Raw genomic sequence first — 55,398 nt, 5'->3', positions numbered from 1 at the left:
GGGGGCCGCAGCCGCGAGCGTCTCCCAATGGCCCAGCTGGTCGAGACCCCGGCCAAGGATGCTGGCGCAGGTGAGCGCGACAAGGGCCGAGAGCACAAGGCCACCCAGAAGCGCCATCAGGCGCGCCGTTCGGGTCACGAGGGTCAGCATGGGGCGCTTGCCTGTGTTCTGGGACTTCGGATCGCCCTGTGGGTAGGGGATGCCCCCCGCCCCTGCAAGGGGCAAGGGCCGGGGGCTTTGGCGATCAATTGCCCGAGTTCTCGGCGATCAGCGCGCGGGCCCGCTCGATCAGGGCCGCGCCGTCGATGCCTGCAGCCCCCACTTCGGCGATCCAGGCCTCGATCGTCGGTTCGGCGGCGGCGCGCCATTCGGCGACCTGTTCGGGTGTCAGCGTGATGATGGTGTTGCCGCGATCCTCGGCCATTTCGCGGCCGGGGGTGTCGTAATCCTGCTGGACGCGGCCCGCCATGGCGGAGAATTCGAGGCCGGAATTGGCGTCGATGATGGCGCGCAGATCCTCGGGCATGGCGGCGTAGCTGTCGGGGTTCATCGCCAGAACGAAGGTCGCGGTATAGAGCGATTCATCGCCGAATTCGGTGTGGTTCTCGACCAGTTCGGCGATGCGCAGCGCGGTCGTGACCTCCCACGGAATCACGGTCGCGTCGATCACGCCCTGGCTCAGCGCCTCGGGGACGGCGGGGACGGGCATGCCGACGGCGGTGGCCCCGAGTGCCGAGAACATCATGTTCGTCGTGCGGGTGGGCGCGCGCAGGGTGACGCCCGCCAGGTCGCCGACGGAGGTGATGGGGGTGGAGGAATGGATCACGCCCGGCCCATGCACCCAGAGGCCCAGCACATGCACATCGGCGAAATCGGCGTCCATCATGGTTTCTTCGGCCAGCTGCCAATAGGCGCGGCTTGCGGCCTCGGCATTGCCGCCGGCCATCATGAAGGGCAGTTCGAAGACCTCGGTCCGGGGGAAGCGGCCCGGCGTGTAGCCCGGCAGCGTCCAGACGATGTCGACGGTGCCGTCGATGACCTGGTCGATCAGCTGCGGCGGGGCGCCACCGAGCTGCATGGAGGGAAAGCGCTGGATCTCGATCCGTCCGCCCGAGGCTTCTTCGATCGCATCGGCCCAGGGGTCGAGGATATTGGCGGGGACGGCGGCCTGCGCGGGCAGGAATTGATGCAGGCGCAGCGTCACCTCCTGCGCGGTGGCGGCAGAGGCAAGGCAGAGCGCAAGCGCGGTCGCGCCAAGCCCGAGGGCTGTTTTGCTGGTGGTCATGGTTCATCCTCCCTTTGGTGGATCGGTGGTCTTTCGCGCCGCCGATTCCCATCAAGAGGTATAGCACGCCGTCCCATGCGCCAAGACTGCGTGCAGCCTGCCCGCGCGTGGCTGGACGGGCCGGGAGCGCTCTGGCAAGGAGGGCGGGCCGGTTCCGGAGATATCGCCCATGCGCCTGCTCGATCCCGATCACCCGTTCTTTCGCCCCGCATGGCGGCGGGCGCTGATCGTGGCCGCGCCCTTTGGCTGGGCCGGGGTGGAATGGAGCCATGACAACCGGCTCTGGGCCTATGTCTTTGCCGCCATCGGGGGCTACCTGGCGTGGCAGTTGTTCCTCGTCTGGCGGCCCAAGGACGGCGACTAGAGCATGTCGCGCAAAAGTGGGAACCGGTTTTGCGCTCCCCGGACATGCGAAATCGAAAGGTTGGAGCGCGGTGCGTGACTGCAAATGAACGCGACGCGATCCAGGTCAGGGTCCGATCTCGACCGGTTGGCCGGTTTCGCGCGAAAGGGTTGCGGCATCGGCCAGCATCTGGGCGCGCAAGCCGTCATGGATGCCCGGTTCGGGGGCGGTGCCGGTGGTCACCGCATCGACAAAGGCGCGCATTTCGGCCAGATACGCCGCCTCGTAGCGTTCGAGGAAGAAATGCTGCGCGGGATCGCGGCGGAAGCCCTGGTCGGTGGCAAGCTCCACCGTGGTTTCGAGCTGGTTTTCGGCGCGCAGCATCCCCAATGCGCCATGCACCTCGATCCGCTGGTCATAGCCATAGGCGGCGCGCCGCGAATTGGAGATCTGGCAGATCCGGCCCGACGCGGTCGTCAGAAGCACGGCGGCGGTATCGACATCGCCCGCCTCGCCGATGGCGGGATCGACAAGCGCGCTGCCCATGGCGTGAAGGCGCACGAATTCCTCGCCCATGAGGAAGCGGGCCATGTCGAAATCATGGATCATCATGTCCCGGAACAGCCCGCCCGAGCGCGCGATATAGGAGACGGGCGGCGGCGCGGGATCGCGGGAGGTGATGAGGACCAGTTCGACCGCGCCGATGGCCCCTGCGCGCAGACGGGCGCGCAGGGCGGCGAAATTCGGGTCGAAGCGGCGGTTGAAGCCGGTCAGGAAGGGCACGCGGGCACGTTCCACCGCGTCGATGCAGCGGCGGATGTTGTCGACGGACATGTCGACGGGTTTCTCGCAGAAGATCGCCTTGCCCTGCGCGGCGGCCCCCATGATCTGGTCGAAATGGCTGTCGGTGGGCGTGCCGATGATGACGGCGTCGATGTCGGGTGCGGCAAGGATCGCGTCCACGCTGCGCACCTCGGCCCCGGTGGCGGCGGCAAGCGCGCTTGCGGCGGCGGGCAGGGCATCGGCGACGGCTGTCAGGGTCGCGCCCTCCAGCGACCTGATGGCGCGGGCATGGACCTGCCCGATGCGTCCGCAGCCCAAGATACCGATCCTCAGCATGTCATGCCTTTCCGCTTGCGTTGAGACCCCGGATGACCGCGCGTGCGGCCTCCATCACCGGGTCATGTGTGTCTTTCAGGATCGCCACCCGGTCAAAGCGCGCCGGGTCGGCGGCGATGGCACCCCGCAGCGCAGCCCCGAAGGCCATGCGCAATTCGGTGCCGATGTTGAATTTGCAGATGCGCGAGGTTTTCGCCAGATGCAGGCGTTGGGCGAGCGGCACGCCCGAGCCGCCGTGGATCACGAGAGGGACGGTCGTCGTCTCCTCGATCGCGCGCAGGCGCGTCTCGTCGAGGCCGCCCTCGTGGTCTTGTTGCAGATGCACGTTGCCGATGCTGATCGCCATGGCATCGACGCCCGTGTCGCGGGCAAAGATCGCGGCCTCGCCCGCGTCGGTGCCGGCGGAGGCATCGCCGCCCGCATAGCCGACAAAGCCGATCTCGCCCTCGCAGGAAATCCCCGCCGCATGGGCCAGTTCCGCCACGCGGGCGGTCTCTGCGATGTTTCGCGCGAGCGGGTGGCGGGAGCCGTCATACATGAGCGAGGTGAAGCCTGCATCGAGCGCCTGCCGGCATTCGTCGAGCGTATAGCCGTGGTCGAGGTGGATCACGACGGGGACATCGACGCTGTCTGCCAGATTGCGGAACATCGCGCCAAGGACGGGCAGGGGCGTATGGGCGCGGCAGCTTGGTCCGGCCTGCAAGATGACGGGGGCGCGTTCGGCCTGAGCCGCCATCGCATAGGCGCGCATGTCTTCCCAGCCGAGGCAGACGAGGCCCGGCACGGCATAGCCGCCCGCCAGCGCGGGGCCCAGCACCTGTGAGAGGGTCGCCAGCGTCATTTGAACTTGGCCACCATGTCCATGATGCCGGGGATCGTGTGCAGCTGGGCTGCGTGGGTCGGTTGGAAATATTGCTTGAGGCTGCGCTGGGACTGGCCGCCGAGGATGGTGAAATAATACATCTCGTAGCCCGGAAGCACGCAGCAGGGGTGATAGCCCTTGTCGATCAGGACGGTGGAGCCGTTGACGATGTGATAGGCATCGCCCGGTTCATTGTCGACGCGCTGCAGCATCTGGAGCCCCGAGCCGTAATCGGGCCGGAAGCGGAAGTTGTAGCATTCGTCGTGGCGCGTCTCGTCCGGAAGCCGGTCGGTATCATGCTTGTGCGAGGGAAAGCCAGACCAGCCGCCCGCGCCGACGGTGAAAAGTTCTGATACAAGAAGTCGCCCGACCCGGTCGTGATGCGCCGCACCCAGGATATGCTTGATCTTGCGGTGGGTTTTCGTGTCGTCCGAGCCGTATTGCACGAGGTCGAGATCGGCGCTGCGCACGGCGAAGGGTTTGAGGGTTTCGGCATATTTCGCGCCCGCGATGAAGACCTCGGTCCTCGTGCGGGCGGTGATGCGGGCGGACGTATCGGTGGGGATGTAGACGCCTTCGGGCTCTCCATCCCAGACATCCGTGCCGCGCTGGCCGATATCGGCATAGGTTTCGCCCGTGGTTTCCACGGTGATCGTGCCTGTGGCGGGCACGATGCAGGTCTCGTAGCCCGGCACGCGGTAGTCGAAGCTTTGGCCCGCATCGAGGTGGAGGATGTTGAAATAGACGTAAGGGACGAGGGGGTGATCCACGTCGACGATGGGCTGGTTGCGGTTGTCATGGGGGGCGATGTGCATCGGCGCTCCTGTCAGGCGGGGAGGGGCGCGGTCTGCGCGCGGAGGAAGTCGTCAAGCTCGGCCCGCGTGGGCATGGCCGGCGCGCAGCCGACGCGGGAGACGACCATGGCAGCGGCGGCGGAACCCTGCAGCACGGCGTCGCGGAGCGGCAGCCCTGCGGCGAGGCCCGAGACGAGCCCGCCCATGAAACTGTCGCCCGCGCCGGTCGGCTTCAGCGCGGCGGTCTGGTAGATGCCGGTGGTGATCTCGCCCGTGGGCGTGATGGTCACGGCCCCTTTCTCGCCCATCTTGTAGACGGCGAGCCGCGCGCCTTGGGCGACCAGATCGCGCGCCTTGGCAAGGCCGCGGTCGTAATCGCCCGCCATGAAGCCGAATTCCACGTCATTGCCCACGATCACGTCGCACAGCGCCCCGGCGCGGGAATAGACATCGGCGGCGACGTCAGCGGAGGGCCAGGAATAGGGGCGGTAGTCGATGTCGAAGATGAGCGGCAGACCGGCGGCGCGGGCAAGCTCGAAGGCGCGGAAGGCGGCGCTGCGCGAGGGTTCGGCGGCCAGCACCGTGCCCGTGGTGATCAGCGCGTCGTAGTGGGTGTAATCCACCGCCTCCACATCTTCCGTGGTCATCTCGAAATCGGCGGCCCCGTTGCGGTAGATGACCGATTGGTGATCCTCGATCCGGGTTTCGACGACGGCCAGCGAATTGCGCGCCTCGCCGCCGACAGGGCGGACATGGGCGCGGCCGATGCCGTAGCGGTCGAGCTCGTTCAGCGCAAAGCGCCCGATGGCATCATCCGAGACGCAGGTGACCAGATCGGCATGGCCGCCCAGTTTCACGATGGCCACCCCGATATTGGCCGATGATCCGCCAAGGCAGGCGAAGAAATGCGTGGCGTCCTCGGTCCTGGTGCCGGGCGGGTCGGGGTAGAAATCCATCCCCGCGCGTCCGATGATGAGAAAGCGGTTGCCCTTGAGCTGCATGGATCAGACCCCCCGGCGCTGGCGGGCGCGGCTGGCCTCGATCTCGGCGTGTTTGTCGCGGACGGACGCCGTGTCGGAGACTTGCGCTGTGCCCACCTCCCACCAGGTGTGGCCCTGGGTTGTCCAACCCTCGTAGGGGTCGACCTGCATGACGATCACCGTCGTCTTGTCAGCGGCTTTGGCGGATTTGAACGCCTCGGCCAGTTCGGCGGGATTGGCGACGGTCACCGCATCGGCCCCCATGGAGCGGGCATGGCTTTCGAAATCCACCAGGAACGGCTCGGGCACGGTGGGGCAATCGGCGATGAGGTTGTTGAAACTGTCCTGGCCGGTGTTGTTCTGAAGCTTGTTGATGACGGCGAAACCGCCATTGTCGAGCACGAGGATGATGAGCTTTTTCTTTGTCAGAACAGAGGAATAGATGTCGGAATTCATGAGGAGATACGAGCCGTCGCCGACGAAGACGATCGTGTCCTTGTCGGGCTCGGCCTCGGCCTGCGCGATGCGCGCGCCCCAGCCGCCCGCGATCTCGTAGCCCATGCACGAAAAGCCGAATTCCACGTCGACCGTGCCGATGTCGAGCGTGCGCCAATTGGCCGTGACCTCGGCGGGAAGGCCGCCAGCGGCGGTCACGATCCGGTCGCGCTTGTCGCAGAGCGCGTTCACCACGCCGATGGCCTGCGCATAGGAATTGGGTCGGTTGCCATGGGCCACGTTGCTGTCGACATAGGCGTCCCATTTGCGGCGTTCGGCCTGTGCATTGGCGGTCCAATCGGCGGGGGCCTGGTAGCCCGTCATGGCCGCGCCAAGGGCTGCGAGCCCCAGTTTCGCATCGCCCACCACCGGCAGCGACAGATGCTTGATCGCATCATGGCGCGCGGCGTTCAGGCCGATGAAGCGCGCATCCGGCGCAAAGGCCGTCCAGGAGCCGGTGGTGAAATCCTGCAGCCGCGTGCCCACGGCAAGGATCACATCGGCCCGTTCCGCGATGGCATTCGCGCTGTCCGACCCGGTGACGCCGATGGGCCCGATGTTGAGCGGATGGGTGGCGAGCAGGTTGGCGCGGCCCGCGATGGTTTCGACGACGGGGATGCCATGCGCCTCGGCCAAGGCGGTCAGTTCGGCGACGGCGCCCGAATATTGCACGCCGCCGCCCGCGATGATCATCGGGCGTTTGGCGCTTTGCAGGAGCGCTGCGGCATCGGCGATTTCGGCGGCATCGGGGGCCTGCCTGCGGATGCGGTGGGTGCGGGGGGCGAAAAACGCGACCGGGTAATCATAGGCCCAGCCCTGCACATCCTGGGGCAGGGCCAAAAAGGCCGGGCCGCAATCGGCGGGGTCGAGCATGGTGGCAAGCGCTGCGGGCAGGGTTTGGATGACCTGCGCGGGATGGGTGATGCGGTCCCAGTAGCGGCTGACCGATCTGAAGGCATCGTTCACGCCCAGCGTCGGATTGCCGAAATGTTCGAGCTGTTGCAGCACCGGATCGGGCAGGCGCGTCAGGAAGGTGTCGCCGCACAGCATCAGGAGCGGCAGGCGATTGGCATGGGCGAGTGCTGCCGCCGTCAAGAGGTTCGCCGTGCCCGGCCCGGCAGAGGCGGTGCAGAACATGAAGCGGCGGCGCAGGTGATATTTGGCGTAAGCGGCGGCGGCAAAGCCCATGCTTTGTTCGTTCTGCCCGCGATAGAGCGGCAGGGCGTCCTGCACGGGATAGAGCGCCTCGCCCAGGCAGGGGACATTGCCATGGCCGAAAATGCCGAAACCGCCGCCGCAGATGCGGGTTTCGACGCCGTCGATCACGATGAACTGGTTGAGCAGGTAGCGCGTGATCGCCTGTGCCGTGGTCAGGCGGATGGTCTGGCCTGCGGTGCTCATGTCTGTCTCTCCCCTCCGGCGCGGCGCTGTCCGGTTTGCCCGTTGCGTGCCGCGCCGACTCAGGATACGAATTTTGCAACCGGTTGCAACACGCGACTGTGGCAGGGAGGGGGACATGCCCGAGATCGGCATCGGCCTGATCGGCGGCGGCTACATGGGCAAGGCCCATGCCGTGGCCATGGCGTCGGTCGGCGCGGTGTTTGGCACGCCCCTGCGGCCCAGGCTGGAGATGATCGCGGGCGCGACACCCGAAAGCTCGGAACGCTATCGCGCGGCCTATGGGTTCGCGCGGGCGGCGCGCGATTGGCGCGAGGTGGTGGCGGATGAACGGGTGGGCGCGGTGGTGATCGCCTCGCCCCAGACCACGCATCGCGCGATCGCGGAGGCGGCGTTTGCGGCCAAGAAAGCGGTCTTTTGCGAAAAACCGCTCGGGGCGTCGCTTGCGGATGCGGAGGCGATGGTGGCGGCGGCCGAGGCCAGCGGGTTGCCCAACATGATCGGCTTCAACTACGTGCGCACGCCCGCGACGCAATTCGTGCGCCAGCTCTTGGCGGAGGGCGCCATCGGCGATGTGACGTGGTTTCGGGGCGAGCATACCGAGGATTTCCTGGCCGATCCCGAGGCGCCGCCGAACTGGCGCTGCTTTGGGCGGGCCAATGGCTGCATGGGCGATCTGTCGCCGCATATGGTCAATTGCGCGCTGGCGCTGATGGGGCCGATCACGGAGCTGTCGGCGCGGGTGGAGCGGGTTCATGCCACGCGCGGCGGTGAGCCGGTCGACAATGACGACCATGGGCAGATGATGGTCCGCTTTGCCGGCGGGGCGATGGGGCATCTTTATTTCAGCCGTGTCGCGACGGGGCGAAAGATGGGATATGCCTATGAAATTCATGGCACAAAGGGTTCCATCCGCTTTGATCAGGAAGATCAGAACGCCGTCCACCTGTTCCGCGCCGAGGGGCCGGAGGCCACGCGCGGGTTCACCCGTATCCTGACCGGACCCGCGCATCCCGATTACGGCGCCTTTTGCCAGGGGCCGGGGCATGGCACCGGATACCAGGACCAGATCATCATCGAGGCGCGCGATTTCCTGCAGGCTATCCACACGGGCCAGGCCGTCTGGCCGAGGTTCCGCGATGGCCTGGCGGTGGCGCGCGTCATCGACACAGCTTTCGCCGCGGCCGAGGATGGCCGCTGGCATTCCGTTCCCGCAGCCTGAAAGGTTCCGACCAGATGACGATCCGCATCGGCAATGCCCCCTGTTCCTGGGGCGTCGAATTCGCCAGTGACCCGCGCAATCCGCCGTGGCGGTCGGTGCTGAAGGATTGCGCCGATGCGGGCTATACGGGCATCGAGCTTGGCCCCGTGGGCTTCATGCCCGAGGATCCGGCGGTTCTGGCCGAGGCGCTGGACGACCATGGGCTGGCGTTGATCGGGGGCGTGGTGTTTCGGGCCTTTCATGATCCGGATCAATGGGATGACGTGCTCGACGGGGCGGTGCGCACCTGCAAGGCGCTGGTGGCGCATGGGGCGCAGCACCTGGTCCTGATCGACAGCATTTCAGCCCGCCGCGCCCCCACGGCGGGGCGCGCGGCGGATGCCGAGCAGATGGATGCCGCCGAATGGGCGGCGTTTCGTGACCGGATCGCCCATGTGGCGCGGATGGGGGCGGAGGAATACGGGTTAACGGTCGGTATTCACGCCCATGCCGCGGGGTTCATGGATTTCGAGCCGGAGCTGGAGAGGCTTCTGGACGAAATTCCTGAAGATATCCTGAAGATCTGTTTCGACACCGGGCATCATTCCTATGCGGGGTTTGACCCCGTGGCCTTCATGCGGAAGCATATCGGGCGGATTTCCTACATGCATTTCAAGGATATCGACCCGGTCGTGAAAGCGGATGCCATCGCGAAAAGCACCGGGTTCTACGAGGCCTGCGGACAGGGGATTTTCTGCAATCTGGGCCAGGGCGACGTGGATTTCCCTGCCGTGCGGCAAATCCTGCTCGACCACGGGTTCGAGGGCTGGTGCACGGTCGAACAGGATTGCGATCCGACGCTGGATGTCTCGCCCATCAAGGATGCGCGGGCGAACCGCGAATACCTGCAAAGCATCGGTTTCTGAAGGATTTAGGCGATGAAGCTCAACTGGGGCATGATCGGCGGCGGCGAAGGATCCCAGATCGGGCCGGCGCATCGCTTGGGTGCATTGGCGGATGGGAATTTTTCCTTTGCCGCCGGGGCTTTGGATGCCGATCCTGAGAAGGGGCGCGCCTATGCGCAGCGGCTTGGGGTGGCGGCGGACCGGGCCTATGGCGATTGGCGCGAGATGCTGGAGGGCGAGCGGAGCCGCGCGGACCGGGTCGATCTGGTGACGGTGGCCACGCCCAATTCCACGCATTTCGAGATCACCAAGGCCTTTCTCGAAGCGGGCTTTCACGTGCTGTGCGAAAAGCCCATGACCATGACGGTCGAAGAGGGCGAGGAGATCGTGCGCGTGGCGCGTGCGAGCGGGAAAATCTGCGCGGTGAATTACTGCTATTCCGCCTATCCGATGGTGCGCGAGATGCGCCAGATGGTGGCCACGGGACAGATCGGACAGGTGCGTCTGGTCGTCACGAATTTCAGCCATGGGCATCACGGAAATGCCCTTGATGCCGACAATCCGCGCGTGCGCTGGCGCTATGATCCGGCCATGGCGGGCGTGTCGGGACAATTCGCCGATTGCGGCATCCATGCGCTGCATATGGCGAGTTTTGTCGTTGGCGATCAGGTAGATAGGGTGTCCGCCGATTTCGCGTCGACGATCCCGTCGCGCGTGCTGGAAGATGATGCGATGGTCAATTTCCGCATGTCGGGCGGCACCGTCGGGCGGCTTTGGACATCCTCCGTCGCCATCGGGCGGCAGCATGGGTTCGACATCCAGGTCTTTGGCGAAACGGGCGGGATGCGGTGGGCGTCGGAGCAGCCCAACCAAGTCTATTACACGCCCGTGGGCGGCCGCACGCAGATCATGGAAAAGGGCGAAAGCGGGCTGTCGGACGAGGCGGCGCGGCTGTCCCGCGTGGCCATTGCCCATCCCGAAGGCTTTCCGCTGGCCGTGGCCAATATCTATGTCGATCTGGCCGCCGCGATCCGGGGCGAGAAGCGCGACGGTCTGCCCATGGCGGAGGATGGGTTGCGGTCGATGGCGGCGGTTCATGCGGCCGTCGCCTCGGCCAAGGACGGGGGGGCTTGGGTCGATGCAAGGCCGCCGATGTTCCGGTCTTGATCCTGTAGGGATGCTGTCGTGATCGCGTCGTTTTCCCGTCGTTACCGAAACCGGCACGCAATGCGCCTGTAACGCGCGGGTTTGTGCGTCACTGCACCGGGCGCAGCGTGCCCCGTTCGATGACGCGGCAGGGGAAGAGCCGCGTTTCGGGGTGGCGGTCGGGCTGTTCGATGGTGGCGATGACAAGATCGATCGAGGCGCCGATGATTTCGGGGATCGGTTGGCGGATCGTGGTCAGGTCGATGTTCTGCCAGCGCGCCATGTCCATGTCGTTGAGACCGATGATCCCGACATCCCCGGGGCATTTGAGGCCCGCCTCGGCAATGGCCGAGAGCGCGCCGATGGAGAGAACATCGTCACCGCAGAAATAGGCCTGCGCGGGGTCTTCCATCAGGAGGCGGGTCATCTCGACCCGGCCCGCGTCGAAGGAATAGGCGCGGGCATAGCTGGTGCTGACGGCAATCTCGGGATGTTCGGCGAGCTTGGCGAAAAAACCGCGCGCGCGGTCCTGCGTCGAGGTGGCGGTTTCCGGCCCGCCCATGAAGGCCACGCGGGTGTAGCCGCGCGCGATCAGCGTCTCGGCGGCCATGCGGCCACAGGCGATGTTGTCGATGCCCACGACATGGACATGGGGTGAGGTCGTGTAGCGGCCGAAGGAATGGACGACGGGCAGGCCCGCATCCCGGAAGGCTTCGGCGAAGCTGGGCGGCAGGGTCGAGGAGGCGACGATCACCCCGTCGACCGAATATTGCCGCAGCATCCGCAGCGAATTGGCGGGATCGGTTTCATGGCTGAGATTGACCAGAAGCGGGCGCAGGCCACGATCCTGCAGCCCGCGCGTGAAGAGGTCGAAGACCTCGAGAAACAGCGGGTTGTGGAAGTTGTTGGAGATGAGCCCGATCAGTTTCGTGCGGCCCGTGGTCAGCGAGGAGGCCAGCGCATTGGGGCTATAGCCCAGATCGCGCGCGGCTTTTTCCACCTTGGCCCGTGTCTTGGCCGAGACCGAGGCGCCTTGGGTGAAGGTGCGCGAGACCGCCGAGCGGGAGACGCCCGCGCGTTCCGCCACATCCTTGAGGGTTGCTGCCATGTGCATCGTCCGTGTGATCGCGCATCCTGTTTATACGGTCGGTGCCGCCCGGCAAGTCTGCGTGAGGGCAAGCATTTTTGCAACCGGTTGCAAAACGTCCGATTCGGGGCTAGGGTTTCTCGAGGGCGCGACGGGAGAGGACCCGCCGAGACCCCGAGACATGTTTGGGAGGACATCATGAAGACGATCCTGAAGACGATGGCGGCCACCGCCGTCGCCGCCGCGACGCTGGCGGGTGCGGCACAGGCCGATGGCGAACGCTATGTGCTGGTCAGCCATGCGCCCGACAGCGACAGCTGGTGGAACACGATCAAGAACGGTCTGGCGCTGGCGGGCGAGCAGATGGGCGTGACGGTGGAATACCGCAACCCGCCCACCGGCGACCTGGCCGATATGGCGCGCATCATCGAACAGGCGGCGGCAAGCGGCCCCGATGGCATCATCACGACGCTGGCCGACCCCAATGTCCTGTCCGGGCCGATCCGGGCCGCCGTGGACAGCGGGATCGATGTCATCATCATCAATTCGGGCACGCCGGAACAGGCGCGCGAGGTCGGCGCGCTGATGTATGTGGGCCAGCCGGAATATGACGCGGGCTATGCCGCCGGTCTGCGCGCGGCGGGCGATGGCGTGGGCAGCTTCCTGTGCGTGAACCACTACATCTCGAGCCCGTCCTCGACCGAGCGCTGCCAGGGCTTTGCCGATGGTCTGGGCGTGGATCTGGGCAACCAGATGATCGACAGCGGTCAGGACCCGGCGGAAATCCAGAACCGCGTGATGGCCTATCTCAATGCCAATCCCGACACCGATGCGGTCCTGACGCTGGGGCCGACCAGTGCCGATCCCACGATCCTGGCGCTGGAGCAGATGGGCCTGGCGGGCGACATCTATTTCGGCACCTTCGACCTGGGCGAGAACATCGTGCAGGGCCTCCGGGATGGTGTGATCCAGTGGGGCATCGATCAGCAGCCCTATCTTCAGGCCTATCTGCCGGTCATCGTGATGACCAACTACCACCGCTTTGGCGTGCTGCCGGGCAACAACATCAACTCGGGCCCCGGTTTCGTGACCGCCGACGGGCTGGAGATGGTGGAACAGTTCGCGGGCGAATACCGCTGAACCTGTGACAGGGGGCGGGGCCGCGCGCGGTGCCCGCCCTTTTCATGACCAGATGGAGGGGTGAGGGATGTCGGATGCCACGAGCCGCATCGACGAACGCGTCAAGGAGACATCGCGGCTGCGCCGGGCGCTGATCCGGCCCGAGCTGGGGGCCATCGTCGGCACCATCGCGGTCTTCGTCTTTTTCATCGTCTTTGCGGGCGACAGCGGGATGTTCAACGCGCAGGGCGTGCTGAACTGGTCGACCGTGTCGGCGCAATTCGTGATCATCGCGGTGGGCGCCTGCATGCTGATGATCGCGGGCGAATTCGACCTGTCGGTGGGCTCGATGATCGGGTTCGCGGGCATGTCCATCGCCATCATGTCGGTGACGCTGGGCTGGCCGGTCTGGATCGCGATCCTGCTGACCTTCGCGCTTTGCGTTGCCATCGGCGCGGTCAACGGCTGGATCGTGGTGCGCACGGGCCTGCCGAGTTTCATCGTGACGCTGGCCTTTCTGTTCATCCTGCGCGGCTTCACCATCTTTTTCCCGCAGCTGATCGAGCGGCAGACGATCATCGGCGGCATCGACCGCGCGGCGGAGGGCGATTGGCTGGCCCCGATCTTCGGCGGCAAGGTGTTCGGCTTCGTCTTTGACTGGCTGGCTTCCGTGGGCGCGATCGACGTGTTCGAGCGCGGCACGCGGGCGGGCGAGCCCATCGTGGACGGCATCCCGATGCTGATCATCTGGGCGCTGGCGCTGGTGGCTGTCGCCCATGTGATCCTGACGCGGACGCAATTCGGCAACTGGGTGTTCGCGGCGGGAGGCGATGCGCAGGCCGCGCGCTACGTGGGCGTGCCGGTGAACCGGGTGAAGATCCTGATGTTCATGTTCACGGCTTTCTGCGCCTGTGTCTTTGCCACCTGCCAGGTGATGGAATTCGGATCGGCGGGGGCGGACCGGGGTCTGCTCAAGGAATTCGAGGCGATCATCGCGGTCGTCATCGGGGGCGCGCTTTTGACGGGCGGCTATGGCTCGGTCATCGGGGCGGCACTTGGGGCGCTGATATTCGGCGTGGTGCAGCAGGGCCTGTTCTTTGCCGGCGTGGAATCGAGCCTGTTCCGGGTGTTTCTGGGGGTGATCCTGCTATTCGCGGTGATCCTGAACACCTACATCCGCCGCATCATCACGGGGGAACGCTGATGTCGTCCTTTGATCACAATCCCATCGTGGAAATGAAGGATATCGAGAAGCATTTCGGCCCGGTCATCGCGTTGAACGGGGTCAGTTTCGATGTGCGGCCCGGGGAATGCCATTGCCTGCTGGGCGACAATGGCGCCGGCAAATCGACCTTCATCAAGACCATGTCGGGGGTGCACAAGCCCACGCGGGGCGAGATCCTGTTCGAAGGCAAGCGGATGGATTTCGCCAGCCCCCGCGATGCGATGGAGGCGGGGATCGCCACGGTCTACCAGGACCTTGCCATGATCCCGCTGATGAGCGTCACGCGGAATTTCTGGATGGGGCGGGAACCGGTGCGCCGGGTCGGGCCGCTCAAGTTCATGGATTTCAAGACCGCCAACGAGGTGACGATGGAGGAGATGCGCAAGATGGGCATCAACCTGCGCTCACCCGATCAGGCGGTGGGCACGCTGTCGGGCGGCGAGCGGCAGACGGTGGCCATTGCGCGCGCGGTCTATTTCGGGGCCAAGGTGCTGATCCTGGACGAGCCGACATCGGCCCTGGGGGTCAGGCAGACGGCCAATGTGCTGGCGACCATCGACAAGGTGCGCAAGACGGGGATCGGCATCGTCTTCATCACCCATAACGTGCGCCATGCGATGGCGGTGGGCGACCGGTTCACGGTGCTGAACCGGGGCAAGACGCTGGGCACGGCGCAAAGGGGCCAGATCACGCCCGGCGAATTGCAGGATCTGATGGCAGGCGGTCAGGACATGGTCGAGCTGGAGGGCTCGCTCGGGGGGACGGTCTGAGATGCGGGATGCGGGCTATTTCGATGCCGAGAGCGGCGATCTGGCGGAACTGGCCGCGCTGACCGGGCGGCGGCTGGAGCGGGCAGAGGTGCCGCTGGCCGCCGAGGTGGCGCGCAATGTGCCGATCTACGACATGGGCGCGCGGCGCGTTGACCTGGAGGATGCGGGGGCGCGGCGCGACCTGATGGCGGAATGGGCCTGGGTTCTGGGGCAGGGGCCGGGGGTTCTGGTCCTGAAACGCGCCTATGCCGATACCGCGCCGATTGACCGGGCGACGGCGGTTTACGAGGCGATCATCGCCAAGGAAAAAGCCGCCGGTGGCGGCGGGGCGGATCATTTCGCCGCCGCCGGGGCCAATGACCGGATCTGGAACAGCTTGCAAAAGCTCTGTGTCGAGGATGCGGAGACCTTTGCCCTCTATTTCGGGAACCCGGTGATCGACGCGGTCTGCGAGGCCTGGCTGGGGCCGTTTCACCAGATGACGGCGCAGGTCAACCTCGTGCGGCCGGGTGGCAAGGCACAGGCCGCGCATCGGGATTTCCACCTGGGGTTCCAGACGGCGGAGGTGGCGGCGCGGTTCCCGGCCCATGTGCATGCGCTGTCGGCGGTGATGACGCTGCAGGGCGCGATTGCGCATTGCGACATGCCGCTGGAGAGCGGGCCGACGATGCTGTTGCCGTTCTCGCAACTGGTTCCGGGCGGCTACATGGCCTATCGGCGGGCGGAAGTGGCGGAATATTTCCGCGCCCATGCCGTGCAGCTGCCGCTGGAAAAGGGCGATGCGCTGTTTTTCAATCCCGCGCTCTACCATGCGGCGGGGGACAATGTCTCGCGCGATATCAACCGGATGGCGAACCTTGTTCAGGTGAGTTCCGCCTTTGGGCGGGCGATGGAGGCGGTGGACCGCATGGCCATGTGCCGCGCGCTGTATCCCGCGCTTACGCGGCTCAAGGCCGAGGGGCGGCTGGATGCGGCGGGGATTGCGGCAGCCATCGGGGCGGCGGCGGAGGGTTATGCCTTTCCCACCAATCTCGACACCGACCCGCCTGTGGGGGGGCTTGCCCCCGAAACGCAGGCGGCGCTGATGGCGCGCGCGCTGGAGGAGGGATGGGCGGCGGAGGCCTTCGAGGACGCCCTTCGGGCCCATGCGGCCAAGCGGAGACCGTGATGGCGGATTTGTTGCGCAGGCCCATGGGGCAATCGGGGCAGGTTCATGCGATCACGCCCGAGGCGGCGGGATGGGAGTATGTCGGGTTCGATCTGTGGCGGCTTGCACCGGGCGAGGTCGCGCAGGGGCGGCTGGAGGGGCGGGAGGCGATCCTCGTGCTGGTCGAGGGGCGCGCCAGCGTGACGGCGGCGGGCGTCGATTTCGGCGAGATGGGGGAGCGGTTGAGCGTCTTCGAGCGCATTCCCCCGCATGCGCTTTACGCCCCACCGGGCAGCGCGTGGCGGGCCGTGGCCACGACCGATTGCGTTCTGGCACTCTGCACCGCGCCCAGCCCCGGCGGGCGGCCCGCGCAAAGGCTAGGCCCCGTGGGCATCGCGTTGGAGGATCGGGGGGAGGGGACCAACCTGCGCCATATCCACAATATCGCGATGGAGGGCCGCGATGTGGCCGACAGGCTGCTGGTGACGGAGGTCTATACGCCGGGCGGGCATTGGTCCTCCTACCCGCCGCATCGCCATGACGTGGATGATTTCCCGAACATCACCTACCTCGAAGAGACCTATTACCATCGGTTGAACCCGGCGCAGGGCTTCGGCATCCAGCGGGTGTTCACCGATGATCTGAGCCTCGATCAGACCATGGCTGTGGCCGATCACGACGTGGTCCTGGTGCCACGGGGGCATCACCCCTGTGCCGCGCCGCATGGGATCGAGATGTATTACCTGAACGTCATGGCGGGACCGCGGCGGAACTGGCGGTTCGCGCTGCATCCCGATTTCGGCTTTCTGGGCTGAGGGGGCGGCTTCTGCCCCTGTTCCTTGGCGGATGGCTGCGATAGCCTGTGCGCCGAGGATATGGGACAGGCATCACGACATTCCGGCGCGGGCATTCCGCGCATCGATTGGCTGGGGCTCGACGGGCTGCTGGTGCGGTTCGGCGATGCCTTGAGCGAGCCTGCGAACCGGGCGGCGCTGGCGCTGCGCCATGCGATCTTGCGCGAGGATTGGCCGGGGGTGGAGGAGGTGACGGGGGCCCTGGTCTCGACCTATCTGCGGTTCGATGCGCTTCACGTCGATGCGGACGCGCTGAGGGCGCGGTTGGAGGATCTGGTCGCAAGCCGGGATTGGAGCGGGGAGCCGCTGCCGGGGGGGCGAAGGATCTGGCGGGTGCCTGCGGTGTTCGGTGGGGACTTGTCGCCGCAACTGGCGGAGGCGGCGGCGCTGGCGGGGGTGAGCCCCGAGCAGGCCGTTTCCGAGATCGCGGGAAAGCGGCTCCGCGTCCAGACAATCGGGTTTGCGCCGGGGCAACCCTACTTGGGGGAATTGCCTGCGCATTGGGACATCCCGCGCCAGACTGAGCTGACGCCGCGTGCCGAGGTTGGGGCGCTGGTGGTGGCGATCCGGCAGTTGACGCTGTTTTCGACGGCCGCGCCCACGGGCTGGCGGCAGGTGGCGCGCACGGCGCTGCGCCCGTTTCAGCCGGACCGTGCGGAGCCTTTCGTATTGCGACCGGGTGACGAGGTGGTGTTCGAGCCGGTGGACCGCGAGGTGTTCGAGCGGTTGCAAGGCGATCCGCAGGGCGGCGCGGTGGCGGAGGTTTTGCCATGAGCCGGGCCTTGGTGGTCAGGCGGGCGGGGCCTGCGATGAGCCTGCAAGACCCCGGGCGACCGGGGCTTTTGGGGCAGGGGTTGTCGCGGGGCGGGGCGGCTGATGCCCGCGCGCTGGCCGAGGGGGCGGCGCTCTTGGGGCAGGGCGGCGATCTGGCTGCCATCGAGATGGCGGGGATGGGCGGTGCGTTCGAGGCGGTGGGCGATCTGCGGATCGCGCTGACCGGCGCGCCGATGCGGGCGAGCCTGGAGGGTGCGCCCCTGGCATGGGGGGCCACGCATCTGGTGCGGGCGGGCCAGGTGCTGGAGATCGGACCGGTTCTTTCCGGGGTCTATGGCTATCTGCATGTGGGCGGCGGGTTTGACGGGCCAGAGGTTCTGGGGGCGCGGGGCGCGCATCTGTCCGCCGGGATCGGGCGGGTTCTGGCCACGGGCGACAGGCTCTCTGCAGGCGTTGATCCTGGGGGCGAGGTGGGGCTGTGCCTGCCGCCCGAGGATCGGTTCGCCGGTGGCGTGCTGCGCGCGGTCCATGGGCCGCAGACGGCGATGTTTTCGCCCGAGGATCTGGAACGGTTCGAGGCGACAAGGTTTGCGCGCGATGCGCGGGGCAACCGGATGGGCCTGCGCCTGGTCCCCGATGGGGCGGGGTTCCAGAGCCGGGCGGGTCTGTCCATCGTGTCGGAAATCGTGGTGCCGGGCGATATCCAGATCACCGGCGACGGGGTGCCGATGGTGTTGCTGACGGAATGCCAGACCACGGGCGGTTACCCGAGGATCGGAACGATCCTGCCTTGCGATCTGGCGCGCGCGGCGCAGGCGCCTGCGGGGGCGGAGATGCGCATCCGCTTTGTCGACCGGGCGGAGGCCTTGGCTGTGGAACGCAAGGCGGCAGAGGCGTTGCGCGCGCTGCCCGGACGGATCACGCGGCTGGTGCGCGATCCCTGGGACATGCGCGATCTGTTATCCTATCAACTTATCAGCGGCGTCACGGCGGGGGAGTGAAGACATGCAGGCTTCGGTCGATCTGAACGCGGATATGGGCGAAAGCTTTGGCCCCTGGCGCATGGGGGATGATGCGGCGCTGCTTGGCATCGTGACCTCGGCCAATATCGCCTGCGGGTTTCATGCGGGTGACCCGGATGTGATGGCGGGCGCGATGGCCGAAGCCGTGGCCAAGGGGGTGGGGATCGGCGCGCATCCGGGCTTTGCCGATCTGCAGGGTTTCGGGCGGCGGCGGATCGACATGGACCGGCGGAGCCTTGGCCATGCGGTGGCCTATCAGCTGGGCGCGGCAAGGGGGATGGCGCAGGCGGCGGGCGGACAGGTGCGGCATCTGAAGCTGCACGGGGCGCTGGCCAACATGGCATCGGAGGATGAGGGGCTGGCGCGGGCCTGTTACGAGGCGGCGCTGGCGGTGGACCCCGAGATCATCGTGATGGTTCTGGCGGGCACGGCGCAGGAGGTGGCGGCGCGGGATCTGGGGGCGCGCATCGCCTGCGAGATCTTTGCCGACCGCGCCTATGAAGACGATGGGCGGCTCGTGGACCGGCGCAAGCCCGGTGCGGTGATCCATGACGGGGCCCTGGCCGCGAACCGTATCCTTAAGATGCTGGAGGACGGCGCCATCATTGTCGAAAGCGGCAAGAGGCTGCCCACGCGGATCGACACGATCTGCCTTCATGGGGACGGGGCGGAGGCGGTCAAGCTTGCCCGCGACCTGCGCGCGGCGCTGGAGGGGGCGGGGGTGCGGCTGGAGGTCTTTGCCGGCGACAGGTAGGCAAAGTCGCAGTACGGGAGGGCTACAGGCCCCCGGGGTCTTTTGTGGGTGACGGGCCCCCGGTTCCGGAGGCCCGTTCCCGTCGGATCAGGCGAGAGCGATGTTGATCGCGCTTTCGCGGCCGTCGCGGCCCTGTTCCATGTCGAAGGTCACCTTTTGCGCATCGGCAAGCCCGGTGAGGCCCGCGCGTTCGACGGCAGAGATGTGGACGAAGACATCACGCCCGCCATTCGCGGGCTCGATGAAGCCGAAACCTTTGGTATTGTTGAACCATTTCACGGTGCCATTGGCCATGTCCGTGGACTCCTGTTCTGTGATGCCCGCAGGATGCGGCAACTCGGCAATATCAGTCTGGATCGATCAACTGAGAGCCGGATGAACGGGAAGCAGCGGTTCGAATAGAATAACGTTAGCCCCTGACACATGGGCGCTTTGTCGGTCCGGCACAAGGGGCGGCGGGCCGCGCGCGCCTGTTTATTTCCGGGCTGTCTTTGGCAGCGGCGCTTGCGGCTTTGCCGGGCGGCGACCGGGCGGCATCCGGCGGGTCAGGGCCGCGTCGCGGATGCGCGTGTCGAAGGCTTTTTTCCACGACTGTGTCAGGGCGTCGATCCGGCCCGCCGTCGCGGCCCGGTTCTTGATCGGTTTCGAGGAGGTCATGGGCGGTCCTTTCAAGGACGGTCCGGGCGGGTCGCCCGGATGACCCCGCAGCCGATGGATCGGATGCGGACAGCACCCCCTAGCACGTTTCCGTCCCGTCCGCATCGCAATTGCGGTGAGGCCCGGTTCAGAAGGCGGTTATCCGCCGGGTCGTTTCAGGATCGAGGAAACAGGCGATGGTCGCCTCGGTTTCCAGGTCCAGTGCGCGGTCGATGTGGCCAGCCGCCTGCGTCAGGACGCGCTTCATGGCGCGGGCGGACAGGGGCGGCAGGGCGGCGAGGCGGGCGGCGGTGGCCTGTGCCTCGGCCATCAGGTCGGCATCGGGCACGACTTTCCACGCGACGCCGCAGGCCTTGAGCTCGGCTGCGCTGTAGCGTTCGCCGAGATAGAGCATCTCGCGCGCCTTGATGGGGCCGACGATGGCGGGCAGGATCGTGGTGACGGCCCCTGTCACGAAGACATTGAGCGAGACCTCGGGGAAAAACGCCCGCGCGCTTTCGGCCCAGATCGGGAAATCGCAGTTGAGCGCCCATTCGAAGCCGCCGCCCACGGCCCAGCCGTTGATCGCGCCCACAACGGGTTTCTCGCCCAGAACGAGGGCGCGGGTGACAGCCTGGATCGCGTCGACATGGTCGCGGGCCTCGGCCTCGGTCTCGGGGTGGACATGTTCGCGCCGGTCATCGCCCGCGCAAAAGGCGCGGCCTTCGCCGGTGAGGATGATGGCACCCGTGTCGGGGCAGGCGTTGGCGTCATCCACGGCGCGGGCCAGATCGTCGATCAGGCGGCGGTTCATCGCGTTGAGCGATCCGGGGCGGTTGAGCGAGACGGTCCGCACGCCGTCGCCGGTGAGGGTGGAGAGGACGGTGGAATAGGTGAAATCTGTCATGGTTTGGCCCTGATGACGCGGGCGGTCTTGCCCTCGGTGACGGGAAAGCTGCCCGGGGGCAGGAGGGTGATTGTTGCCGTGGCGCCCAGTTGCGCCTTGAGGGCGGCGGCGATGCGGGGGGCGAGGGTGCCGTCGTCCTGTGCGCCGCGGGCCAGTTCGGCATGGACGGGCAGGTTGTCATAGGGTGGGGGTGTGTCGAGCATGATCCGGTAATCGCCCGACAATTCGGGAAAGCCGGTCAGGACGGCGGCGACCATCGTGGGGAACATGTTGAGCCCGCGCACGACCACCATGTCGTCGCTGCGCCCCACGACGCGGAAGCGCAAGCCCGTGCAGCCGCAGGCGCAAGCGTCGGTGCCGGTGATCGTCACGATATCGCCTGTGCGAAAGCGCACGAGCGGCTGGCAGTCGCGGGCGAGGTGGGTCAGGACCAGCTCCCCCGTGGCCCCGGCGTCAAGCGGGATGGGCGCGGCCGTGTCGGGGTCGATCAGTTCGACATGGAGCACGTCATGGGCCACGAAATGCAGGTCGGTGTCGTGGTCGCATTGCGAGGCGAAGTTGCAAAACACGTCCGAGACGCCGTAATTGGCGTTGCGCGGCTCCAACCCCCATGTGGCCTTGAGACGGGCGCGGAGGGCGGGATCGTCAAGGCCCGGCTCGCCGCCGAAAAGACCCAGTTTCAGGCCCAGATCGGCGGGGGCAAGCCCGGGGAAGTGTTCGGCGAGCACGCGTTCGAGAACGGCGGGGTAGGAAGGCGTGCAGGAGATCGCGGTGATGCCCACCTCGCGGATCGTGCGCACCAGAAGGGCCGTGGAGCCGACGCCGAAGGGGACGACGGTGGCGCCCGTCCGTTCGAGCGTCATGTGATCGGTCAGGCCCCCCATCCACATCTGGTAATTCAGGCAATGGACGACCGTCATGCCGGGGCCAAGACCGGCGAGGGATTGGGCGCGCGCGCCGACAATCTCGGTGATCTCGCAATCGCGGGCGGAAAGGGCCAGCGTCATCGCCTGCCCGGTGGTGCCGGAGGTGCGGTGCACGCGGGAGACGCGGTCGCGTGGCGTCGCCAGGTAATCGCCGAAGGGCGGATGGGCCGCTTGTGACAGGCGCAGGCCCGCCTTGTCCGACAGGGGCAGGATGGCCAAGTCCTCGAGCCGTTCGGGGGGCACCTGCCCGTCCCAGAGCGCCTGGTAGAAGGGCGAGGTCATCACATGGGCGCGTTGGATTTCCCAAGCCGTCTGGCGGTGGGGGGCGAGATCGGCTTGCGGGATCTTGTGGGCGTCTTGGATCAGGCTCATGGGGCCATGCCTTTTGTCCAGAGGTCGGTGAACAGGTCGAGAAGCGTGTCGGGGTCTTGCGAGAGGGCGATGATCTGGGGGTCCCCCGTCACGTGGAGCGCGGTCAGGTATTGATCGACCATGCCGCCAAGGGCGAGCGCGCGGCGCATCAGGTCAGGCTCGGGCCGAGCGGCGGACCCATGGCGGCGGCGGGCGGCGGCGGCCACCGTCGCGGCCCAGTCGTGGTTGAGCCGCTGGAAGGCGGCCTGGGCTGCGGGCAGGGCATCGCCCCCGGTCAGGAGGCAGCGCATCAGCCCCGCATTCTCGGCAAAGAGGTGCATGTAGGCGGCGGTCGTCGCGCGCACCGGGTCGGGGGCGCCACGGGCGGCGGCGCGCATCAGGTCCTGCAGGTAATCGACGAAAGCCTGCAGCACCGCGCCCGCCAGCGCGTTGCGGTTGGGGAAATGGATGTAGAAGGTGCCATGCGCCACGCCCGTGCGCGCGCAGGTGGCGGCGACCGTCAGCGCCTCGAGCGGCTGGCTGGCCAAAAGCTCGGCCCCCGCGATCATCAGGTCCCGGCGGGTGCGTTCGCCCTTGGGCAAGGCATCGCGGCCCTGCGCGAGCCAGTCGGGGAAGGGGATGCCGGGTGCCTGTGACATGAATATGATATCAGTGTCATGTTTGGGCCAAAGTCAAGCGGGATCGGTGACAGCGCCGGTCAGGGCAGGGCGCGGTCGAGGAGCGCAAGCCAGTTCTCGCGCGCAAGCTTGGCTATCAGGGCATCGTCATAGCCATGGGCCACCATGGCGTTGAACAGGCGCGGCACGCCGGTCACGTCGCCGATGACATCGGGCAGGGTGCAGCCGTCGAAATCGGAGCCGAGGCCGACATGATCCTCGCCCAGATGGGTGATCAGGTGATCGAGATGGCGCAGCATCGGCTCGAAACCCGTGCCGGGATCGGCCCGCCCGTCGGGGTTGAGAAAGAAGGTCGCGAAATTCAGCCCCACCATGCCGCCGCGTTCGCGGATCATGTGCAGCTGCCGATCCGTCAGGTTGCGGGTGGAGGGGCAGATGGCATGAGCGTTGGAATGGGTGGCGATCAGCGGTGCGCGGCTGTGGCGGGCCACATCGTCGAAGCCTTTCTCGTTCAGATGCGACAGGTCGATGAGGATGCCCATCTCGTCGCAGAGCCGCACCAGATCCTTGCCCGTCTGGGTCAGACCCGGCCCGGTATCGGGGTGGCCCGGGTAGGCCATGGGCACGCCATGGCCGAAGATCGTGGGCCTGCTCCAGACCGGGCCGAGCGAGCGCAGGCCCATTGCGTGCCAAAGATGCAGCGCGTCGAGATCGGGGCCGATGGCTTCGGCCCCTTCGAGATGCATGAGGGCCGCGATCCGGCCCGCGGCGATGGCGGCGCGCAGGTCGGGGGCGCTGCGGCAGAGGCGGAAATCATCGGGGCTGCTGCGGTCCATCCAGTGCAGGATCCCCGCCATGGCCAGCGCGGGCGGCTGGGCCGCGACATGGTCCATCAGGGGCGGCAAGGGCTTTTGATAGGGCGGATCGGGCATGGTGAAGGGCTGCGGCGGCCCCGAACTGGGCGAGGGGACGAAGATCGCGAAAAAGCCGCCCGCAAAGCCCGCCCTGCGCATCCGGGCCAGATCGAGATGCCCCGCGCCGGTATCGCCGAGCCACAGGTCATGGCGCGCCTCTGGCCTGCGGGAGAGCCGCAGGAGCAGATCGTTGTGGCCGTCGAAAAAGGGAATGCTCATGGCGTCAGGTCTCGGGACGGTCGGGGGGCGGATGTGCCGGGGGCAAGGCAAGCATGATGCGGCGGCACTGTCGAGGCGGGAGCGTTCGGGCGGGGGCAAAAAAGCCCCTTTCTGCGGTGCGGCAGGCAAAACCTGTGCTATGTCAGGGAGATGGATATCGTTCTTGTCACCACGGTCATTGCCTCCCTGTTTCTTGTCATCGGCGCGTCCGAGCCTTTGGCCGCGCGGCTGGGTCTGCCGCAAAGCGTGATCCTGGCGGCTTTGGGCATATTGATCGGGGTGGGGGCCGCGTTTTTCCTCAGGACCGATCTGACCGATGCCTTGAACCCCGTGGCCGAAGCGATCCTTGGTCTGCCGATCCGGTCGAACGTGTTTCTCTACGTCTTTCTGCCCACGCTGCTGTTCCAGGCGACGCTGGGCATGAACCTGCGGCGGATGATCGACGATTGGGTACCGATCCTTGTGCTGGCGGTGGTGGCGGTCGTGGTGGCCACGCTGGGGGTCGGCTATGCGCTGTCCTGGGTGAGCGCGCTGCCGTTGGCGGCCTGTCTGTTGGTGGGCGCGATCGTGTCGACCACAGACCCCTCGGCGGTCGTGTCGATCTTTCGCTCGATTTCCGCGCCGCGCAGGCTTGCGCGGATCATCGAGGGCGAGAGCCTGCTCAACGATGCGGCGGCGATTGCGCTCTTCGGCCTGTTCATGGGCTTTGTCATGCTGGGCGTGCCCGATCCCGATCTGGGCGCGGCGCTGGGCCGGTTCCCGTTGCTGATCGTGGGGGGCGCGCTGACCGGCTGGCTTGCGGCAAGGCTGGCGGTGCGGGTGATGGCGCAATTCGCGAGGCATGAGCGGGCGCAGATCTCGATCTCCGTCGCGTTGCCGTATCTCGCCTATATCGGGGCGGAGCAGGCGGTGGGCGCCTCGGGCGTGATCGCGGTGGTGGCCGCCGGGCTGACGCTGAACCTGACCGGGCCGGGGCGCCTGCCGCCGCAGGCCTGGGCCAATCTGCGCGAGGTCTGGGACCTGTTGGCCTATTGGGCGAGCGCGCTGATCTTCATCCTGGCCGCGTTGTTGATCCCGCGCTTGCTGGAAGGGGTCAGGCCGGGGGATTTCGCGCTGATCCTTGTGGTGATCGTGGCGGCCATCGCGGCGCGGCTTGTGATCTTGTTCGGGCTGTTGCCGATGCTCACGCTGTTGCGGCTGTCGCCGCCGGTCGAGCGGCCCTACCGGGTGGCGATCTTGTGGGGGGGATTGCGCGGGGCGGTCACGCTTGCGCTGGCGCTGGCGGTGACCGAAAGCCTGCGGGTGCCGGTGGAGGTGAAGCGGGTGGTGGGTATCCTGGCCACGGGTTTCACGCTGTATACGCTGCTCGTGCAGGGCACGACGCTGCGCTGGGTGATCCGGCGGCTGGGGCTGGACAAGCTGTCGCCCATCGACGAGGCGCTGTCGCGGCAGGTGGTCGCCGTCGCGCTGCAGACCGTGCGCGAGGATGTGGCGCGGACCACGGAAAACTACGAATTGCCGCGCGAGGTTGTCCGGTCGGAGGCCAAGCGCTTTGGCGAAAGGCTGGATCAGGCCGTGCATGCCGCCGAGGAAAGCGCCGATATCCTGGACCGCGACCGGATCACGCTGGGCTTGATCGCGCTGGCGGGCCATGAGCGCGACACGATCCTGGCCCGGGTGCGCGAGCGCACGATTTCCTCGCGCATGGCCGAACAGGTCCTGTCCGATGCCGACCGGCTGATCGAGGCTGCGCGGACGGGCGGGCGGCTGGGCTATCAGCGGGCGGCGCGCCGCAGTGTCGCCTATGGGCAGGGGTTCCGGGCCACCGTTCTGTTGCACAGCCGGTTCGGCCTGTCGGGGCCGCTCGCGCGGCTCACGGCGGACCGGTTCGAGCGCCTGCTCGCGCAACGGCTGATCCTGCGCGATCTGGACGGGTTCATCGACGCCCGCATCCGCCGCATCCATGGCCGCCGGGTGGCCGAATTGCTGCAGGAACTGTTGTCGCGCCGGGTCGAGGCGGTGGAGACCGCGCTGGACGGCTTGCGGTTGCAATATCCCGGCTATGCCGAGGAATTGGAGCGGCGGTTCATCCGGCGCACCGCGCTGCGGCTGGAGGAACGCGAATATGCGGCGATGCGCGAGGATGGTCTGATCGGGGCGGAGGTGCATACGACGCTGATGGCCGATCTGGCCGCGCGCCGCGCCGTGGCCGAGGCGCGCCCCAAGCTCGACATCACGCTGCGCCGCGACGAATTGGTGCGCCAGTTCGCGCTCTTCTCCGATCTGGACGAGGCGACGCTGGAGCGGCTGTGCCGGGCCTTCCGCACGAGATACGTGAATGCGGGCGATGTGCTGCTGCAAAAGGACAGTCCGGCGAAACGCGTGTTCTTCATCGCCTCGGGCGCGGTGGAGCTGGAGGTTGCGGGGCAGGAATGGCGTCTGGGCCGGGGGGAGATGTTCGGGCAGATGGCGATCTTGCTGAAACGGTCGCGGCGGGCCGAGGTTCGGGCCATCGCGCCCTCGACGCTTCTGGTGCTGGACGAGGCGCGGTTCCGGCGGCTTTTGACGCGGAGTGCCGCGCTGCGCGAGGCCGTGCGCGCCAGCGCCGACAAGCGCGGGATCGATCCGGGCGAGGTGCTGCCCGATCTGGCCCCCGCCGCCTGACGGGGTGGCAACGAAAGGCGCTTTGCACCGGGCGCGCGGCTGTCGCATGATCGGCGTGCAGGCGACAGGGGGCGGCACATGGAATTCGACACGGTCATTCACGGCGGCACCATCGTCACGCCCAATGAAAGCTGGCAGGGCGATATCGGCATCGCGGGCGGGCGCATCGCGGCAATGGCTGAGCGGATCGCGGGCGGCGCGCGGCGGGTGGATGCGGGCGGTCGGCTGGTTCTGCCCGGGGGGATCGAGGCCCATGCCCATATCGCGCAAGAAAGCTCTACCGGGTTGATGACGGCCGATGATTATTACACCGGCTCCGTCTCGGCGGCGTTTGGGGGGAATTCCAGTTTCATCCCCTTTGCCGCCCAGCATCGCGGGCAATCGGTGGACGAGGTCATCGCCACCTATGACGGGCGCGCGGCCCCGCATTCGGTTCTGGATTATTCCTATCACCTGATCATCTCGGACCCGTCGCCAAAGGTGCTGGAGGAGGAATTGCCGCGCGCCTTCGCCCGCGGGATCACGTCGTTCAAGGTCTTCATGACCTATGACCTGATGAATTTGGGTGACCGGGGGATGCTCGATATCCTGACGGTGGCGCGGAAACATGGCGCGCTGACCATGGTCCATGCCGAAAACAACGACATGGTCAAATGGATGAACGCACGGCTGGCCGAAGCCGGGCTGACGGAACCGAAATACCATGCCGTATCCCGCCCCGGCATCGCGGAGGCCGAAGCCATCAACCGCGCGATATCGCTGGCCACGCTGGTCGGTGCGGGGCTCTTCATCGTCCATGTCTCGACGCCCGAGGGGGCGGAGCTGGTGGCGCGCGCAAGAGCTGCGGGCCTGCCCATCCATGCCGAGACCTGTCCGCAATACCTGGCCTTTACCCGGCAAGACCTCGACCGTCCGGGGATGGAGGGGGCGAAATACATCTGTTCCCCCCCCTTGCGCGATGCGGCGACGCAGGATGTGCTGTGGCGGCATGCACGGATCGGCACATTCGACAGCGTGTCGTCGGACCATGCGCCCTATCGCTTCGACGCAAGCGGCAAATTCGCCAAGGGCGACGCGCCGCCCTATACGGCGATTTCCAACGGGATGCCGGGGATCGCCGCGCGGCTGCCCTACCTGTTTTCCGAAGGGGTGGTGGCGGGCCGCATCAGTCTGCAGCACTTCGTTGCGCTGTCGTCCTCCAATGCCGCGCGGGTGTTCGGGATGGAGCGCAAGGGGGCGATCCTGCCCGGATATGACGCCGATATCGCCATCTGGGATGCGGAGGAAAGCCGTATCGTGACCGTGGCCGATCAGCATGACGCGATGGATTACACGCCGTTCGAGGGGATGCGGCTGACGGGTTGGCCGGTCCATGTGATGAGCCGGGGCGAAACGATCGTCGAGGGGGGAGAGTTGCGGGCCGAACGGGGCAGGGGGCGGTTCGTCGCCCGCGCGCCCTATGCGGTGCCCGCGACCGCGCCAGTGGTGCCCGAGATGGACCCCGCCACGAATTTCGGGGCGATGATCCGGCCATGACGCGCATTCTGGTCATCAATCCAAATTCGTCGGGCGGCGTGACGGCGGGCTTGCGCGCAGCGCTTGCGGGGTTTTCGGGGGTGCGGTTCGATTGCATCGATATCCCCGAGGGGCCCGCGACCATCCTGACGGAGGAGGATGTGGCCCGCGCGGGCCTGCATGTGGCCGACCGCATCAAGGCCGATCCCGGCGCGGATGCCTATGTCATCGCCTGTTTCTCGGACCCCGGTCTCGACCTTGGCCGCAGCCTGACGGCCAAGCCCGTGATCGGAATACAGGAGGCGGGCATCCTGACGGCACTGGCGCGCGCCGACCGGTTCGGGATCGTGGCGCTGGGGCCGAAATCCATCCCCCGCCACATGCGCAAGATGCGCGCGATGGGCGTGCTGGGGCGGCTGGCGGGGGAATTGGACCTTGGCGGGGTCAGCGCCGAGGATGCGGGCACGTCGGATGAGGTTTTCGCGCGCACGGTCGAGATCGGCGCGCATTTGCGCGACATGGGGGCGGGGGCGCTGGTGCCGGGCTGCGCCGGTTTCGCGCCGCGCAGGCGGGCGTTGGAAGAGGCGCTGGGGATTGCCGTGATCGACCCGGTGCAGGCCGCCTGCGCCATGGCCTTGGGGGCAGTGCAGGCCTAGCGGGTGGCGGTCCGGCCGAGCAGCCGCAGGAGGCTTGTGGCGGCAAAGGCGAGCGCCGCCACGCAGACGATGGACGGACCCGCCGGCGTGTCGAGCACATAGGCCGCGCGCAGGCCGATCACGGCGGAACCCGCCCCGATACAGGCCGCGATGAGCGCCATCGCTTCGGGCGTGCGGGCGAGCGGTCGTGCGGCGGCGGCGGGGATGATGAGCATGGCGGCAATCAGCAGCACGCCCACGACCTTGATCGCGACCGCCACCGTGATGGCCAGCGCCAGTGTCAGGACCAGTTGTTCGCGTTTGGGGTCGATGCCGCTTGCATAGGCCAGTTCGGCGTTGAGCGTCGCGGTCAAAAGCGCCGACCACCGCCATGCGATCAGGCCTGCGACCAACACCGCCCCGCCCCAGATCACGGACAGATCGGTCCGCGACACGGCAAGGATATCGCCGAAGAGATAGGCCATCAGGTCGATCCGGATGCCCTGCAGAAAGGAGACGGCGACAAGCCCGAAGGCGAGTGCCGAATGGGCCAGAACGCCCAGAAGCGTATCCATCGCATAGCCCCGCCCGCTGAGGGTGGAGACGGTCAGCGCCATCAGGAGCGCGATGGCGACGGCACCGGGAAAGATCGAGATTTCAAGCGCGAGCGACAGGGCCACGCCCAGGATCGCGGCATGGGCCGTCGCATCGCCGAAATAGGCCATGCGCCGCCAGACCACGAAACTGCCCAAGGGGGCGGCGGCAAGGGCGACACCGATGCCCGCAAGCGTGGCGCGGGTCATGAAATCATCGAGCATCACTCGGCAGCCTCGGTTTTCGTGTGGTCATGGTCATGGTCATGGTCATGGTCGCAGCCGGGGCCGTGGCGATGCCCCGGTCCCAGCGGATCGCCGGGCCCGTGGCTGTGGTCATGTTCATGCCGGTAAAGCGCCAGCGCCCCGCCCGTGCCGGTGCCGAAAAGCGCCCGGTATTCCGGGGCCGATGACACATGTTCCGGCGTGCCATGGCAGCAGACATGGCCGTTGAGGCAGATCACCCTGTCGGAGGCCGCCATGACCACGTGCAATTCGTGGCTTATCATCAGGACCGCGCAACCGGTCTCGCGGCGCACCTCGTCGATGGTGCGGTAGAAGGCCGCCGATCCGGGTTGGTCAAGGCCTGCCGTCGGCTCGTCCAGCATCAGGAGCGTGGGGCGCGCGACAAGGGCCCGGGCCAGAAGGACGCGCTGCATCTGCCCGCCCGACAGGTCGGACATCTGGCGGCGGTGGAGATCCGGCACACCCGCGCGCGCCAGCGCGGCATCGATGTCGGTGGCCCTGGCCCCGCCGGGCAGGCGCAAGAAGCGTTCCACCGTGATGGGCAGGGTCGGGTCGACATGCAACCGTTGCGGCACATAGCCCAACACAAGCCCTGCGCCGCGCCGGACCCGGCCCGTCACCGCCGGAACGGCACCCAGGATGGCACGCAGGAGCGTGGTCTTGCCCGATCCGTTCGGGCCGACGATGGTCACGATCTCGCCCGGGTCGATGGCCAGGCTCACATCGCGCAGAACCTCGGTCGCGCCGAAGCGGACGCCGAGGTGATCGACGGTAATGAGGCTCATGCGTCCGCCTTTTCGGCGCAGCCGGGGCAGAGGCCCAGCGCCTCGATCACGGTGCGTTCGATCTGGAAACCGGTGGCTTTCGCGGCCTGTCCGAGGGTGCCGCCCGAGGCCCCGGCGCTGTGCGTTTCGGCCACGGCATCGCAATTGCGACAGATGAGGAAGGCGGGCGCATGGCTCGCACCGGGATGGGCGCAGGCGATGAAGGCGTTCAGCCGCTCGATCTTGTGGGCAAAGCCGTTGGCGACAAGGAAATCGAGCGCGCGATAGGCCACGGGCGGTTGCGCGCCAAAGCCTGCCGCATGAAGCCGGTCGAGAAGGTCATAGGCCCCCATGGCGCGGTGTTCGCCCAGAAGGATTTCGAGCGCCGCGCGCCGCACCGGTGTGAAACGCAGGCCGTTTTCGCTGCAATGCACCTCGGCCGCCGTCAGCGCGGTCTTGACGCAATGGCCATGGTCATGGGCGTCGAAGCCCAGGGGTTCGGCCTCAGGGGCGATGTCGGAGGCGGGGCCTCTTGTCATGTTATCTCATTTCAAGTAACCGATGTGCAACGTTATAAGATCACGAGGTCACGCCGATGTCCAGAAAGCTGTTTTCCCTGTCCGTTGCCGCCATGCTTTTGTCGGGGACGGCGATGGCCGAGGTGCCGCGCGTGGCCGTCGATATCGCGCCTGTCCATTCGCTGGTGGCCCGCGTGATGGACGGGGTGGGGGAGCCGGGATTGATCCTGCAGCCAGGCGCTTCGCCGCATGAATACAACCTCCGCCCCTCCGAGGCGGCGCTTTTGCAGGAGGCCGATGTCGTGGTCTGGGTCGGCCCCGAACTGACGCCCTGGATGCAGGATGCGGTCGAGACGCTGGCAGGCGGTGCGGCGCAACTGACGCTGATGCAGGCGGAGGGCACGGTTCTGTTGCCCTTCCGCGAAGGCGCGCTGTTCGAGGCGCATGTGCATGGGCATGACGCGCACGGTCATGGCGAGCACGGTCATGATGACCACGGGCACGAGGACCATGGGCATGGCGAGCATGGCCATGATGACCACGGACATGGCGAGCATGGTCATGATGACCATGGCCACGACGGTCACGCACATGACGACCATGGCCACGAAGAGCATGCCCATGACGACCATGGCCATGGGGCCAATGACCCGCATGTCTGGCTGTCGCCTGCCAATGCCGCCCTTTGGCTCGACCTGATCGCGGCGCGGTTGTCTGCGGCGGATCCGGCCAATGCGGGGGCCTATTTCGCCAATGCCGCCGCGGGCAAGGCCGAGCTGGGTGCCTTGGAAACCGAGATCGGGGCGATCCTTGATCCGGTGCGCGGCGGGCGGTTCGTCGTGTTCCACGACGCCTACCAGTATTTCGAGGCGGCTTTTGATTTCCCGGCCTCTGGCGCGATTTCGCTGTCGGATGCGACGGACCCGAGCCCCGCGCGGATCGCCGAGATCCAGGCCCGCGTGGCCGAAGAAGGGATCGCCTGCGTCCTGTCCGAGCCCCAGTTCAACCCCGGCATCGTCGCCGTGGTGATGGAGGGCACCGAGGCCAGGACCGCCGTTCTCGATCCTTTGGGCACGGCGCTGGAACCGGGATCGGCGCTTTACCCGGCCATGATGCGCGGGCTGGCGACAACACTGGCGGGTTGTCTGTAGCAGGCCTTTGGCGATCCCATCGCGGGCCGGTCATGCCCCCTTGAGGCACAGGAGCGTGGCCGGCATGCCGGGGGCCAGCCGGTTCGGCGCGCCCTTGAGCAGGCGATGGGGCGTGTCGAAGGCCAAGGGCAGGATCTGGGTCAGGGGCGCGCCGGTCGCCCGCACCATGTGGCGCACAGCGTCGAGCAGGGTGATGTCGGCCCCGGCCAAGGTGCCATCAGCCAGCGTCAGCCGTCCGTTCGCACGGGTGATCTTCCGCCCCGCAAGCGTGAAATCCTTGTCCTGCGTCCCGGCGACGGCCATGGTATCGGTGACAAGGATCAGCCGGTCGCGCGCGGCGCGATAGGCCAGCCGAAGGGCCGCGTCATGCACATGGACGCCATCGGCGATCAGCCCGATCCATGGCGCATGGTCAAAGGCCGCGCCCACCATGCCCGGTTCGCGGTGATGCAGGCCCGACATGGCATTGAAGAGATGCGTCGCCATGCGCGCCCCCGCCGCATAGGCGGCTTTGGCGGCATCATGGCTGGCCGCGGAATGGCCGAGCGCCACGATCACGCCCGCCTCGGCCAGTGCGGTGATCTGCCGGGGGGCGGCCTGTTCGGGGGCAAGCGTGAGGATCAGATGGGGCAGGCTTTGCGCGGCTTTCGCATAGAGGGCGACATCATCCTCCGTCAGTGGGCGCAACTGCGCGGCATCATGCGCGCCCGCGATGGAAAGATGCGGCCCCTCCAGATGCAGGCCGAGGATGGCGGGATCGCTCGAGGCTGCTTCAGCGACCAGCGCAATGATCCGCGCGGTTTGCTCGGGGCTGTCGGAGATCAGCGTCGGCAGGATCGACAGCGCCCCGCCCGCGCGATGGGCCGCAGCCAGCGCCGAGACATCGGCGGCTGTGCGACAGTCGCCCAGCATCCGCCCATTGCCGCCGTTGACCTGAAGATCGATGAGGCCCGGACAGATCAGCGCGCGCGTGCCGTCCTGCGACAGGTCCTTGGCCCCGTCCTCGTCTTCGGCTTTGCGCGGGCGCAGTTCGGTGATCAGCCCCCCCTCGATCCGCAGGACCATGTCGGGGCGCAGGCCGTCGCCATCAAGACAATCGAGCCCGGTGTAGAGCGTCACGGCAACCCCCTTGCAAGCCGGAGCGCCCCATCGAGCGGACGGCCGATTGCGGGCCGCAGCCCGGATGTGAGCCTGTGGGGTAGCATGGGGACCAGCATCTCGCCCAGCCCCCCGGTCACGACCAGGGCCGCGCCGGGCTGATGGCCCAGATCCGCCAGACCCTCCTCCAGCGCGGCGAGGATCGCATCGCGCACCCGCACCGCGATGGGGCTTTGGGGATGGGCCATGACGATCCGCACGAGCTGCGCGAAATCGCCCGGCGTGGCCGTGGCGGTCCAGAGCACGGGGTGGGGCGGGCAGGCCGTGACCAGCGCCTCGGCCAGCGGATCGGGGGGCAGGCGGCCATCGGCCACGCGCAGGGCGAGCGACAGGGCCATGCGCCCGGCCCATGCGGCCGAGCCCTCGTCGCCCAGCCGGAAACCCCAGCCGCCGATATGCCGCGTGACGCCACCCGCCTTGCGGATGAAGAAACTGCCGGTGCCGAGGCTCGCCAAGGTGCCATCCGCCCCTTCGAGCGCGCCTTCAAGCGCCGTCACGCTGTCATCGACGACATAGGCGAGAAAGGGCAGGCGGGTGGCAAAGGCATCCGCCGCCCCCGGCAGGCGCCCGCCCGCCAGCCCCGCGCAGACCCGCGCATGGGGCATCGCGTCCAGGCCCAGACCATGGGCAGACAGCGCTTCGGTCAGGGCAAGGCGGATCGCGGCCTCGGCCCCGGCGGGATCGCTGACGATATTGGCGGGCCCGCCGCGCGTTTCCACCGGCGTGCCACCGTCAACGGAGAGTGCCACCCGGCATCCCGTGCCGCCCCCGTCTATCCCGATGTCGATGCGCCCTGTCATGCCCGCAGGCTAAACCTTTTGTCAGGCAAGCGAAACGGCCTGACCGGTGGCGGCACTTTCCTGTGCGGCACGCCCCATGCGCACGGCGGCCGCGCCATCGGCCAGCGTCACTTCGGGCCGCGCGCGGCCATGGACCACCTCGCGGAAACGTTCATGCTGATAGAAGGTGGAGCCGTTGTGATCGCCCGCCGCCAGAAGGCGCGGATCGACCGGCACGTCATGTTCCACGGGACCTGTCGGGTTGCGCGGGCTGACGATGACGCGGGGCACGGGCGCGGGGCCGAGATCCTTGTTCCAGAACCGGGTGGGCCCGGGCACCAGCGCCTCGATCTTGCCGGTGGGGCCGACGGCCGAAATCTCTTCCTGGTAGCGGGAGCCTTCGGCGAACATGCACAATTCGAGCATGGCGCGCGTGCCACGGGCGAAATCGACGATCACATAGCCATGATCCCAGATGTCGGGTCGTTCGCCGCCATAGCGTTCGTCCAGATGGTTCACCGCCTGCCCGGCGCTGGCCATCACCCGCACCGGGTCATCGGCCAGGATCAGGCGCATCAGGTCGAAGAAATGGCAGCATTTCTCGACCAACGTGCCCCCGGTGTTGCGGTTGAAGCGGTTCCAGTCGCCGACCTTTTCGAGGAAAGGGAAGCGATGCTCGCGGATCGTCAGCATCTGGATGCCGCCTGTCGCCGTCTCGGCCATGTCGCGCAGGACCTGCACGGGCGGCATGTAGCGATATTCCATCGCCACCCAGATCGGCGCGGGGAAATCACGGGCGATCTGCTCCAGCGCGGGCAGCTGCGCCTCGTCGGTGTAGAGCGGCTTTTCCACCAGGACGGGCAGGGGGCGGCGCGCCGCGATCTCGGTCAGCTGTCCCACATGGCAATGGTTGGGCGAGGCGATCACGAGCGCGTCCAGATCCTCGCGCGACAGAAGCGTCTCGATATCGGGGCAACGCACCGCCTGCGGCATGAGCGCAAGCGTCGCCGCCGCCATCTTGTCATCGGGTTCCACGAAGCCCGTGACCGTCGCGCCGGGCAAAAGCGCGATGTTGCGGATATGTTCCTGCCCCATCATGCCGGAACCGATGATGCCGTAGCGGGTCATGCGCGTCTCTTTCTCTGTCTGTCTCGCATCACGGAAGGCGCGCCACATAGGTCGCGCGGTCGGGGTCGAACCATGTGGACGAGACCTCGGCTGGTCGCCCATCTGCATCGAATGCGCGGCGGCGGGCAAGGGCCATGACGCGCCCCGGCGCATGGCCCGGCAAAAGACTCGTTGCCCAATCGGGCAGGGGGCCCGCGCCCAGTCGATCCTCGGCCCGCGCGATGGTCAGCCCCAGAAGCTCGCGGTAGCTGCGATAGAGCGATTCCGAGATCGTCTCGGGCGCCAGCCGCCCCGGAAAGCGGGCATCGAGCCAGATATCCTCGACCGCGACCGGCACGCCGTCCAGATGACGCAGGCGGCGCATGTGCCAGGCTTGCGGCACGGCGCTGCCCAGGTCGGGCAGATCGGTGGGTTTGTCCTCGAGCGACACCGACAACAGATCCGCCGTGGGCAAGCCCCCGCCCTCGGGCCGTTCGAGCCGGAATAGCGCATAGACCCCCCGGCCCGTGTCGCCCGCCGTGATCGTGTTCCCCGACCCCTGCCGCCGGTCCAGGAGCCCCCGTTCGGTCAGCACCGCCAGCGCCTTGCGCAGCGTCGTGACGGTCACGCCCAGGTCGGCGGCCATCCGGCGTTCGGGGGGCAGGCGGTCGCCCGGTCGCAGGCGCCCCGCCACGATATCGCGCGTCAGCCGCTCGGCGATCCGCAGATAGGTGGGCAGCGCGCCGCGCATCCGGTCATACCTTGGATTGATACACCATTGATATACGATGCCGTGAGCGCTAACCCTTGTCTACACGGAATTTGTCCACATGAATTCTGCCTACTCGGAATTTGTCCAGACCACGGGCTTGGGAGGGCCTGCCAGATGTCCATCGTCCCCGTCACCTCCGCCGATCTCGACGCCGCCGAGGTCAGCTGGTTCGCCGCGCTCTGTTCGGATGATTACGAATACCTCGGCGTGCCCGATGGCAGGCTGCGGTCAAGCTGGGCGCATTGTTCGGGCATCGTGCAACGTGCCGAGGCGAACGGGTTTCGCAACATCCTCTGCCCCTCCTCCTACCAGGTGGGCCAGGATACGCTGAGCTTCGTCGCGGGCTGCGCGCCGATCACCGACAAGATCAATTTCCTTGCCGCCGTGCGCTGCGGCGAGATGCAGCCGATCATGCTGGCGCGCACCATCGCCACGCTCGACCACATGCTGGAGGGGCGGCTGACGGTGAACATCATCTCCTCCGATTTTCCGGGGGAGGTCGCCGACAGCGCCTATCGCTACCAACGCTCGCGCGAGGTGGTGGAGATCCTCAAGCAGGCCTGGACCCGCGACACGATCGACTACGAGGGGCAGGTCTACCGGTTCAAGGGTCTGACGACCGACCCCGCGCGCCCCTACCAGACGGGTGGCCCGCTCCTGTATTTCGGGGGCTATTCGCCCGATGCGCTGGAGCTGTGCGGCCAGCATTGCGACGTCTACCTGATGTGGCCCGAACCCAAGGAACAGATCGCCGAGCGCATGCGCGCGGTGAACGCCGTGGCCGAACGCTATGGGCGCACGCTCGATTACGGGCTGCGCGTCCACATGATCGTGCGCGACACCGAGGCCGAGGCGCGGGAATATGCCGAACATCTCGTCTCGAAACTCGACGACGAGCTGGGCAAGCTGATCCGCGAGCGGGCGCTGGACAGCGGATCGCTGGGCGTGAGCCACCAGGCCAAGGCGCGGGAGCTTGCGGATAAATTCGGCTATGTCGAACGCCATCTCTGGACCGGGATCGGGCGCGCGCGCTCGGGCTGCGGGGCGGCGCTGGTGGGGTCTGCCGACCAGGTCCTGTCCGAGATCGAGGCCTATCGCAAGATGGGCATCCGGGCCTTCATCTTTTCCGGCTATCCGCATATGGAGGAATGCGATCATTTCGGGCGGCTGGTGATGCCGGAGCTCAAGACCTGCTCCTTGCCCCATGCCTATGGCCGCGTCCCCGCGACCGCGCCCGCAACGCCCTTGGGAACAGGAGAAAGACGCTGATGGCCTCTCACGTGGATCGGATCAATGTCGGGCCGCTCGACCTGTCGCGCATCGTCTATGGGATGTGGCGGCTTGGCGATGACGCCGATACCTCGCCCGCGCATGTCCAGGCCAAGATCGAGGCCTGTCTCGCCTTAGGCATCACCACGATGGACCAGGCCGATATCTATGGCGGCTACACCGCCGAGGCGATCCTTGGCGATGCCCTGCGCAACGCTCCGGGCCTTCGTGACAGGATCGAGATCGTCACGAAATGCGACATCATCGCGCCCGTCGGCCGCTATTCCGACCGGCGGGTCAAGTATTACGACACGTCCGCGCCCCATATCACGGCCTCGGTCGAACAATCGCTCACGGCGATGGGGATCGAGGTGATCGACCTTCTCCTGATCCACCGCCCCGATCCGCTGATGGACCACGAGGAAACGGGCCGCGCCCTCGACACGCTGGTCGCGGCGGGCAAGGTGCGGGCCGTGGGTGTGTCGAATTTCAAGCGCCACGATTGGTCGCTTCTGCAATCGGCGATGGAAACGCCGCTGGCCACCAACCAGATCGAACTGAGCGTCCTGCATCACGCACCGCTCACCGATGGCGAGGTGGCCTGGATGCAGGAAAGATCCGTCCCGATCATGGCCTGGTCGCCGCTGGCGGGCGGGCGGCTTTTCGGGGCGGAGGGTGCGGCTGTCCGCGCCGTCCTTGACCGCATCGGGCAGGACCAGGGCGTCGCGGCCGAGGCTGTCGCGGTGGCCTGGCTCTTGCGGCATCCCGCGCGCATCCTGCCGGTCATGGGCACCAACAGCCTTGCGCGGATCGCAGCCCTTGGCGATGCCGCGCGCGTCACGCTCGACCGGCAGACCTGGTTCGAGATCTATACAGCCGCCCTGGGCCGCGAGGTCGCCTGAGGCCCCTCCGCGCCCTTGGGCTTCATCTTTCCAAAAATATGCAGGCCCGGCCGCCCCCCACAGGCGGCCGGGCATGGGGCGTGCGCCTTTGACACGGTCAATCCGATGTGAAGCGGTGTCGCATCCTATTGGCGCGTCGTCCCGATCGACATAGACTTGCGCCATGATCACAGAACTCGGACATTTCGCCCTGATCCTCGCCTTCATGGTGGCGATCTTCCAGATGATCGTGCCGCTGATCGGCGCGCAGCGTGGCAATGCCGCGTGGATGGCCGTGGCGGACCCCGCCGCGACCACGCAATTCCTGCTCACGGCCTTCAGCTTCGCGGCGCTGACATGGGCTTTCGTGACCTCGGATTTCTCGCTCAACCTCGTTGTGGCCAATTCCCATACCGACAAGCCCTTGCTCTACAAGATCTCGGGTGTCTGGGGGAATCACGAAGGCTCGCTCCTGCTCTGGGTGCTGATCCTGACGCTCTTCGGGGCCTGCGCCGCCTGGTTCGGGTCCAATCTGCCCCCGACGCTCAAGGCCCGCGTGCTGGCCGTGCAATCCTCGGTCGCGGCGGCCTTTTTCGCCTTCATCCTCTTCACCTCCAACCCGTTTCTCCGGCTGGAAATTCCGCCTTTCGACGGGCAGGATCTGAACCCGCTGCTGCAAGACCCCGGTTTGGCCTTTCACCCGCCCTTCCTCTATCTCGGCTATGTCGGGCTCTCGATGGCCTTCTCCTTTGCCGTGGCCGCCCTGATCGAGGGGCGGGTCGATGCCGCCTGGGGCCGCTGGGTGCGGCCCTGGACGCTGGCGGCCTGGGTCTTTCTGACCATCGGCATCGGGCTTGGGTCGTGGTGGGCCTATTACGAGCTGGGCTGGGGCGGGTTCTGGTTCTGGGACCCGGTCGAGAATGCCTCGCTCATGCCCTGGCTGATCGCGGCGGCGCTATTGCATTCGGCCATCGTGGTGGAAAAGCGCGAGGCGCTGAAAAGCTGGACGATCCTTCTGGCCATTCTCGCCTTCGGGTTTTCGCTCATCGGCACCTTCATCGTGCGCTCGGGCGTTCTGACGAGCGTGCATGCCTTTGCCAATGATCCCGAACGGGGCGTGTTCATCCTGATGATCCTTGCCTTCTTCATGGGCGGCGCGCTGTTGCTCTTCGCGTTTCGCGCCGGCACGATGGAGGCCAAGGGCGTCTTCTCCACCGTGAGCCGCGAAAGCGGGCTGGTGGTGAACAACCTGCTTCTTGCGGTGTCGACCTTTGTCGTCTTCATCGGCACGATCTGGCCGCTCATCGCGGAAATGATCTGGGACCGGACGCTGTCGGTCGGCCCGCCGTTTTTCAACGCGGCCTTCACGCCCTTCATGTTCGGGCTGGCCATCGCACTGCCCATCGGGGCGATGCTGCCGTGGAAACGCGCAGGCCTTGGCCGGGCGGTGCGGGCGCTGGTGCCCGCGATGGTGCTGGCCGTGGCGCTTGGGCTTTTGGCCTATGCGGTCTTCACCGGCTCCTCGGCGCTCTCGCCCATCGGGATCGGACTGGCGGTCTGGCTCATGGCGGGCGCTGTCGTCGATCTGTGGTCGCGCACCGGGCGCGGCGATGTCGCGGGACGTTTCGCGCGGCTCTGGCGCTTGCCGCGCGCCGATTGGGGCAAGACGATCGCCCATGCGGGCGTGGGCGTCACCATGTTCGGTGTCGTGGCGCTGACGGGCTACCAGACCGAAGATATCCGCGTCGCCCAACCCGGCGAGCCCTACCAGGTCGGCGCCTACGAGATCGAGCTTTTGTCGGTCGAACAAAACGTGCGGGGGCCCAATTACATCTCGACCATGGGCCATGTCGCCGTGCGGGATGAAGACGGCACCCAGATCGCGCTCCTGCATCCCGAGCGGCGCATCTACCCGGTGGCGGGCATGCCGACGACCGAGGCCGGGATCGACAACGGCTTTACCCGCGATGTCTATGTCACCCTGGGCGAGCCGCAGGCGGGTGGCGGCTGGGCGCTGCGTGTCTGGCTCAAGCCCTTTGCCAACTGGATCTGGAGTGGTGCGATCATCATGGCGCTTGGCGGTTTCCTGAGCCTGAGCGACCGGCGCTACCGCTTTGCCGCCGGTGCGGCCAAGGCGCGGGCGACGATGGACGGGGTGCCTGCGGAATGAGGGCGCTTTTCCTTGGCGTCATGCTGGCGCTGGCAAGCCCGGCGCTGGCGGTCCAGCCCGATGAGGTGCTGCCCGATCCGGTGATGGAGGAGCGCGCGCGGGATATTTCGGCGGGCTTGCGGTGCCTTGTCTGCCGCAATGAATCCATCGACGAATCCAACGCGACACTGGCGCGCGACCTGCGGCTTTTGGTGCGGGAACGGCTGGTCGCGGGCGACAGCGACGAAGAGGTCGTGTCCTTCATCGTCGACCGCTATGGCGAATATGTCCTTTTGCGTCCGACGCTTACGGGATCGAACATCGTGCTGTGGCTCGCGCCCGCGCTGCTGTTGGTGTTGGGGGCGGGGCTTGCGGCGGTCTATGTCCGCCGCCGCGCGCAAAGCCCGGCACCGACCGAAGCGGCGCTGAGCGCCGAGGAGGAAGCGCGGCTCAAGGACCTTTTGCGGGACTGAGTGACGCCGCGTTTGCGCTTTTCGCCGCCAAGTCTCGCGTCTAGTCTGCCGCAAGGCAAACGGGGAGCGGCGCATGGAGTATCAGACGATCACGCGGATGGACCGGGACGGGATGGCGGTGATCACGCTGAACCGGCCCGAGGTGATGAATGCGCTCAATGCGCAGATGCGCGCCGAGATTACCCATGCCGTTGAAGATGCAGGGAAAACTGCGCGGGTCGTGGTGCTGACCGGGACCGGTCGCGCCTTTTGTTCCGGGCAGGACCTGGGCGACAAGGCGGCCGTTTCGGACATGAACCTGGAGCGGACGCTGAGGGATGAATATATCCCGATGCTGATGGCCATCGTGGATTGTCCCGTGCCGGTGATCGCGGCGGTGAACGGGACGGCGGCGGGGGCGGGCGCGAACCTGGCGCTGATCTGTGACATCGTGATCGCTGCGGAAAATGCGTCGTTCATTCAAGCCTTTACGCGGATCGGCCTGATCCCTGACGCGGGTGGGACATGGGTTTTGCCGCGCATGATCGGGATGCAGCGGGCGATGGGGGCGGCGCTCTTTGCCGATAAGATCAGCGCGTCGCAGGCGGCCCAATGGGGCATGATCTGGGAGGCGGTTCCCGAGGCGGAATTCGAGGGCACCTGGCGCGCAAGGGCCGAGCATCTGGCCACGGGGCCCACCGAAGCCTATCGCAAGATCAAGAAGGTGATGCAGGCGAGCGCGGGAAATTCCCTTGAAGAACAATTTCTTATGGAAGGGCAATTGCAGGGCGACTGCGGGCGCACGCGCGATTTCAAGGAAGGCGTTCTGGCTTTTCTCGAGAAGCGGCCGGCGCGGTTCGAGGGGCGGTAGGGCCGGTTCGGGCATTACAAGTAGGGGGGCTCTGCCCGGGGCTGTAGGTTGGGGGCTCTGCCCCCGGCGCGCTTTGCGCGCCTCCCCCGGGATATTTTTGAAACAGAGAAGGGCAGGGCGTTAACCTTGATGCGGGGTTAACGGTGCGGGGCGTTTCTTGCCGGGAGGTTAAGATCGCGCGGCGAAGCTTGTCGAAGGGTTAATTGCGCAGGCGCGGCTTTGGGGGGCGCGGCGCGGCGGCCTTGGAGGGTTGAGGAAGGGTAAAGGCCGGGTTCGGGCCTTCACCCTTTCTTGTCGGTTTCAGCGCTCGGGGATGAGGCCGCGCGGGCTGAAGCGCAGGACGAGGAGCAAGATGAGCCCCATCGTCAGGAGCCGCATATGGGCGACGGAGTCGAGCAGATGGGCGCGCAGCCAGCTGTCGGCATCCATGCCCGCCGTGATGCCCTGCATCAGGAGTGCGCCGAGCGGTTCCACCTGGATCCAGAGCCACCAGATCAGGAAGCCGCCCAGGACCGCACCCCAGTTGTTGCCCGAGCCGCCGACGATCACCATCACCCAGACGAGGAAGGTGAAGCGCAGGGGCTGGTAGGTCCCGGGCACGAGCTGGCTGTCGAGCGTGGTCATCATCGCGCCCGCCATGCCGATCACCGCGGAGCCGAGGACGAAGACCTGCAGGTGGCGCGCCTTGACGTCCTTGCCCATGGCGGAGGCCGAAACCTCGTTGTCGCGGATCGCGCGCATCATCCGGCCCCAGGGCGAATTCCACGCCTTTTCCGAGAGCCAGATCAGCGCGAGAAGAACCACGATGAAGAGCGAGGCATAGCAGAGTTTGACGAAGATCGAGGAGAAGGTGATCACATCGGCCCCGAGCCTGTCCGCCAGATCGATGAACCATTGCGATTGCTGGAGATCGACCTCGTAGGGGACGGGGCGGGGGATGGTGGTGACGTTCTTGACGCCGCGCGCGAGCCAATCCTCGTTCTTCATCACGGCGATGATGATTTCGGCGATGCCGAGCGTCGCGATGGCGAGGTAATCGGAGCGCAGGCCCAGCGCGGTCTTGCCGATGAGCCAGGCGGCCCCTGCGGCCAGAACGCCACCCATGGGCCAGGCCAGGATCACGGGCAGGCCGAGGCCCCCGAGATAGCCGGTGGAGGCGGGATTGACCGCCTCCACCCGGGCGACGGCGGGGTCGAAGACGGCGCGGAAGAGGAAGAAACCGCCGATCAGGATGACGAGCATCGCGAGCGTGCGCAGCGGACCGGCCGCAAGGCGCGCATAGGCGAGGATCGCGAGGACAATGGTCGCGGCGCCAAGGACGAGGGCGAGGAGGATCTGGAGGCCGCCTGCGGCCCAGGCCTCGTCCACCGGGTCCATGGAGACGAGGACGGCGGCAAGCCCGCCGAGCGCCACGAAGCCCATCACGCCCACGTTGAACAGGCCCGCATAGCCCCATTGCATGTTCACGCCCAAGGCCATGATCGCGCCGACAAGGGCCATGTTGAAGATCGAGAGCGTCGTGTTCCACGATTGCAGCACGCCCGTGCCGACAAAGAGGCAGGCCACGAAGGCGAAGAGCAGGATGGCGCGGGTGTCGACGCGTTTGGCCGGGGCCATGGCGGGGCCGCGCGCGGTGTCAGGTGTCGTGGTCATACCGATTTCCCCTTCATGATGCCGGTGGGCCGGAACAGGAGGACGATGAGCAGGATCGCGAAGCTGACCGCGAATTTGTAGTCGGTGGACAGGAGCTGCAAAAGCCCCTCGGGCTGCCAGTCACCGGGGGCGAGATATTCCACGACCTTGCGGAAGGCATAGGTCACGCCGACCTCGGAAAAGGCGATGAGAAAGCCGCCCAGGATCGCGCCGACCGGGTTGCCCAAGCCGCCCACGATGGCGGCGGCGAAGATCGGCAGGAGCAGTTGGAAATAGGTGAAGGCCTTGAACGATTTGTCGAGGCCGTAGAGCGTGCCCGCCGTGGTGGCGAGTGCCGCGACGATCAGCCAGGTGATCATCACGACCCGTTCGGGATTGATCCCCGACAGGAGCGCCAGATCCTCGTTGTCGGAAAAGGCGCGCATGGATTTGCCGGTGCGGGTGCGGTTGAGGAACCAGAACAGGAGCACCACGGCGATGATCGCCACGACGATGGTGAGGCCCTGCGAGGTGCGGAAGGCCAGACCTTCCTCGAGGCCGGTCATGTCGCGGAAGGTGCGGGCCGAGATGATGAAGCGTTCGCCATCGGCGAAGCGTTGGTCATCGACGCCGATGATGAAGCGCACGATGCCGTTCATGATGAACATCACGCCAAGCGACGCGATGACGAAGATGACGGGTTTGGCCTTTTTCGCGCGGTAGAAGCGGTAGACGGCGCGGTCGGTGCCGATGACCAGAAGCCCGGTGATCGCGATGCCCACGGGCAGCGCCAGAAGCGCGGTGGGCAGCGGCCCGAGCGTGATGCCCGCGCCCTGAAGGCCCCAGGTGCACAGGATCACGACCATCGTGCCGAAGGCCATCGTGTCGCCATGGGCGAAATTGGAGAAGCGCAAGATGCCGTAGATCAGCGTCACGCCCAGCGCGCCAAGCGCGAGCTGCGCGCCATAGGCGGTGGCCGGGATGATGACGAAGTTGAGCAACGTCACGAAGGCGTTGAGGATGTCCATTCAGGTCATCTCCTCGCAGGTTCCGAAATGGGTGATGGCGGCGGCGGTGCCGTCGAACATGTGCAGCGTCAGGATCGCGGTGCGGTCGGCCTCGATCGTCAGAAGCTCGGCGATGCCGTCATGGGTGGCGCCCGCATAGCTGACGGGAAGCGCGCCTTCGGGCGTCAGACGGGTGAGGGGGCTTGCCCCCATGGCGGTGCGCAAGAAGAGGTCGCCCGCATGGTCGGCGGCGATCACCTGGGCCTGGAAGCCGGTGCTGTCGCAACCCTCGGTCACGTTGCATTCCACCGTGAAGGCGCAGGCCCAGGGCTCGGCCAGGGCGGGGGCGGCTGTGAGGCAGAGGAGGGCGGGCAGCCAGCGCATGGGCATCAGCCGCCCAGGAAGCTGCGGCGGACCTGCGGATCGGCCAGCAGTTCCTTGCCGGTGCCGGTATGGGCGTTGCGGCCCTGCACGAGCACATAGCCCTTGTCGGCGATCTCGAGCGCCTGGCGGGCGTTTTGTTCGACCATCAGGATCGGGATGCCGGTGCGGCTGACCTCGATGATGCGGTCGAACAGCTCGTCCATCACGATGGGAGAGACGCCGGCGGTGGGTTCGTCGAGCATGAGCACCTTGGGGCGGGTCATCAGCGCGCGGCCCACGGCGACCTGCTGGCGCTGGCCGCCCGACAATTCGCCCGCGGGCTGGCGGCGCTTGTCCTTGAGGATGGGGAAGAGGTCATAGACCTGTTCCATCGTCTCGCGGATGTCGTCGCGGCGGATGAAGGCCCCCATCTCGAGGTTTTCCTCGACCGTCATGGAGGCGAAGATGTTGTTGGTCTGGGGCACGAAGCCCATGCCCTTGGCGACGCGGGCCTGGGGCGTGAGGTCGGTGATATCCTCGCCATCGAGGCGGACGGAGCCCTGGCGCACGTTGAGCATGCCGAAGACGGCCTTCATCGCGGTGGATTTGCCCGCGCCGTTGGGGCCGACGATCACGGCGATCTCGCCCGGGTTCACGGCGATGGTGCAATCGTGCAGGATGTCGGGGCCGTTGCCATAGCCGCCGGTCATCGTGTCGCCGATGAGAAAGGCCTGGCTCGTGTTCATCGCATGCCCCGTGCCGGGGCTGGAGGAGAGCGTGCCGGTGCCGGGGCGGGTGATGGACAGGTCCTTGTTGCCGCGGTCGTTCTGGTAGGGGTTGGAGGTATCGCTCATGCCTCTGCCCCTTCGAGCTTGTCCTTGTTTTTCAGGCCGGTGCCCAGATAGGCCTCGATCACGGCCTCGTCTGCCTTGATCTCGTCGATGGTGCCTTGGGCGAGAACCTTGCCCTCGGCCATGACGATGACGGGGTCGCAGAGGCGGCCGATGAAATCCATGTCGTGTTCGATCACGCAAAAGGTGTAGCCGCGTTCGCGGTTCAGGCGGATGATCGCGTCGCCGATCGTGTTGAGGAGCGTGCGGTTCACGCCTGCGCCGACCTCGTCCAGAAAGACGATCTTGGCGTCGACCATCATGGTGCGGCCAAGTTCGAGGAGTTTCTTCTGCCCGCCCGAAACCTGGCCCGCCGGGTGGTCGGCCAGGTGTTCGATGGTGAGGAATTCGAGCACCTCGTCGGCCTTGGCGCGGAGGGCGCGTTCCTCGTCGGCGATGCGTTTGCGCCCGAACCAGGTGTTCCAGAGCGTTTCGCCCGATTGACCGGCGGGCACCATCATCAGGTTCTCGCGGCAGGTCATGGAATGAAACTCATGCGCGATCTGGAAGGTGCGCAGAAGCCCCTTGGAAAAGAGCACATGGGGGGGCAGGCCGGTGATGTCCTCGCCATCCATCACGACGCGGCCCGAGGTGGGCGGCAGCACGCCTGCGATGACGTTGAAGAGCGTGGTCTTGCCTGCGCCATTGGGGCCGATCAGGGCGGTGATGGAGCCCGTTTCGATCGTGAGGCTGGCACCGTCCACCGCGTGGAAGCCGCCGAAATGCTTGTGCAGGTCTTGAACGATGATCATGCGGCATGGCCCCCTTGGGTGCGAAACAGCCCGGTTCTGGACCGGGCTGTCTGCCTGTCAGTCAGGTTGCGAGGCGATCAGCGGAAGCCGACCACGGTCAGGGCGCCGCCCTGGATCTCGATCTCGCGGTAGTTGCCGGCGCTTTCGCCGGCACCGATCAGTTCCACCGCCGAGGCGCCGACATAGTCGATGTCCTGACCGGCTGCGAGCAGTTCGAGGCCGCGGGCCAGTTCGCCCGGCAGGATCGGCTCGCCCGGAGCGTTGGCGACATCCATCACGCTGCCTGCGTATTCGGAGGGAACGGTCGAGCCTGCGGCCTGCATGGCGAGCAGGATCAGGGCTGCGGCGTCATAGGCTTCTGCCGAGAAGGGCGAGGTGCCGTCGAAGCCGGCTGCCGTCGCCATGCCCTGGAAGATCGCCGCACCTTCGCTGTCGGTGCCGGGGTTCTGGCCGAAGGAGCCGTCGATATCCGCGCCGAAATTGTCGACGAGCGCCTGGCTGACCATGCCGTCGGGGAAGACGAAGGTCTCAAATGCACCCGAGTCGAGCGCGGCCTGAACGATGCCCGAGCCGCCCTGGTCGACATAGCCCGCCACGACGAGCGCGTCGCCACCGGCGGAGGCCAGTGCGCCCACTTCGGCCGAGTAATCGGCGCGGCCGTCTTCATGGGCTGCGACGAGGGTCACGGTGCCGCCCATTTCGGTGAAGGCCGCCTGGAAGCTGTCGGCAAGGCCGAGGCCGTAGTCGTTGTTGGTATAGGTCACGGCGACGGTGTCGATGCCACGGCCCAGGATGATTTCCGACATCACCACGCCCTGACGTGCGTCGGAGGGGGCGGTGCGGAAGAACAGGCCGTTGTCTTCGGCGGTCGAGAGCGCGGGCGAGGTGGCCGAGGGCGAGATCATGACCATGCCGTTGGGGACGGCCACGTTGGTCAGGACAGCGGTGGTCACGCCCGAGCAATCTGCGCCGACGATGCCCGAGACGCCGTCAGAGGTGATCAGACGCTCGGCGGCGGCGGTCGCGGCGGAGGCGTCGATGCAGGTCGAGTCGCCGCGCACCGGCGTCACGGTCGTGCCGCCGAGCAGCAGGCCCGAGCCCGACACTTCGGCAATCGCCAGTTCGGCACCGCTGGCCATACCGGGTGCCAGCGATTCGAGCGGGCCGGTGAAGCCGAGGATCACGCCGAGCGAGATGCTTTCCTGCGCCTGCGACGCGCCGGTCAGCGCGAGAGTGGCCGCAGAGGCCAGAAGGATTTTCTTCATGGATGGTCTCCCAGGTTGGACAGTTTCTGTCTTATGGCGTGGCACGGTAGCGGCAGGCAAAGGCGAAGAAAAGAGATATCCGCGTGCCATGGCGTCAATCTGATCTTGTCCTGTTCCGCCCCGCTGATGGCGGGACAATGGCCCGCAGGATTGCGCTTTTCAGGCGATCTTCCTGCGCGGCGGGGGTGGCCGTCCGGTCGCGGCCGGGAGGCAGGGCGCAAGCGCGGGCGGCCTTGCCATCGGGCGGTGTTTCGTCGGATGGTCACGCCCGCGCCGCGCCGATGCGACAGGCGCCCACCACCAAGGGACACCGAGGGAAAAGATGGACGCCACGATCCTGTTGCATTGGGCAGAATTCGCCGCGCGCTGGCTGCATGTGATCACCGCCATCGCCTGGATCGGGTCGAGTTTCTATTTCATCGCGCTGGACCTGGGTCTGAACCGCAACATCCAAGGCCCCGCCGATGGCGAGGAATGGCAGGTCCATGGCGGGGGCTTCTACCATATCCAGAAATACATGGTGGCCCCTGCCGCGATGCCCGAGCATCTGACCTGGTTCAAATGGGAAAGCTACGCGACATGGCTGTCGGGGGTGGCGCTTTTGGCGCTGCTCTACTGGGTGGGCGCGGAGATGTACCTGATCGACTGGCGGGTGATGGAGCTGTCGCAAGCCCAGGCGGTGGCGATATCGGCCGCGTCGCTGGTCGTGGGCTGGGTCGCCTATGATCTCTTGTGCAAGTCGAAGCTGGGCGAGAACCCGACGCTGTTGATGGTCTTGCTCTTTGTCATCCTTGTCGTGCTGGCCTGGGGGTATACGCAGGTCTTTTCGGGGCGTGCGGCGCTGTTGCACCTGGGGGCGCTGACCGCGACGATCATGACGGCCAATGTGGCGATGATCATCATCCCCAACCAGAAGATCGTTGTGGCGGACCTGAAGGCGGGGCGCACGCCCGATCCGAAATACGGCAAGATCGCCAAGCTGCGCTCGACCCACAACAATTACCTGACGCTGCCTGTCATCTTCCTGATGCTGTCGAACCATTACCCGCTGGCCTTTGCGAGCGAATGGAACTGGCTCATCGCGGGGCTTGTCTTCCTGATGGGGGTGACGATCCGGCATTTCTTCAACACGATGCATGCGCGCGGCGGCTATCGCTGGTGGACCTGGGGGGCGACGGCGGCGATTTTCGCGGTGATCGTCTGGCTGTCGGTCCTGCCCTTGGCGGGCGAGGAGGCGGAGGGGGAGGCGCGTCTGTCGCCGGGGCTGGAACGCTTTGTGGCGCATGGGGATTTTCCGGCCGTGGCCGATCTGGTCTATGGCAATTGCGCGTCCTGCCATGCCTCCGAGGTGATGATGCCGGGGCTCGCCGCCGCGCCCGGTGGCGTGGTTCTGGACCGCGACGATCTGATCGTGGGCCAGGCGCAGGCGATCTACCTGCAGGCGGGCGCAAGCCATGCGATGCCGCCCGGCAATTTCGCCTTTCTGACGGAAGAGGACCGGGCGCTGATCCGCCGCTGGTACCGCGAGGCCGTGGGCGGGGCGCTTTAGGACACATCGGTCAGGGGAGGGTGGAATGCCGGCACCGAAGAACGTGTTGAAACAGGCGATGGCCGAGGGGCGGCTGTTGCGCGGGCTGTGGCTGGCGCTGGGGTCCGAACCCGTGACCGAGATCGCGGGGCGGGCAGGCTTTGACTGGTGCCTTGTCGATGGGGAACACGCGCCCTTTGACCCGGCGATGATCCGGCGGCAGCTCATCACGCTGGAAAACACCGGGACGCCCGCCGTGGTGCGCGCGCCGGGCAACCAGGACTGGATCCTGAAACAGGTGCTGGATGTGGGCGCGCAAACAATCATGGTGCCCATGGTCAACAGCGCCGAGGAAGCGCGGGCCGCCGTGCGCGCCTGTCTTTATCCGCCTGAGGGCATTCGGGGCGATGGCGGCTACACGATGCGGGCGAGCGGTTATGGAGCGGTGCCCGGCTATGCCTCGAGCGCCAATGCCGAGATCTGCGTGATCGTGCAGGCCGAGACGCGGGCGGCCTTGGACAATCTCGCCGAGATCGCCGCCGTCGAGGGGGTGGATTGCGTGCTTTTCGGCCCCGCCGATCTGGCCGCCGATCTGGGCTATCGCGACAATCCCACCGCGCCCGAATTCTGGGAGGAGATCAAGCGCGGGATCGGCGTGATCCGGGCGGCGGGCAAGGCGGCGGGCATTTTCGCGCCGCCAGACCGCAACGCCGAGATGGTGGCGGCGGGCGTCACGTTCCTGAGCCTTGGGGCGGATGCGGCGCTGATGACGGCAACGCTGGGGGCCCTTGCGCGGAGCGAGACGTGATCACGCTTTCCGATGGGGCGGCCAAGCTTGGCATCGACGAGAGCGTGGGCAACCTGCCGTTCTGGCGGGTGGAGGGGCGAGATATCCTTCATGCCGCGCCCTGGCGCGACGAGCCGGAGGTGCAGGCCGACCCCGCCATCCCGCAGGTCAACAAGCGGCTGGCGGGCGATTTCCTGTGCATGCCGTTTGGACGCGATGACGTGACGGGCGGACCGATCCACGGGGCAACGGCCAATGCGCCCTGGGAGGTGATGGAGGTGGGCGCGGCCCATGCCCATCTGCGCCTGTCCGTGCCGGTGCAAGGGGCCGTGGTGGACAAGCATCTGCGGATCGCGGGACCGGTTCTGTATCAACGCCACGTGGTGACGGGCGGGCAGGGCGCGGTCAGTTTCGCCCATCACCCGATGGCGCGGATGGCGGCGGGGGGGCGGCTGTCCTTTTCGCCCAAGCGCGCGGTCCTGACCGATCCGGTGGCGCAGCGGGAGGGGCGGAACCTCTGGGCGCTGGGGCAATGCGTGCCGGGGCTGATGCTCGCGCGGGAGGGCGGCGGCGACTGGGACCTGCGGCATTATCCCGAGGGCGAGACGGTCGAGGATTTCTGCACGCTGGTGGAGGCGGAGGGCGCGCGGATCGGTTGGAGCGTCCTGATGCGCGAGGCCGAGGACGACATGCTGGTCGTGCTGAAAGACGCGCGGGCGATGCCGGTGACGATGCTTTGGGTGTCGAATGGGGGCCGGGAGTTTTCGCCCTGGAACGGGCGGCACAGGGGCGTTCTAGGGATCGAGGATGGATGTGCGGCGGGGGGGCTTGGGTTTGCGGCCTCCTTGTCGGACAATCCCTTTGCCGCGATGGGTGTGGCCACTGCGCTGCCGCTTGGAGGCGAGCAGGTGATCCGCCACGCCATGGTCGCGTTGCCCCGCCCCAAGGGCTGGGCGGAGGTGGTGGAGGTCGCGGTGGCGGGCGATGCGCTGACCCTGACCGAAGCGGGTGGGGTGCATATGTCGGTGGCTTTCGACGGGGGATTCTTTCCATGATCCTCGGACTGGAGGGGCGGACATGATTCTCGACCCGGAGGGGCGGCCATGATCCTCGACCCGGAGGGGCGGCCATGATCCTCGTCGATGCCGATGCCTGCCCGGTGAAGGAGGAGATCTATACCGTCGCCTTTCGCCACAAGACCCCGGTGCGGCTCTTCGCGGGCCAATACCTGCGCCATCCCGATCATCCGCTGATTTCCATGACCATGGCGGGCGATGCCTTTGACGCCGCCGATGACCTGATCGCGGAGGCGGCGGGGCCGGGGATGCTCGTCATCACCGCCGATCTGCCGCTCGCCGATCGCGCGATCAAGGCGGGGGCGCAGGTGATGACGCATCGGGGCGAGGCGCTGACGGCGGCCAATATCGGCGGCAAGCTGGCCACCCGCGATCTGCTGGCCGATCTGCGCGGGGGGCTGGAGGGACAGACCCTTGGCGGGCCGCGCCCCTTTTCCAAATCCGACCGCAGCGCGTTTTTGCAGGCGCTCGACCGGGCGCTCAGAACGCTCGGGGCTTGATGGAACCGGGTCCATGCGGTATCTGCGCGCCTTCGCCATCCCGGAATTGATCCCATGAGCTTTACCCTCGCCATCGTCGGCCGCCCCAATGTCGGCAAATCCACGCTGTTCAACCGGCTGGTGGGCAAGAAACTGGCGCTGGTCGATGACCAACCCGGCGTCACCCGCGACCTGCGCGAGGGGGCGGCGCGGTTGGGCGATCTGCGCTTTACCGTGCTGGACACCGCGGGGCTCGAGGATGCGACGGACGACAGCCTGCAGGGCCGGATGCGGCGCCTGACCGAGCGCGCGGTCGAGATGGCGGATGCCAGCCTCTTCCTGATCGATGCGCGGGCGGGGATCACGCCCAATGACCAGATGTTTGCCGAAATCCTGCGCCGGTCGGGGCGGCCCGTCATCCTGGGCGTGAACAAGGCCGAGGGGCGGCAGGGCGAGGCGGGCGTTCTGGAAGCCTATGCGCTTGGCCTGGGTGAGCCCATCGCGCTTTCGGCCGAACATGGCGAGGGGATGGGCGAACTGGCCGTGGCGCTGGCCCCCCTCATCGAGGCGGCCGAGGAAAAACTCGCCGCGATCGAAGAGGCGGAGACGGATGTGGATGTCGATGCCGATGGGGATGCATCGGATGAAGAACGCCTCATAACCCCCTCACGTCCCTTGCAGATCGCCATCGTGGGGCGGCCCAATGCGGGCAAGTCCACGCTGATCAATCGCATCATCGGGCAGGACCGGCTCTTGACCGGGCCCGAGGCGGGGATCACGCGCGATGCCATCGCCGTGCCCTTCACCTGGGACGGCACGCCGATGCGCATCTTCGACACGGCGGGGATGCGCAAAAAGGCCAAGGTGCAGGAAAAGCTCGAAAAGCTGTCGGTCGCCGATGGTCTGCGCGCGATCAAATTCGCGGAAGTCGTGGTGGTGCTGCTCGATGCGGCCATCCCCTTCGAGACGCAGGATCTGCGTATCGCCGATCTGGCCGAGCGCGAGGGGCGCGCCGTGGTCGTCGCGGTCAACAAATGGGATCTCGAGGACGAGAAACAGGACAAGCTGCGCGCGCTCAAGGAGATGTTCGAACTCCACCTGCCGCAGCTGCGCGGCGCGCCGCTTGTCACGGTGTCGGCCAAGACGGGGCGGGGGCTGGACCGGTTGCAGGCCGCGATCCTGAAGGCGCATGAGGTCTGGAACCGCCGCGTGACGACCGCGCAGCTCAACCGCTGGCTCGGGGCCATGATCGAGGCGCATCCGCCGCCCGCACCCTCGGGGCGGCGCATCCGGCTGCGCTACATGACGCAGGCCAAGACAAGGCCGCCCGGCTTCGTGGTGATGTGTTCGCAGCCCGACAAGCTGCCCGAAAGCTATTCGCGCTACCTTGTCAACGGGTTGCGCGATGATTTCGACATGCCCGGCACGCCGATCCGGCTCTGGATGCGGTCACAGGCGGATCAGAATCCGTTCAAGGATCGCAAGAAATCCATCCCCTCGCGGCTGTCCAAACATGTCCGCAGCGGGGCGACGAAGAAGAAGGGTTGAGGCAGGCCCTCGGCCCGCCCCTTCATCTTGGCCAAAAACTCCGGGGAGCGCGAGGGGCAGAGCCCCTCGCATCATTCACGACGGGGAGGGGGCAAAGCCCGCGCTTTCTCAGGCGTTGGCTTCGCGGATCTTGTCGGCGGCATCCTTGTCGAAGGCGATGCCGTTTTCCGCGAACAGCGTGTCCAACTCGCCCGAGAGCGTCATCTCGGTCACGATATCGCAGCCGCCGACGAATTCGCCCTTCACGTAGAGCTGGGGGATCGTCGGCCAGTCGGAATAATCCTTGATGCCCTGGCGGATGGTTTCATCGGCCAGCACGTTCACATCGGCGAATTCGACGCCCATGTAGTTCAAGACGCCCGCGACGCGGCTGGAAAAGCCGCATTGGGGCATGGATTTCGTGCCCTTCATGAACAGGACCACGTCATTCTCGGTCACGGTCTTGCGGATGGTGTCTTCGGCGCTCATCGGGGGATTCCCTTTCAATCGGGGGCTTTGGTGGTCAGGGCAAGGGCATGCAGCTCACCGTGGCTGCCATCCATCTTGCCTTTCAGCGCGGCATAGACCGCGCGCTGCTGCTGGACGCGGTTCTGGCCGCGGAAGCTTTCGTCGACGACCTGCGCCGCGAAATGCGCGCCATCGTCGCCTTCGACGGTGATCTGCGCCTTGGGAAAGCTTTCGCGGAGCATCTCCTCGATCTCGCGGGCGGTGATGGGCATGATCGGTCCTCGACTGTTCTTGTCGGAAATCTAGGCCGCTTGCGGGCGCGCCGCAAGCGGGGGTCTCAGGCGAAATGCGTGGCGAAGGCTGCGCGCCAGAGGGCGGCCAGTTCGGCGAGGGGGGCCTCGGACCCGCCCATGCGGATGCGGTCGCCGCCTGCCTTGCCGACGCTGGTGAGCGCAAGGCCCGCCTGGCCTGCGGCGACCATCAGCGCCTCGGCCTTGTCGAAATTCGTGGCGATCAGGTAGCGGCCCTGATCCTCGCCATAGAGCGTGGCGATATCGCCCGCATCGAGGGTCAGGCCCACATCGCCCGCGACCGCCATCTCGAAGGCGGCAAGGGCCAGGCCCCCGTCCGACAGATCGGTGCAGGCGGTGATCCATTGGCGGTTGGCGAGGATGAAGTCGCCCGCCGCGCGTTCGGCGGCGAGATCCACGGGGGGCGCGTCACCCTCTTCGCGGTTGAAAACCTCGGCCAGCAGCGCGGATTGCCCCAGGTGCCCCTGTGTCGCGCCCAGGACCATGAGGACATGGCCGTCGCGGATGGTACCTGCGATGAGATCGTCAAGACGATCGAGGAGCCCCACCGCGCCGATCGTGGGGGTGGGCAGGATCGCCTGTCCGTCGGTTTCGTTGTAAAGGCTGACATTGCCCGAGACGATGGGCATGTCGAGCGCCGCGCAGGCCTGCCCGATGCCCTGGATCGCGCCCACGAACTGGCCCATGATCTCGGGCTTTTCGGGATTGCCGAAATTGAGGTTGTCGGTGGTGGCCAAGGGGCGCGCGCCGACGGCGATCAGGTTGCGATAGGCTTCGGCCACGGCCTGTTTGCCGCCCTCGACGGGGTTGGCCTTGACGTAGCGCGGCGTCACGTCGGAGGTGAAGGCCAGCGCCTTGTCCGTGCCATGGACGCGCACGACACCGGCACCAAGGCCCGGCGCGCGGATCGTGTCGGCCATGACCATGTGGTCGTATTGTTCATAGACCCAGGCGCGCGAGCAGTAATTGGGCGAGGAAATCAGCGCCTTGAGCGCGTCGATGGCATCGACCTCGGGGACCGGGTCCATCGCGGCGGCGGGATCGGTGGGCACCCAGGGGCGGTCGTATTCGGGCGCCTCGGAGGAGAGTTTGGACAGCGGCAGATCGGCTTTCACCTCGTTGCCGTGGAGAATGAGGAAACGGTCCTCTGGAATGGTTTCGCCGACGATGGCGAAATCGAGGTCCCATTTCTCGAAAATGGCGCGGGCCTCGGCCTCTTTTTCGGGCTTGAGGACCATGAGCATCCGCTCCTGGCTTTCGGATAGCATCATCTCGTAGGCGGTCATGTTCGTTTCGCGCTGGGGCACGTGGTCGAGCGTGAGCTTGATGCCGAGATGGCCCTTGTCGCCCATTTCGACCGCCGAACAGGTCAGGCCCGCAGCCCCCATGTCCTGGATCGAGATGACGGCGCCCGAGGCCATCAATTCGAGACAGGCTTCGAGCAGGCGCTTTTCGGTGAAGGGGTCGCCGACCTGCACGGTGGGGCGCTTTTCCTCGATCGTGTCGTCGAATTCGGCGCTGGCCATGGTGGCCCCGCCGACCCCGTCGCGGCCGGTTTTCGCGCCGAGGTAGACCACGGGCATGCCGACGCCCGAGGCGGCCGAATAGAAGATGCTGTCGGCCTCGGCGAGACCGGCGGCAAAGGCATTCACGAGGCAATTGCCGTTATAGGCGCGGTGAAAGCGCACCTCGCCCCCCACGTTGGGGACGCCGAAGCAATTGCCGTAGCCGCCCACGCCCTCGACCACGCCATGGACGAGCTGGCGGGTTTTGGGATGGTCCTTTTCCCCGAAGGAGAGCGCGTTCATTGCCGCGATGGGGCGCGCGCCCATGGTGAAGACATCGCGCAAGATGCCGCCCACACCGGTCGCCGCCCCCTGGTAGGGTTCGATGTAGGAGGGGTGGTTGTGGCTTTCCA

The 55,398-nt window shown here is 66.8% G+C and carries 56 protein-coding genes (2 of these 56 running past the window's edge); 26 read left to right on the top strand and 30 right to left on the bottom strand.

Features of this window, described 5'->3' with window-relative positions:
- Both AABA51_RS08565 and AABA51_RS08560 read right to left on the bottom strand, forming a co-directional pair.
- Positions 1-150: the start of a TRAP transporter small permease gene (locus tag AABA51_RS08565; RefSeq protein WP_338271342.1), read on the bottom strand. The gene continues 435 nt to the left of window position 1, outside the view; the window shows 150 of its 585 coding nt (coding positions 1-150); the start codon lies at positions 148-150; the stop codon falls past the left edge of the window.
- Between the two features lie 94 nt (positions 151-244).
- Positions 245-1,285 (bottom strand): TRAP transporter substrate-binding protein, encoded by a 1,041-nt coding sequence (locus AABA51_RS08560; RefSeq protein WP_338271341.1) that lies wholly within the window; start codon positions 1,283-1,285, stop codon positions 245-247.
- 169 nt (positions 1,286-1,454) lie between these two features.
- On the opposite strand from AABA51_RS08560, the gene AABA51_RS08555 reads away from it, so the two are divergent.
- Positions 1,455-1,649, top strand: coding sequence for a hypothetical protein (locus AABA51_RS08555; protein ID WP_338271340.1), 195 nt, complete (start codon positions 1,455-1,457; stop codon positions 1,647-1,649).
- A gap of 105 nt (positions 1,650-1,754) precedes the next feature.
- On the opposite strand, the gene iolG is transcribed toward AABA51_RS08555, so the two are convergent.
- Genes iolG through iolD form a run of 5 tightly spaced genes read right to left on the bottom strand, consistent with a single transcriptional unit; the run spans position 1,755 to position 7,279 of the window.
- On the bottom strand, positions 1,755-2,747 hold the full coding sequence (iolG, locus tag AABA51_RS08550; RefSeq protein ID WP_338271339.1) for an inositol 2-dehydrogenase: 993 nt from the start codon (positions 2,745-2,747) through the stop codon (positions 1,755-1,757).
- Position 2,748: 1 nt separating this feature from the next.
- On the bottom strand, positions 2,749-3,588 hold the full coding sequence (locus AABA51_RS08545; RefSeq protein ID WP_338271338.1) for a class II fructose-bisphosphate aldolase: 840 nt from the start codon (positions 3,586-3,588) through the stop codon (positions 2,749-2,751).
- Positions 3,585-4,424, bottom strand: a complete 840-nt coding sequence (locus tag AABA51_RS08540) for a 5-deoxy-glucuronate isomerase (RefSeq protein WP_338271337.1) — start codon at positions 4,422-4,424, stop codon at positions 3,585-3,587. Before AABA51_RS08540 ends, AABA51_RS08545 begins: the two co-directional genes overlap by 4 nt.
- A gap of 11 nt (positions 4,425-4,435) precedes the next feature.
- Positions 4,436-5,404 carry a 5-dehydro-2-deoxygluconokinase gene (iolC, locus tag AABA51_RS08535; protein WP_338271336.1) on the bottom strand — a complete coding sequence of 323 codons (969 nt, stop codon included), beginning with the start codon at positions 5,402-5,404 and terminating at the stop codon, positions 4,436-4,438.
- 3 nt (positions 5,405-5,407) lie between these two features.
- Complete coding sequence (gene iolD, locus AABA51_RS08530) at positions 5,408-7,279, bottom strand: 3D-(3,5/4)-trihydroxycyclohexane-1,2-dione acylhydrolase (decyclizing) (protein ID WP_338271335.1); 1,872 nt, start codon at positions 7,277-7,279, stop codon at positions 5,408-5,410.
- A 115-nt stretch (positions 7,280-7,394) separates the two neighbouring features.
- On the opposite strand from iolD, the gene AABA51_RS08525 reads away from it, so the two are divergent.
- Genes AABA51_RS08525 through AABA51_RS08515 form a run of 3 tightly spaced genes read left to right on the top strand, consistent with a single transcriptional unit; the run spans position 7,395 to position 10,549 of the window.
- A complete protein-coding gene (locus AABA51_RS08525) occupies positions 7,395-8,498 on the top strand; it encodes a Gfo/Idh/MocA family protein (protein WP_338271334.1) in 1,104 nt (367 codons plus the stop codon).
- Positions 8,499-8,512: 14 nt separating this feature from the next.
- Positions 8,513-9,403 (top strand): sugar phosphate isomerase/epimerase family protein, encoded by an 891-nt coding sequence (locus tag AABA51_RS08520; RefSeq protein WP_338271333.1) that lies wholly within the window; start codon positions 8,513-8,515, stop codon positions 9,401-9,403.
- Positions 9,404-9,415: 12 nt separating this feature from the next.
- A complete protein-coding gene (locus tag AABA51_RS08515; RefSeq protein ID WP_338271332.1) occupies positions 9,416-10,549 on the top strand; it encodes a Gfo/Idh/MocA family protein in 1,134 nt (377 codons plus the stop codon).
- 88 nt (positions 10,550-10,637) lie between these two features.
- Here the strand turns inward: AABA51_RS08515 and AABA51_RS08510 are convergent, their stop codons facing one another.
- Positions 10,638-11,636: a LacI family DNA-binding transcriptional regulator gene (locus AABA51_RS08510; RefSeq protein WP_338271331.1), complete on the bottom strand. Its 999-nt coding sequence runs from the start codon at positions 11,634-11,636 to the stop codon at positions 10,638-10,640.
- A gap of 177 nt (positions 11,637-11,813) precedes the next feature.
- Between AABA51_RS08510 and AABA51_RS08505 the strand changes: the two genes are divergently transcribed.
- From AABA51_RS08505 to AABA51_RS08470, 8 genes are all read left to right on the top strand, one after another.
- A complete protein-coding gene (locus tag AABA51_RS08505; RefSeq protein WP_338271330.1) occupies positions 11,814-12,755 on the top strand; it encodes a sugar ABC transporter substrate-binding protein in 942 nt (313 codons plus the stop codon).
- A 67-nt stretch (positions 12,756-12,822) separates the two neighbouring features.
- Positions 12,823-13,938: an ABC transporter permease gene (locus AABA51_RS08500; RefSeq protein ID WP_338271329.1), complete on the top strand. Its 1,116-nt coding sequence runs from the start codon at positions 12,823-12,825 to the stop codon at positions 13,936-13,938.
- Positions 13,938-14,729, top strand: coding sequence for an ATP-binding cassette domain-containing protein (locus AABA51_RS08495; RefSeq protein WP_338271328.1), 792 nt, complete (start codon positions 13,938-13,940; stop codon positions 14,727-14,729). Before AABA51_RS08500 ends, AABA51_RS08495 begins: the two co-directional genes overlap by 1 nt.
- Position 14,730: 1 nt before the next feature.
- On the top strand, positions 14,731-15,897 hold the full coding sequence (locus AABA51_RS08490) for a phytanoyl-CoA dioxygenase family protein (protein ID WP_338271327.1): 1,167 nt from the start codon (positions 14,731-14,733) through the stop codon (positions 15,895-15,897).
- Entirely contained in the window at positions 15,897-16,691 is a 795-nt protein-coding gene (gene iolB, locus AABA51_RS08485) for a 5-deoxy-glucuronate isomerase (protein WP_338271326.1), read from the top strand. Before AABA51_RS08490 ends, iolB begins: the two co-directional genes overlap by 1 nt.
- Before the next feature lie 60 nt (positions 16,692-16,751).
- Positions 16,752-17,504 (top strand): 5-oxoprolinase subunit B family protein, encoded by a 753-nt coding sequence (locus tag AABA51_RS08480; protein ID WP_338271325.1) that lies wholly within the window; start codon positions 16,752-16,754, stop codon positions 17,502-17,504.
- Positions 17,501-18,505, top strand: coding sequence for a biotin-dependent carboxyltransferase family protein (locus AABA51_RS08475; RefSeq protein ID WP_338271324.1), 1,005 nt, complete (start codon positions 17,501-17,503; stop codon positions 18,503-18,505). The genes AABA51_RS08480 and AABA51_RS08475 overlap by 4 nt, the downstream gene beginning before the upstream one ends.
- Before the next feature lie 4 nt (positions 18,506-18,509).
- A complete protein-coding gene (locus AABA51_RS08470) occupies positions 18,510-19,280 on the top strand; it encodes a LamB/YcsF family protein (RefSeq protein ID WP_338271323.1) in 771 nt (256 codons plus the stop codon).
- Between the two features lie 87 nt (positions 19,281-19,367).
- Here the strand turns inward: AABA51_RS08470 and AABA51_RS08465 are convergent, their stop codons facing one another.
- The 6 genes from AABA51_RS08465 to AABA51_RS08440 all read right to left on the bottom strand — a co-directional run bounded on the left by AABA51_RS08465 (position 19,368) and on the right by AABA51_RS08440 (position 23,871).
- The gene (locus AABA51_RS08465) at positions 19,368-19,574 is read right to left on the bottom strand and encodes a cold-shock protein (protein WP_338271322.1); all 207 of its coding nucleotides are present in this window, start codon (positions 19,572-19,574) and stop codon (positions 19,368-19,370) included.
- 180 nt (positions 19,575-19,754) lie between these two features.
- Entirely contained in the window at positions 19,755-19,937 is a 183-nt protein-coding gene (locus AABA51_RS08460; RefSeq protein WP_338271321.1) for a hypothetical protein, read from the bottom strand.
- A gap of 127 nt (positions 19,938-20,064) precedes the next feature.
- The gene (locus tag AABA51_RS08455; RefSeq protein WP_338271320.1) at positions 20,065-20,823 is read right to left on the bottom strand and encodes an enoyl-CoA hydratase/isomerase family protein; all 759 of its coding nucleotides are present in this window, start codon (positions 20,821-20,823) and stop codon (positions 20,065-20,067) included.
- Complete coding sequence (locus AABA51_RS08450) at positions 20,820-22,121, bottom strand: phenylacetate--CoA ligase family protein (RefSeq protein ID WP_338271319.1); 1,302 nt, start codon at positions 22,119-22,121, stop codon at positions 20,820-20,822. Before AABA51_RS08450 ends, AABA51_RS08455 begins: the two co-directional genes overlap by 4 nt.
- Positions 22,118-22,759, bottom strand: a complete 642-nt coding sequence (locus AABA51_RS08445; protein ID WP_338271318.1) for a TetR/AcrR family transcriptional regulator — start codon at positions 22,757-22,759, stop codon at positions 22,118-22,120. The genes AABA51_RS08450 and AABA51_RS08445 overlap by 4 nt, the downstream gene beginning before the upstream one ends.
- A 59-nt stretch (positions 22,760-22,818) precedes the next feature.
- Complete coding sequence (locus AABA51_RS08440) at positions 22,819-23,871, bottom strand: dipeptidase (protein WP_338271317.1); 1,053 nt, start codon at positions 23,869-23,871, stop codon at positions 22,819-22,821.
- Positions 23,872-24,021: 150 nt separating this feature from the next.
- On the opposite strand from AABA51_RS08440, the gene AABA51_RS08435 reads away from it, so the two are divergent.
- The 3 genes from AABA51_RS08435 (at position 24,022) to AABA51_RS08425 (ending at position 28,706) form a co-directional block, all read left to right on the top strand.
- Complete coding sequence (locus AABA51_RS08435) at positions 24,022-26,535, top strand: cation:proton antiporter (protein WP_338271316.1); 2,514 nt, start codon at positions 24,022-24,024, stop codon at positions 26,533-26,535.
- Between the two features lie 78 nt (positions 26,536-26,613).
- The gene (hydA, locus tag AABA51_RS08430; protein ID WP_338271315.1) at positions 26,614-28,071 is read left to right on the top strand and encodes a dihydropyrimidinase; all 1,458 of its coding nucleotides are present in this window, start codon (positions 26,614-26,616) and stop codon (positions 28,069-28,071) included.
- The gene (locus AABA51_RS08425) at positions 28,068-28,706 is read left to right on the top strand and encodes an aspartate/glutamate racemase family protein (RefSeq protein WP_338271314.1); all 639 of its coding nucleotides are present in this window, start codon (positions 28,068-28,070) and stop codon (positions 28,704-28,706) included. The genes hydA and AABA51_RS08425 overlap by 4 nt, the downstream gene beginning before the upstream one ends.
- Here AABA51_RS08425 and AABA51_RS08420 read toward each other — a convergent pair.
- The 3 genes from AABA51_RS08420 to AABA51_RS08410 are packed head-to-tail and all read right to left on the bottom strand — an operon-like array spanning position 28,703 to position 30,827.
- Complete coding sequence (locus AABA51_RS08420) at positions 28,703-29,503, bottom strand: metal ABC transporter permease (RefSeq protein WP_338271313.1); 801 nt, start codon at positions 29,501-29,503, stop codon at positions 28,703-28,705. The genes AABA51_RS08425 and AABA51_RS08420 overlap by 4 nt on opposite strands.
- Positions 29,503-30,309, bottom strand: coding sequence for a metal ABC transporter ATP-binding protein (locus AABA51_RS08415; protein WP_338271312.1), 807 nt, complete (start codon positions 30,307-30,309; stop codon positions 29,503-29,505). Before AABA51_RS08415 ends, AABA51_RS08420 begins: the two co-directional genes overlap by 1 nt.
- Positions 30,306-30,827, bottom strand: coding sequence for a transcriptional repressor (locus AABA51_RS08410; RefSeq protein ID WP_338271311.1), 522 nt, complete (start codon positions 30,825-30,827; stop codon positions 30,306-30,308). Before AABA51_RS08410 ends, AABA51_RS08415 begins: the two co-directional genes overlap by 4 nt.
- 56 nt (positions 30,828-30,883) lie before the next feature.
- On the opposite strand from AABA51_RS08410, the gene AABA51_RS08405 reads away from it, so the two are divergent.
- Positions 30,884-31,957, top strand: a complete 1,074-nt coding sequence (locus tag AABA51_RS08405) for a zinc ABC transporter substrate-binding protein (RefSeq protein WP_338271310.1) — start codon at positions 30,884-30,886, stop codon at positions 31,955-31,957.
- 30 nt (positions 31,958-31,987) lie between these two features.
- On the opposite strand, the gene nagA is transcribed toward AABA51_RS08405, so the two are convergent.
- The 4 genes from nagA to AABA51_RS08385 are packed head-to-tail and all read right to left on the bottom strand — an operon-like array spanning position 31,988 to position 35,752.
- A complete protein-coding gene (gene nagA / locus AABA51_RS08400) occupies positions 31,988-33,076 on the bottom strand; it encodes an N-acetylglucosamine-6-phosphate deacetylase (protein WP_338271309.1) in 1,089 nt (362 codons plus the stop codon).
- Positions 33,073-33,915 carry a BadF/BadG/BcrA/BcrD ATPase family protein gene (locus tag AABA51_RS08395; RefSeq protein WP_338271308.1) on the bottom strand — a complete coding sequence of 281 codons (843 nt, stop codon included), beginning with the start codon at positions 33,913-33,915 and terminating at the stop codon, positions 33,073-33,075. The genes nagA and AABA51_RS08395 overlap by 4 nt, the downstream gene beginning before the upstream one ends.
- A 21-nt stretch (positions 33,916-33,936) precedes the next feature.
- The gene (locus tag AABA51_RS08390) at positions 33,937-35,022 is read right to left on the bottom strand and encodes a Gfo/Idh/MocA family protein (RefSeq protein ID WP_338271307.1); all 1,086 of its coding nucleotides are present in this window, start codon (positions 35,020-35,022) and stop codon (positions 33,937-33,939) included.
- Positions 35,023-35,050: 28 nt separating this feature from the next.
- Positions 35,051-35,752, bottom strand: coding sequence for a GntR family transcriptional regulator (locus AABA51_RS08385; RefSeq protein ID WP_338271306.1), 702 nt, complete (start codon positions 35,750-35,752; stop codon positions 35,051-35,053).
- 135 nt (positions 35,753-35,887) lie between these two features.
- On the opposite strand from AABA51_RS08385, the gene AABA51_RS08380 reads away from it, so the two are divergent.
- The 5 genes from AABA51_RS08380 (at position 35,888) to AABA51_RS08360 (ending at position 41,395) form a co-directional block, all read left to right on the top strand.
- Positions 35,888-37,042, top strand: a complete 1,155-nt coding sequence (locus AABA51_RS08380; RefSeq protein ID WP_338271305.1) for an LLM class flavin-dependent oxidoreductase — start codon at positions 35,888-35,890, stop codon at positions 37,040-37,042.
- 11 nt (positions 37,043-37,053) lie between these two features.
- Positions 37,054-37,944 carry an aldo/keto reductase gene (locus tag AABA51_RS08375; RefSeq protein ID WP_338271304.1) on the top strand — a complete coding sequence of 297 codons (891 nt, stop codon included), beginning with the start codon at positions 37,054-37,056 and terminating at the stop codon, positions 37,942-37,944.
- A gap of 163 nt (positions 37,945-38,107) precedes the next feature.
- A complete protein-coding gene (locus tag AABA51_RS08370; RefSeq protein WP_338271303.1) occupies positions 38,108-40,093 on the top strand; it encodes a heme lyase CcmF/NrfE family subunit in 1,986 nt (661 codons plus the stop codon).
- A complete protein-coding gene (locus AABA51_RS08365; RefSeq protein WP_338271302.1) occupies positions 40,090-40,545 on the top strand; it encodes a cytochrome c-type biogenesis protein in 456 nt (151 codons plus the stop codon). The genes AABA51_RS08370 and AABA51_RS08365 overlap by 4 nt, the downstream gene beginning before the upstream one ends.
- A 73-nt stretch (positions 40,546-40,618) precedes the next feature.
- Positions 40,619-41,395: an enoyl-CoA hydratase-related protein gene (locus AABA51_RS08360; protein ID WP_338271301.1), complete on the top strand. Its 777-nt coding sequence runs from the start codon at positions 40,619-40,621 to the stop codon at positions 41,393-41,395.
- Positions 41,396-41,695: 300 nt separating this feature from the next.
- Here AABA51_RS08360 and AABA51_RS08355 read toward each other — a convergent pair whose 3' ends face one another.
- From AABA51_RS08355 to AABA51_RS08330, 6 genes are all read right to left on the bottom strand, one after another.
- Positions 41,696-43,012, bottom strand: a complete 1,317-nt coding sequence (locus tag AABA51_RS08355; RefSeq protein WP_338276494.1) for a branched-chain amino acid ABC transporter permease — start codon at positions 43,010-43,012, stop codon at positions 41,696-41,698.
- A 32-nt stretch (positions 43,013-43,044) separates the two neighbouring features.
- Positions 43,045-44,055, bottom strand: coding sequence for a branched-chain amino acid ABC transporter permease (locus AABA51_RS08350; protein ID WP_338276364.1), 1,011 nt, complete (start codon positions 44,053-44,055; stop codon positions 43,045-43,047).
- Entirely contained in the window at positions 44,056-44,424 is a 369-nt protein-coding gene (locus tag AABA51_RS08345) for a hypothetical protein (RefSeq protein WP_338276362.1), read from the bottom strand.
- Positions 44,424-45,251 (bottom strand): ABC transporter ATP-binding protein, encoded by an 828-nt coding sequence (locus AABA51_RS08340; protein ID WP_338276361.1) that lies wholly within the window; start codon positions 45,249-45,251, stop codon positions 44,424-44,426. The genes AABA51_RS08345 and AABA51_RS08340 overlap by 1 nt, the downstream gene beginning before the upstream one ends.
- Positions 45,248-46,039 carry an ABC transporter ATP-binding protein gene (locus AABA51_RS08335; RefSeq protein ID WP_338276358.1) on the bottom strand — a complete coding sequence of 264 codons (792 nt, stop codon included), beginning with the start codon at positions 46,037-46,039 and terminating at the stop codon, positions 45,248-45,250. The genes AABA51_RS08340 and AABA51_RS08335 overlap by 4 nt, the downstream gene beginning before the upstream one ends.
- A gap of 77 nt (positions 46,040-46,116) precedes the next feature.
- Positions 46,117-47,304 (bottom strand): ABC transporter substrate-binding protein, encoded by a 1,188-nt coding sequence (locus AABA51_RS08330; RefSeq protein WP_338276356.1) that lies wholly within the window; start codon positions 47,302-47,304, stop codon positions 46,117-46,119.
- Between the two features lie 322 nt (positions 47,305-47,626).
- Here AABA51_RS08330 and AABA51_RS08325 point away from each other — a divergent pair, with 322 nt between their 5' ends.
- The 5 genes from AABA51_RS08325 to der all read left to right on the top strand — a co-directional run bounded on the left by AABA51_RS08325 (position 47,627) and on the right by der (position 52,722).
- Entirely contained in the window at positions 47,627-48,853 is a 1,227-nt protein-coding gene (locus AABA51_RS08325) for a urate hydroxylase PuuD (RefSeq protein ID WP_338276354.1), read from the top strand.
- A gap of 25 nt (positions 48,854-48,878) precedes the next feature.
- Entirely contained in the window at positions 48,879-49,640 is a 762-nt protein-coding gene (locus tag AABA51_RS08320; RefSeq protein WP_338276352.1) for an HpcH/HpaI aldolase family protein, read from the top strand.
- The gene (locus AABA51_RS08315) at positions 49,637-50,674 is read left to right on the top strand and encodes a hypothetical protein (RefSeq protein ID WP_338276351.1); all 1,038 of its coding nucleotides are present in this window, start codon (positions 49,637-49,639) and stop codon (positions 50,672-50,674) included. Before AABA51_RS08320 ends, AABA51_RS08315 begins: the two co-directional genes overlap by 4 nt.
- A gap of 74 nt (positions 50,675-50,748) precedes the next feature.
- Entirely contained in the window at positions 50,749-51,195 is a 447-nt protein-coding gene (locus tag AABA51_RS08310) for a YaiI/YqxD family protein (RefSeq protein WP_338276349.1), read from the top strand.
- Between the two features lie 54 nt (positions 51,196-51,249).
- Positions 51,250-52,722, top strand: a complete 1,473-nt coding sequence (der, locus tag AABA51_RS08305; RefSeq protein WP_338276348.1) for a ribosome biogenesis GTPase Der — start codon at positions 51,250-51,252, stop codon at positions 52,720-52,722.
- 108 nt (positions 52,723-52,830) lie between these two features.
- Here der and grxD read toward each other — a convergent pair whose 3' ends face one another.
- The 3 genes from grxD to purL all read right to left on the bottom strand — a co-directional run.
- The gene (gene grxD, locus AABA51_RS08300; RefSeq protein WP_338276346.1) at positions 52,831-53,190 is read right to left on the bottom strand and encodes a Grx4 family monothiol glutaredoxin; all 360 of its coding nucleotides are present in this window, start codon (positions 53,188-53,190) and stop codon (positions 52,831-52,833) included.
- A 14-nt stretch (positions 53,191-53,204) separates the two neighbouring features.
- Positions 53,205-53,441: a BolA/IbaG family iron-sulfur metabolism protein gene (locus AABA51_RS08295; protein WP_338276344.1), complete on the bottom strand. Its 237-nt coding sequence runs from the start codon at positions 53,439-53,441 to the stop codon at positions 53,205-53,207.
- Positions 53,442-53,506: 65 nt separating this feature from the next.
- Positions 53,507-55,398, bottom strand: the 3' portion of a protein-coding gene (gene purL, locus AABA51_RS08290; RefSeq protein ID WP_338276342.1) for a phosphoribosylformylglycinamidine synthase subunit PurL. The gene runs 268 nt beyond the window's last position; the window shows 1,892 of its 2,160 coding nt (coding positions 269-2,160); its start codon lies beyond the right edge, outside the window — the gene reads right to left on this strand; the stop codon is at positions 53,507-53,509.

Origin of the sequence: Roseicyclus marinus (genome assembly GCF_036322625.1) — a bacterium.
Classification (GTDB): domain Bacteria; phylum Pseudomonadota; class Alphaproteobacteria; order Rhodobacterales; family Rhodobacteraceae; genus Roseicyclus; species Roseicyclus marinus_A.
The sequence above is the reverse complement of the archived record's forward strand: the minus strand, read 5'-3'. Positions and strand labels throughout refer to the sequence as shown.

Coding starts and splice junctions, on each gene's coding strand:
- AABA51_RS08425 (WP_338271314.1), top strand. CDS start 28,068: ATGACGCGCATTCTGGTCATCAATCCAAATTCGTCGGGCGGCGTGACG.
- AABA51_RS08560 (WP_338271341.1), bottom strand. CDS start 1,285: ATGACCACCAGCAAAACAGCCCTCGGGCTTGGCGCGACCGCGCTTGCG.
- AABA51_RS08480 (WP_338271325.1), top strand. CDS start 16,752: ATGGGACAGGCATCACGACATTCCGGCGCGGGCATTCCGCGCATCGAT.
- iolG (WP_338271339.1), bottom strand. CDS start 2,747: ATGCTGAGGATCGGTATCTTGGGCTGCGGACGCATCGGGCAGGTCCAT.
- AABA51_RS08460 (WP_338271321.1), bottom strand. CDS start 19,937: ATGACCTCCTCGAAACCGATCAAGAACCGGGCCGCGACGGCGGGCCGG.
- AABA51_RS08450 (WP_338271319.1), bottom strand. CDS start 22,121: ATGAGCCTGATCCAAGACGCCCACAAGATCCCGCAAGCCGATCTCGCC.
- AABA51_RS08525 (WP_338271334.1), top strand. CDS start 7,395: ATGCCCGAGATCGGCATCGGCCTGATCGGCGGCGGCTACATGGGCAAG.
- AABA51_RS08340 (WP_338276361.1), bottom strand. CDS start 45,251: ATGAGCGATACCTCCAACCCCTACCAGAACGACCGCGGCAACAAGGAC.
- hydA (WP_338271315.1), top strand. CDS start 26,614: ATGGAATTCGACACGGTCATTCACGGCGGCACCATCGTCACGCCCAAT.
- AABA51_RS08335 (WP_338276358.1), bottom strand. CDS start 46,039: ATGATCATCGTTCAAGACCTGCACAAGCATTTCGGCGGCTTCCACGCG.
- AABA51_RS08455 (WP_338271320.1), bottom strand. CDS start 20,823: ATGACAGATTTCACCTATTCCACCGTCCTCTCCACCCTCACCGGCGAC.
- AABA51_RS08555 (WP_338271340.1), top strand. CDS start 1,455: ATGCGCCTGCTCGATCCCGATCACCCGTTCTTTCGCCCCGCATGGCGG.
- AABA51_RS08445 (WP_338271318.1), bottom strand. CDS start 22,759: ATGTCACAGGCACCCGGCATCCCCTTCCCCGACTGGCTCGCGCAGGGC.
- AABA51_RS08330 (WP_338276356.1), bottom strand. CDS start 47,304: ATGAAGAAAATCCTTCTGGCCTCTGCGGCCACTCTCGCGCTGACCGGC.
- AABA51_RS08465 (WP_338271322.1), bottom strand. CDS start 19,574: ATGGCCAATGGCACCGTGAAATGGTTCAACAATACCAAAGGTTTCGGC.
- der (WP_338276348.1), top strand. CDS start 51,250: ATGAGCTTTACCCTCGCCATCGTCGGCCGCCCCAATGTCGGCAAATCC.
- AABA51_RS08415 (WP_338271312.1), bottom strand. CDS start 30,309: ATGAGCCTCATTACCGTCGATCACCTCGGCGTCCGCTTCGGCGCGACC.
- AABA51_RS08380 (WP_338271305.1), top strand. CDS start 35,888: ATGTCCATCGTCCCCGTCACCTCCGCCGATCTCGACGCCGCCGAGGTC.
- AABA51_RS08510 (WP_338271331.1), bottom strand. CDS start 11,636: ATGGCAGCAACCCTCAAGGATGTGGCGGAACGCGCGGGCGTCTCCCGC.
- AABA51_RS08505 (WP_338271330.1), top strand. CDS start 11,814: ATGAAGACGATCCTGAAGACGATGGCGGCCACCGCCGTCGCCGCCGCG.
- AABA51_RS08350 (WP_338276364.1), bottom strand. CDS start 44,055: ATGGACATCCTCAACGCCTTCGTGACGTTGCTCAACTTCGTCATCATC.
- AABA51_RS08370 (WP_338271303.1), top strand. CDS start 38,108: ATGATCACAGAACTCGGACATTTCGCCCTGATCCTCGCCTTCATGGTG.
- AABA51_RS08365 (WP_338271302.1), top strand. CDS start 40,090: ATGAGGGCGCTTTTCCTTGGCGTCATGCTGGCGCTGGCAAGCCCGGCG.
- AABA51_RS08475 (WP_338271324.1), top strand. CDS start 17,501: ATGAGCCGGGCCTTGGTGGTCAGGCGGGCGGGGCCTGCGATGAGCCTG.
- AABA51_RS08390 (WP_338271307.1), bottom strand. CDS start 35,022: ATGACCCGCTACGGCATCATCGGTTCCGGCATGATGGGGCAGGAACAT.
- AABA51_RS08440 (WP_338271317.1), bottom strand. CDS start 23,871: ATGAGCATTCCCTTTTTCGACGGCCACAACGATCTGCTCCTGCGGCTC.
- AABA51_RS08395 (WP_338271308.1), bottom strand. CDS start 33,915: ATGACAGGGCGCATCGACATCGGGATAGACGGGGGCGGCACGGGATGC.
- AABA51_RS08420 (WP_338271313.1), bottom strand. CDS start 29,503: ATGCTCGATGATTTCATGACCCGCGCCACGCTTGCGGGCATCGGTGTC.
- AABA51_RS08310 (WP_338276349.1), top strand. CDS start 50,749: ATGATCCTCGTCGATGCCGATGCCTGCCCGGTGAAGGAGGAGATCTAT.
- AABA51_RS08360 (WP_338271301.1), top strand. CDS start 40,619: ATGGAGTATCAGACGATCACGCGGATGGACCGGGACGGGATGGCGGTG.
- AABA51_RS08545 (WP_338271338.1), bottom strand. CDS start 3,588: ATGACGCTGGCGACCCTCTCACAGGTGCTGGGCCCCGCGCTGGCGGGC.
- AABA51_RS08435 (WP_338271316.1), top strand. CDS start 24,022: ATGGATATCGTTCTTGTCACCACGGTCATTGCCTCCCTGTTTCTTGTC.
- AABA51_RS08515 (WP_338271332.1), top strand. CDS start 9,416: ATGAAGCTCAACTGGGGCATGATCGGCGGCGGCGAAGGATCCCAGATC.
- AABA51_RS08325 (WP_338276354.1), top strand. CDS start 47,627: ATGGACGCCACGATCCTGTTGCATTGGGCAGAATTCGCCGCGCGCTGG.
- grxD (WP_338276346.1), bottom strand. CDS start 53,190: ATGAGCGCCGAAGACACCATCCGCAAGACCGTGACCGAGAATGACGTG.
- iolB (WP_338271326.1), top strand. CDS start 15,897: ATGGCGGATTTGTTGCGCAGGCCCATGGGGCAATCGGGGCAGGTTCAT.
- iolC (WP_338271336.1), bottom strand. CDS start 5,404: ATGCAGCTCAAGGGCAACCGCTTTCTCATCATCGGACGCGCGGGGATG.
- AABA51_RS08410 (WP_338271311.1), bottom strand. CDS start 30,827: ATGACAAGAGGCCCCGCCTCCGACATCGCCCCTGAGGCCGAACCCCTG.
- AABA51_RS08345 (WP_338276362.1), bottom strand. CDS start 44,424: ATGCCCATGCGCTGGCTGCCCGCCCTCCTCTGCCTCACAGCCGCCCCC.
- AABA51_RS08385 (WP_338271306.1), bottom strand. CDS start 35,752: ATGCGCGGCGCGCTGCCCACCTATCTGCGGATCGCCGAGCGGCTGACG.
- AABA51_RS08520 (WP_338271333.1), top strand. CDS start 8,513: ATGACGATCCGCATCGGCAATGCCCCCTGTTCCTGGGGCGTCGAATTC.
- AABA51_RS08405 (WP_338271310.1), top strand. CDS start 30,884: ATGTCCAGAAAGCTGTTTTCCCTGTCCGTTGCCGCCATGCTTTTGTCG.
- AABA51_RS08500 (WP_338271329.1), top strand. CDS start 12,823: ATGTCGGATGCCACGAGCCGCATCGACGAACGCGTCAAGGAGACATCG.
- AABA51_RS08320 (WP_338276352.1), top strand. CDS start 48,879: ATGCCGGCACCGAAGAACGTGTTGAAACAGGCGATGGCCGAGGGGCGG.
- AABA51_RS08495 (WP_338271328.1), top strand. CDS start 13,938: ATGTCGTCCTTTGATCACAATCCCATCGTGGAAATGAAGGATATCGAG.
- AABA51_RS08355 (WP_338276494.1), bottom strand. CDS start 43,012: ATGGCCCCGGCCAAACGCGTCGACACCCGCGCCATCCTGCTCTTCGCC.
- iolD (WP_338271335.1), bottom strand. CDS start 7,279: ATGAGCACCGCAGGCCAGACCATCCGCCTGACCACGGCACAGGCGATC.
- AABA51_RS08540 (WP_338271337.1), bottom strand. CDS start 4,424: ATGCACATCGCCCCCCATGACAACCGCAACCAGCCCATCGTCGACGTG.
- AABA51_RS08470 (WP_338271323.1), top strand. CDS start 18,510: ATGCAGGCTTCGGTCGATCTGAACGCGGATATGGGCGAAAGCTTTGGC.
- AABA51_RS08490 (WP_338271327.1), top strand. CDS start 14,731: ATGCGGGATGCGGGCTATTTCGATGCCGAGAGCGGCGATCTGGCGGAA.
- AABA51_RS08295 (WP_338276344.1), bottom strand. CDS start 53,441: ATGCCCATCACCGCCCGCGAGATCGAGGAGATGCTCCGCGAAAGCTTT.